Source organism: Rhizobium sp. SG_E_25_P2, assembly GCF_029892285.1.
Classification (GTDB): Bacteria; Pseudomonadota; Alphaproteobacteria; order Rhizobiales; family Rhizobiaceae; genus Rhizobium_E.
In genome coordinates, this window is sequence record NZ_JARXVM010000007.1 from 57,672 (window position 1) to 114,091 (window position 56,420).

Annotated in this window: 57 protein-coding genes (2 of these 57 cut by a window edge); 28 read left to right on the forward strand and 29 right to left on the reverse strand. The window is 61.4% G+C overall.

The window, feature by feature from the left end; all coding sequences use genetic code 11:
* Positions 1-1,854 carry the 3' portion of a carbamoyl-phosphate synthase large subunit gene (gene carB / locus M2360_RS11605; RefSeq protein ID WP_280775294.1) on the forward strand. It extends 1,635 nt beyond the left edge of the window, so only the last 1,854 of its 3,489 coding nucleotides appear in the window; its start codon lies off the left edge, out of view; the stop codon is at positions 1,852-1,854.
* A gap of 79 nt (positions 1,855-1,933) precedes the next feature.
* On the opposite strand, the gene M2360_RS11610 is transcribed toward carB, so the two are convergent.
* The 5 genes from M2360_RS11610 to M2360_RS11630 all read right to left on the reverse strand — a co-directional run bounded on the left by M2360_RS11610 (position 1,934) and on the right by M2360_RS11630 (position 6,799).
* The gene (locus M2360_RS11610) at positions 1,934-3,277 is read right to left on the reverse strand and encodes an ABC transporter permease (protein ID WP_280775295.1); all 1,344 of its coding nucleotides are present in this window, start codon (positions 3,275-3,277) and stop codon (positions 1,934-1,936) included.
* Positions 3,274-3,957, reverse strand: coding sequence for an ATP-binding cassette domain-containing protein (locus M2360_RS11615; protein ID WP_280775296.1), 684 nt, complete (start codon positions 3,955-3,957; stop codon positions 3,274-3,276). The genes M2360_RS11610 and M2360_RS11615 overlap by 4 nt, the downstream gene beginning before the upstream one ends.
* A 2-nt stretch (positions 3,958-3,959) precedes the next feature.
* Positions 3,960-4,430, reverse strand: coding sequence for a hypothetical protein (locus tag M2360_RS11620; protein WP_280775297.1), 471 nt, complete (start codon positions 4,428-4,430; stop codon positions 3,960-3,962).
* Between the two features lie 76 nt (positions 4,431-4,506).
* Positions 4,507-6,255, reverse strand: a complete 1,749-nt coding sequence (locus M2360_RS11625; protein ID WP_280775298.1) for an alkaline phosphatase — start codon at positions 6,253-6,255, stop codon at positions 4,507-4,509.
* 160 nt (positions 6,256-6,415) lie between these two features.
* On the reverse strand, positions 6,416-6,799 hold the full coding sequence (locus M2360_RS11630; protein ID WP_280775299.1) for a hypothetical protein: 384 nt from the start codon (positions 6,797-6,799) through the stop codon (positions 6,416-6,418).
* A 310-nt stretch (positions 6,800-7,109) separates the two neighbouring features.
* On the opposite strand from M2360_RS11630, the gene greA reads away from it, so the two are divergent.
* The 4 genes from greA (at position 7,110) to M2360_RS11650 (ending at position 10,546) form a co-directional block, all read left to right on the forward strand.
* Positions 7,110-7,586 (forward strand): transcription elongation factor GreA, encoded by a 477-nt coding sequence (gene greA, locus M2360_RS11635; RefSeq protein WP_280775300.1) that lies wholly within the window; start codon positions 7,110-7,112, stop codon positions 7,584-7,586.
* Positions 7,587-7,594: 8 nt separating this feature from the next.
* The gene (locus M2360_RS11640; RefSeq protein WP_280775301.1) at positions 7,595-8,644 is read left to right on the forward strand and encodes a glycosyltransferase family 4 protein; all 1,050 of its coding nucleotides are present in this window, start codon (positions 7,595-7,597) and stop codon (positions 8,642-8,644) included.
* 39 nt (positions 8,645-8,683) lie between these two features.
* The gene (locus tag M2360_RS11645) at positions 8,684-9,544 is read left to right on the forward strand and encodes a hypothetical protein (RefSeq protein WP_280775302.1); all 861 of its coding nucleotides are present in this window, start codon (positions 8,684-8,686) and stop codon (positions 9,542-9,544) included.
* Positions 9,545-9,652: 108 nt separating this feature from the next.
* Positions 9,653-10,546 (forward strand): 3-deoxy-manno-octulosonate cytidylyltransferase, encoded by an 894-nt coding sequence (locus M2360_RS11650; RefSeq protein ID WP_280775303.1) that lies wholly within the window; start codon positions 9,653-9,655, stop codon positions 10,544-10,546.
* A 13-nt stretch (positions 10,547-10,559) separates the two neighbouring features.
* Here M2360_RS11650 and M2360_RS11655 read toward each other — a convergent pair whose 3' ends face one another.
* From M2360_RS11655 to M2360_RS11670, 4 genes are all read right to left on the reverse strand, one after another.
* Entirely contained in the window at positions 10,560-11,480 is a 921-nt protein-coding gene (locus tag M2360_RS11655) for a glycosyl transferase (protein ID WP_280775304.1), read from the reverse strand.
* 4 nt (positions 11,481-11,484) lie between these two features.
* Complete coding sequence (locus tag M2360_RS11660; protein ID WP_280775305.1) at positions 11,485-12,444, reverse strand: glycosyltransferase; 960 nt, start codon at positions 12,442-12,444, stop codon at positions 11,485-11,487.
* 190 nt (positions 12,445-12,634) lie between these two features.
* Entirely contained in the window at positions 12,635-14,128 is a 1,494-nt protein-coding gene (locus M2360_RS11665) for a TRAP transporter large permease subunit (RefSeq protein WP_280775306.1), read from the reverse strand.
* A gap of 18 nt (positions 14,129-14,146) precedes the next feature.
* Positions 14,147-14,749: a TRAP transporter small permease subunit gene (locus M2360_RS11670; RefSeq protein ID WP_280775307.1), complete on the reverse strand. Its 603-nt coding sequence runs from the start codon at positions 14,747-14,749 to the stop codon at positions 14,147-14,149.
* A 295-nt stretch (positions 14,750-15,044) separates the two neighbouring features.
* On the opposite strand from M2360_RS11670, the gene trxB reads away from it, so the two are divergent.
* Positions 15,045-16,019 (forward strand): thioredoxin-disulfide reductase, encoded by a 975-nt coding sequence (trxB, locus tag M2360_RS11675; protein ID WP_280775308.1) that lies wholly within the window; start codon positions 15,045-15,047, stop codon positions 16,017-16,019.
* Positions 16,020-16,054: 35 nt separating this feature from the next.
* A complete protein-coding gene (locus tag M2360_RS11680; RefSeq protein WP_280775309.1) occupies positions 16,055-16,951 on the forward strand; it encodes a LysR family transcriptional regulator VtlR in 897 nt (298 codons plus the stop codon).
* 420 nt (positions 16,952-17,371) lie between these two features.
* Here M2360_RS11680 and M2360_RS11685 read toward each other — a convergent pair whose 3' ends face one another.
* Both M2360_RS11685 and M2360_RS11690 read right to left on the reverse strand, forming a co-directional pair.
* Entirely contained in the window at positions 17,372-18,244 is an 873-nt protein-coding gene (locus M2360_RS11685) for an EF-hand domain-containing protein (protein WP_280775310.1), read from the reverse strand.
* Positions 18,245-18,597: 353 nt separating this feature from the next.
* Positions 18,598-19,800 carry a pyridoxal phosphate-dependent aminotransferase gene (locus M2360_RS11690; protein ID WP_280775311.1) on the reverse strand — a complete coding sequence of 401 codons (1,203 nt, stop codon included), beginning with the start codon at positions 19,798-19,800 and terminating at the stop codon, positions 18,598-18,600.
* A 181-nt stretch (positions 19,801-19,981) separates the two neighbouring features.
* Here M2360_RS11690 and M2360_RS11695 point away from each other — a divergent pair, with 181 nt between their 5' ends.
* The 4 genes from M2360_RS11695 (at position 19,982) to M2360_RS11710 (ending at position 23,202) form a co-directional block, all read left to right on the forward strand.
* Positions 19,982-20,926, forward strand: coding sequence for an EAL domain-containing protein (locus M2360_RS11695; RefSeq protein WP_280775312.1), 945 nt, complete (start codon positions 19,982-19,984; stop codon positions 20,924-20,926).
* Between the two features lie 124 nt (positions 20,927-21,050).
* Positions 21,051-21,938 carry a DMT family transporter gene (locus tag M2360_RS11700; RefSeq protein WP_280775313.1) on the forward strand — a complete coding sequence of 296 codons (888 nt, stop codon included), beginning with the start codon at positions 21,051-21,053 and terminating at the stop codon, positions 21,936-21,938.
* Positions 21,939-22,294: 356 nt separating this feature from the next.
* Positions 22,295-22,510 (forward strand): cold-shock protein, encoded by a 216-nt coding sequence (locus tag M2360_RS11705; protein ID WP_137155803.1) that lies wholly within the window; start codon positions 22,295-22,297, stop codon positions 22,508-22,510.
* A gap of 179 nt (positions 22,511-22,689) precedes the next feature.
* Complete coding sequence (locus M2360_RS11710) at positions 22,690-23,202, forward strand: BA14K family protein (RefSeq protein WP_280775314.1); 513 nt, start codon at positions 22,690-22,692, stop codon at positions 23,200-23,202.
* Between the two features lie 63 nt (positions 23,203-23,265).
* Here the strand turns inward: M2360_RS11710 and M2360_RS11715 are convergent, their stop codons facing one another.
* Positions 23,266-23,910: an MBL fold metallo-hydrolase gene (locus tag M2360_RS11715; protein ID WP_280775315.1), complete on the reverse strand. Its 645-nt coding sequence runs from the start codon at positions 23,908-23,910 to the stop codon at positions 23,266-23,268.
* Positions 23,911-24,033: 123 nt separating this feature from the next.
* On the reverse strand, positions 24,034-24,198 hold the full coding sequence (locus M2360_RS11720; RefSeq protein ID WP_280775316.1) for a hypothetical protein: 165 nt from the start codon (positions 24,196-24,198) through the stop codon (positions 24,034-24,036).
* A gap of 339 nt (positions 24,199-24,537) precedes the next feature.
* On the opposite strand from M2360_RS11720, the gene M2360_RS11725 reads away from it, so the two are divergent.
* From M2360_RS11725 to M2360_RS11735, 3 genes are all read left to right on the forward strand, one after another.
* Positions 24,538-25,002, forward strand: coding sequence for a MarR family transcriptional regulator (locus tag M2360_RS11725; RefSeq protein WP_280775466.1), 465 nt, complete (start codon positions 24,538-24,540; stop codon positions 25,000-25,002).
* A gap of 2 nt (positions 25,003-25,004) precedes the next feature.
* Positions 25,005-25,715: a response regulator transcription factor gene (locus M2360_RS11730; protein ID WP_280775317.1), complete on the forward strand. Its 711-nt coding sequence runs from the start codon at positions 25,005-25,007 to the stop codon at positions 25,713-25,715.
* A gap of 65 nt (positions 25,716-25,780) precedes the next feature.
* Positions 25,781-27,091, forward strand: a complete 1,311-nt coding sequence (locus tag M2360_RS11735; protein WP_280775467.1) for an ATP-binding protein — start codon at positions 25,781-25,783, stop codon at positions 27,089-27,091.
* Between the two features lie 3 nt (positions 27,092-27,094).
* On the opposite strand, the gene M2360_RS11740 is transcribed toward M2360_RS11735, so the two are convergent.
* The 5 genes from M2360_RS11740 to M2360_RS11760 all read right to left on the reverse strand — a co-directional run bounded on the left by M2360_RS11740 (position 27,095) and on the right by M2360_RS11760 (position 30,043).
* The gene (locus M2360_RS11740) at positions 27,095-27,667 is read right to left on the reverse strand and encodes a protein tyrosine phosphatase (RefSeq protein ID WP_280775318.1); all 573 of its coding nucleotides are present in this window, start codon (positions 27,665-27,667) and stop codon (positions 27,095-27,097) included.
* 60 nt (positions 27,668-27,727) lie between these two features.
* Entirely contained in the window at positions 27,728-28,069 is a 342-nt protein-coding gene (locus M2360_RS11745; protein ID WP_280775319.1) for a tRNA-binding protein, read from the reverse strand.
* A gap of 4 nt (positions 28,070-28,073) precedes the next feature.
* Positions 28,074-28,889, reverse strand: coding sequence for a pyrroline-5-carboxylate reductase (gene proC / locus M2360_RS11750; RefSeq protein ID WP_280775320.1), 816 nt, complete (start codon positions 28,887-28,889; stop codon positions 28,074-28,076).
* A complete protein-coding gene (locus M2360_RS11755; RefSeq protein ID WP_280775321.1) occupies positions 28,886-29,386 on the reverse strand; it encodes a YbjN domain-containing protein in 501 nt (166 codons plus the stop codon). Before M2360_RS11755 ends, proC begins: the two co-directional genes overlap by 4 nt.
* Before the next feature lie 396 nt (positions 29,387-29,782).
* Positions 29,783-30,043 (reverse strand): accessory factor UbiK family protein, encoded by a 261-nt coding sequence (locus M2360_RS11760; RefSeq protein ID WP_280775322.1) that lies wholly within the window; start codon positions 30,041-30,043, stop codon positions 29,783-29,785.
* 180 nt (positions 30,044-30,223) lie between these two features.
* On the opposite strand from M2360_RS11760, the gene lgt reads away from it, so the two are divergent.
* The 5 genes from lgt (at position 30,224) to M2360_RS11785 (ending at position 35,077) form a co-directional block, all read left to right on the forward strand.
* Complete coding sequence (lgt, locus tag M2360_RS11765) at positions 30,224-31,078, forward strand: prolipoprotein diacylglyceryl transferase (RefSeq protein ID WP_280775323.1); 855 nt, start codon at positions 30,224-30,226, stop codon at positions 31,076-31,078.
* Positions 31,075-32,172: a class I SAM-dependent methyltransferase gene (locus M2360_RS11770; RefSeq protein ID WP_280775324.1), complete on the forward strand. Its 1,098-nt coding sequence runs from the start codon at positions 31,075-31,077 to the stop codon at positions 32,170-32,172. Before lgt ends, M2360_RS11770 begins: the two co-directional genes overlap by 4 nt.
* Before the next feature lie 102 nt (positions 32,173-32,274).
* A complete protein-coding gene (gene pgeF, locus M2360_RS11775; RefSeq protein ID WP_280775325.1) occupies positions 32,275-33,075 on the forward strand; it encodes a peptidoglycan editing factor PgeF in 801 nt (266 codons plus the stop codon).
* 2 nt (positions 33,076-33,077) lie between these two features.
* Complete coding sequence (locus tag M2360_RS11780; RefSeq protein ID WP_280775326.1) at positions 33,078-34,229, forward strand: Xaa-Pro peptidase family protein; 1,152 nt, start codon at positions 33,078-33,080, stop codon at positions 34,227-34,229.
* 71 nt (positions 34,230-34,300) lie between these two features.
* On the forward strand, positions 34,301-35,077 hold the full coding sequence (locus M2360_RS11785) for a hypothetical protein (RefSeq protein ID WP_280775327.1): 777 nt from the start codon (positions 34,301-34,303) through the stop codon (positions 35,075-35,077).
* Here M2360_RS11785 and M2360_RS11790 read toward each other — a convergent pair whose 3' ends face one another.
* Both M2360_RS11790 and M2360_RS11795 read right to left on the reverse strand, forming a co-directional pair.
* Complete coding sequence (locus tag M2360_RS11790; protein ID WP_280775328.1) at positions 35,078-35,965, reverse strand: NAD(P)/FAD-dependent oxidoreductase; 888 nt, start codon at positions 35,963-35,965, stop codon at positions 35,078-35,080.
* Entirely contained in the window at positions 35,952-36,407 is a 456-nt protein-coding gene (locus tag M2360_RS11795) for an Rrf2 family transcriptional regulator (RefSeq protein WP_280775329.1), read from the reverse strand. The genes M2360_RS11790 and M2360_RS11795 overlap by 14 nt, the downstream gene beginning before the upstream one ends.
* Before the next feature lie 143 nt (positions 36,408-36,550).
* Between M2360_RS11795 and M2360_RS11800 the strand changes: the two genes are divergently transcribed.
* From M2360_RS11800 to M2360_RS11810, 3 genes are all read left to right on the forward strand, one after another.
* On the forward strand, positions 36,551-38,287 hold the full coding sequence (locus M2360_RS11800; protein WP_280775330.1) for a DUF4189 domain-containing protein: 1,737 nt from the start codon (positions 36,551-36,553) through the stop codon (positions 38,285-38,287).
* Between the two features lie 165 nt (positions 38,288-38,452).
* Positions 38,453-39,388 (forward strand): ribose-phosphate pyrophosphokinase, encoded by a 936-nt coding sequence (locus M2360_RS11805; protein ID WP_280775331.1) that lies wholly within the window; start codon positions 38,453-38,455, stop codon positions 39,386-39,388.
* Between the two features lie 65 nt (positions 39,389-39,453).
* Complete coding sequence (locus tag M2360_RS11810; RefSeq protein ID WP_280775332.1) at positions 39,454-40,302, forward strand: hypothetical protein; 849 nt, start codon at positions 39,454-39,456, stop codon at positions 40,300-40,302.
* A 199-nt stretch (positions 40,303-40,501) separates the two neighbouring features.
* Here M2360_RS11810 and M2360_RS11815 read toward each other — a convergent pair whose 3' ends face one another.
* From M2360_RS11815 to M2360_RS11825, 3 genes are all read right to left on the reverse strand, one after another.
* Positions 40,502-42,460, reverse strand: a complete 1,959-nt coding sequence (locus M2360_RS11815) for an EAL domain-containing protein (protein ID WP_280775333.1) — start codon at positions 42,458-42,460, stop codon at positions 40,502-40,504.
* A 302-nt stretch (positions 42,461-42,762) separates the two neighbouring features.
* Positions 42,763-43,728, reverse strand: coding sequence for a helix-turn-helix domain-containing protein (locus M2360_RS11820; protein ID WP_280775334.1), 966 nt, complete (start codon positions 43,726-43,728; stop codon positions 42,763-42,765).
* Positions 43,729-43,911: 183 nt separating this feature from the next.
* Positions 43,912-45,372, reverse strand: coding sequence for a hypothetical protein (locus M2360_RS11825; RefSeq protein WP_280775335.1), 1,461 nt, complete (start codon positions 45,370-45,372; stop codon positions 43,912-43,914).
* A 248-nt stretch (positions 45,373-45,620) separates the two neighbouring features.
* Here M2360_RS11825 and M2360_RS11830 point away from each other — a divergent pair, with 248 nt between their 5' ends.
* The 4 genes from M2360_RS11830 to M2360_RS11845 all read left to right on the forward strand — a co-directional run bounded on the left by M2360_RS11830 (position 45,621) and on the right by M2360_RS11845 (position 50,306).
* Positions 45,621-46,214 carry a 50S ribosomal protein L25/general stress protein Ctc gene (locus M2360_RS11830; RefSeq protein ID WP_280775336.1) on the forward strand — a complete coding sequence of 198 codons (594 nt, stop codon included), beginning with the start codon at positions 45,621-45,623 and terminating at the stop codon, positions 46,212-46,214.
* A 158-nt stretch (positions 46,215-46,372) separates the two neighbouring features.
* Positions 46,373-47,071: an aminoacyl-tRNA hydrolase gene (gene pth / locus M2360_RS11835; protein WP_280775337.1), complete on the forward strand. Its 699-nt coding sequence runs from the start codon at positions 46,373-46,375 to the stop codon at positions 47,069-47,071.
* A gap of 360 nt (positions 47,072-47,431) precedes the next feature.
* Positions 47,432-49,765, forward strand: coding sequence for a HAMP domain-containing methyl-accepting chemotaxis protein (locus M2360_RS11840; RefSeq protein WP_280775338.1), 2,334 nt, complete (start codon positions 47,432-47,434; stop codon positions 49,763-49,765).
* Positions 49,766-49,868: 103 nt separating this feature from the next.
* Positions 49,869-50,306, forward strand: a complete 438-nt coding sequence (locus M2360_RS11845; protein ID WP_280775339.1) for a GNAT family N-acetyltransferase — start codon at positions 49,869-49,871, stop codon at positions 50,304-50,306.
* Positions 50,307-50,313: 7 nt separating this feature from the next.
* Here M2360_RS11845 and M2360_RS11850 read toward each other — a convergent pair whose 3' ends face one another.
* Positions 50,314-50,694, reverse strand: a complete 381-nt coding sequence (locus tag M2360_RS11850; RefSeq protein ID WP_280775340.1) for a hypothetical protein — start codon at positions 50,692-50,694, stop codon at positions 50,314-50,316.
* A gap of 159 nt (positions 50,695-50,853) precedes the next feature.
* Here M2360_RS11850 and prmB point away from each other — a divergent pair, with 159 nt between their 5' ends.
* On the forward strand, positions 50,854-51,804 hold the full coding sequence (gene prmB, locus M2360_RS11855) for a 50S ribosomal protein L3 N(5)-glutamine methyltransferase (RefSeq protein WP_280775341.1): 951 nt from the start codon (positions 50,854-50,856) through the stop codon (positions 51,802-51,804).
* Between the two features lie 6 nt (positions 51,805-51,810).
* Here the strand turns inward: prmB and clpS are convergent, their stop codons facing one another.
* From clpS to M2360_RS11870, 3 genes are all read right to left on the reverse strand, one after another.
* Positions 51,811-52,122: an ATP-dependent Clp protease adapter ClpS gene (clpS, locus tag M2360_RS11860; RefSeq protein WP_280775342.1), complete on the reverse strand. Its 312-nt coding sequence runs from the start codon at positions 52,120-52,122 to the stop codon at positions 51,811-51,813.
* Positions 52,123-52,263: 141 nt separating this feature from the next.
* Positions 52,264-53,133, reverse strand: a complete 870-nt coding sequence (locus tag M2360_RS11865; protein ID WP_280775343.1) for a nuclear transport factor 2 family protein — start codon at positions 53,131-53,133, stop codon at positions 52,264-52,266.
* Positions 53,134-53,228: 95 nt separating this feature from the next.
* Positions 53,229-53,645, reverse strand: a complete 417-nt coding sequence (locus M2360_RS11870) for an Rrf2 family transcriptional regulator (RefSeq protein ID WP_280775344.1) — start codon at positions 53,643-53,645, stop codon at positions 53,229-53,231.
* A 140-nt stretch (positions 53,646-53,785) separates the two neighbouring features.
* Here M2360_RS11870 and ychF point away from each other — a divergent pair, with 140 nt between their 5' ends.
* Positions 53,786-54,889: a redox-regulated ATPase YchF gene (gene ychF, locus M2360_RS11875; protein ID WP_280775345.1), complete on the forward strand. Its 1,104-nt coding sequence runs from the start codon at positions 53,786-53,788 to the stop codon at positions 54,887-54,889.
* 55 nt (positions 54,890-54,944) lie between these two features.
* On the opposite strand, the gene M2360_RS11880 is transcribed toward ychF, so the two are convergent.
* Together M2360_RS11880 and M2360_RS11885 are read right to left on the reverse strand one after the other, a co-directional pair.
* Complete coding sequence (locus tag M2360_RS11880; protein ID WP_280775346.1) at positions 54,945-55,844, reverse strand: hypothetical protein; 900 nt, start codon at positions 55,842-55,844, stop codon at positions 54,945-54,947.
* A gap of 14 nt (positions 55,845-55,858) precedes the next feature.
* Positions 55,859-56,420, reverse strand: the 3' end of a protein-coding gene (locus tag M2360_RS11885) for a hypothetical protein (protein ID WP_280775347.1). 599 nt of this gene lie beyond the right edge of the window; only the last 562 of its 1,161 coding nucleotides appear in the window; the start codon falls outside the window, past its right edge; it ends in the stop codon at positions 55,859-55,861.

The window sequence follows — 56,420 nt, forward strand, 5'->3', positions numbered from 1 at the left end:
CTGAAAGCCATGGGCTTCTCAGACGCCCGCCTCGCCACGCTGACCGGCAAGCGCCCTAAGGAAGTCGCGGAAATCCGCAATGCGCTCAACGTGCGTCCGGTCTACAAGCGCATCGACACCTGCGCGGCCGAATTCGCTTCGCCCACCGCCTATATGTATTCGACCTATGAGACGCCGTTTGTCGGCGCCGCCCGTTCGGAAGCCGAGATTTCCGAGCGCAAGAAAGTCGTCATCCTCGGCGGCGGTCCCAACCGCATCGGCCAGGGCATCGAGTTCGACTATTGCTGCTGCCACGCCGCCTTCGCGCTGAAGGATGCGGGCTTTGAAGCCATCATGGTCAACTGCAATCCCGAAACCGTCTCGACCGACTACGACACCTCAGATCGCCTGTATTTCGAGCCTCTGACGGCCGAAGACGTCATCGAGATCCTCAAGATCGAGCAGGAAAAGGGCGAACTCCTCGGCGTGATCGTGCAGTTCGGCGGCCAGACCCCGCTCAAGCTGGCGGACGCGCTGGAGCGCGCCGGCATTCCGATCCTGGGCACCGCGCCCGACATGATCGATCTGGCCGAAGATCGCGACCGGTTCCAGAAGCTGTTGATGAAGCTGGATCTGACCCAGCCGAAGAATGGCATCGCCTATTCGGTCGAACAGTCGCGCCTCGTCGCCACCGAAATCGGCTTCCCGCTGGTCGTGCGCCCCTCCTACGTTCTCGGCGGCCGCGCCATGCAGATCCTGCATTCCGAAAGCCAGCTGCAGACCTATCTTCTCGACACCGTGCCGGAACTCGTGCCTGAAGACATCAAGGCCCGGTATCCCAACGACAAGACGGGCCAGATCAACACGCTGCTCGGCAAGAACCCGCTATTGTTTGACTCCTATCTGTCCAACGCCATCGAAGTGGACGTCGACTGCCTGTCGGATGGCAAAGATGTCTATATCTGCGGCATCATGGAGCATATCGAAGAGGCCGGCATCCATTCGGGCGACTCCGCCTGCTCGCTGCCGCCGCGCACGCTCTCCAAGGAAATCCTCGACGAGCTGGAAGTGCAGACCAAGGCGCTGGCCAAGGCGCTCAATGTCGGCGGCCTGATGAACATCCAGTACGCCATCAAGGATGGCGTGATCTACATCCTCGAAGTCAATCCGCGCGCCTCGCGCACGGTGCCCTTCGTCGCGAAAACCATCGGCGCGCCGATCGCCAAGATCGCCGCCCGCGTCATGGCCGGCGAGACGCTGGACACGGCGTTCTCGGCTTACATGCCGGTCAAGCCGGATCCGCGCAATCTCAAGCACATCGCAGTCAAGGAAGCCGTGTTCCCGTTTGCCCGCTTCCCTGGCGTCGACACGCTGCTGGGTCCGGAAATGCGCTCGACCGGCGAAGTCATCGGCCTCGACATGGATTTCGCGCTGGCTTTCGCCAAGAGCCAGCTTGGCGCCAGTGTCGAACTGCCGCGCTCCGGCACGGTCTTCGTCTCCGTCCGCGACAGCGACAAGGAGCGTGTTCTGCCCGCCATGCGCATCCTCAACGAGATCGGCTTCAAGGTTCTGGCCACCGGCGGCACACGCAGCTTCCTCGCCGAGCATGGCATCGCCTCGATCAAGATCAACAAGGTGCTTGAGGGTCGTCCACATATCGAGGACGCCATCCGCAACCGTCAGGTTCAGCTGGTGATCAACACCACAGACGGCAACAAGGCGATCTCCGACTCCAAGTCGCTTCGCCGCGCCGCCCTGATGCAGAAGGTGCCCTACTACACCACCATGGCCGGCGCGCTCGCCGCAGCCGAAGCCATCCGCGCGCTGAAGGCCGGCAATCTTGAAGTGAAGCCGCTGCAGGCCTATTTCGCCTGATATCGGTCGCGCGCCGAAGCCCGAACGACAAACGGCGCCGGATCTCTCCGGCGCCGTTTCCTTTTGACCATCGTTGTGATCAGCCGCGCAGCGCAGCCGCCGGCGACTGCCGATAGGCGAGCACTGCGGGGATAGCCGCGAGCGCGGCCGACGTCGCCAGCAGAATTGCCGCCAGCCAAAAATCCTCGCGCAGGAACTCAACCGGCATCGCGACTCCGCTTTCGCCTTCCAGCCGCGCAGAAATGGCATGCGCCCCGAGATAACCGAGACCGAAGCCTGCGGCGACGCCGAGCGCGATCAGGCCAAACAGTTCGATCCAGACGATGCCGAACAGCGCGCCGCGCGGGGCGCCGAAAGCCCGCAGCGCGCCGATCTGCCGGCGGCGCTGCGTCACATGCATCAGGGTGACAAGGAGCAGAGCGGCGGCGACCAGCGCCTGCGAACCCGCCGCGACCGCCACCAGCACCGCCTTGGCGTCGCCGAGCGTCGCATAGAGCCGCGTCAGCACTTCGGCAGGAAAGACCGCTTGTGTCGCGCCCTGGCGATAATCCTGCCTGAGCTTATAGGCGTCGGCAATCGTCTTGGGCTTGACCAGCAGCGCCGGCAGACCCGGCGGCTCTTCGCTCCAGCTTTCATCGACGGAAGCATCGGCATGGGCGGCGTGTTCATGATCATCGTCATGATGATCGGCTGCGGCCTCTCCTTCAGCATGAGCAGCCTCTGCATGGCCCGCTTCCTCGGCGGCGTGCTCGTGGCCCGCTTCCTCGGCGGCATGGTCATGAGCCGGCTCTTCTCCGGCGTGTTCATGGTCGTGATCTTCGCCCATGCCGTGAATGTGCCAGACCGCCTGGATCGGCACCAGGATCGCCCGGTCCCAGGCGGTTCCAGTCGGCTTCAGCCGACCCGTGATCGTGTAAGCGAGTTCGGTATGCGTGTGTCCGCCTTCTTCCGCGAGGCCATGCGTCGGCTTGACGGTCGAACCCAGCGGCAGATCGACGGCCGCGCCGACAACGGCGTCGCCCTCATGGACGAAATTTCCGCCTTCAGCGAAGCCGCCCGCGACATTCTCGACCAGCACCCGCGTCGACCCGACGATCGGATAATGCTGATAGCTGTCTCCGAAACCGATGGGCGCAACCCAGGCCACTCGCGGATCCTTTGCGAGTTTTTGCAACACGCCGCCGTCCATCAGCGGCAGGGCTGACGCCTGGAGGAAGACACTGGAGAGAACCAACTGGTTTTCGCTGCCGGCGGCGCCGATCACCAGATCGAACTTGTCGGCGGCGCGCGCGCTGCCAAGCCGGAGCGCGCGCTCCTGCAGCGTCACCGTCACGCCCAGCGCAACGGCCAGCGCCACAATCAGCGCGATGGCGAAAGAGCCTAGCCACAGGCGGCGAAGATCGGCGAAAATGAAGCGGATCATGCCCCGGCCCCCGCGTTGTCGTAAACGATGCGTCCGGCTTCCAGGGAGATACGGCGGTCGAGCCGCTCGGTGAGCCTGGAATCATGCGACACCACGATGAGCGTCGCGCCTTCGTCGCGGGCGATGTCGATCAGCAAGCTTGCCACCTGCGCGCCGGCGTCTGGATCGAGACTGGCCGTCGGTTCGTCCGCGACGAGAATGCCGGGCTTGCGCAAAACAGCGCGAGCAACGGCGACCCGCTGCATTTCCCCGCGCGACATGGTTTCGATTGGCTGATCTGGCCGGCCGAGCCCGACGCGAGCGATCAGATCGCGGGCGCGGACGACGAGAGCGGCGTCAGCGGCGCGGGCGAGCCGCGCGGGCAACAGCACGTTGTCGACAGCCGAAAGGCCGGCAAACAGATGGAAATCCTGCATTACCAGTCCGATACTGGCGCCCCGCCAGCGGTCGCGTCCGCTTTCGGACAGCCGGGCGATATCAACCTCGCCCCAGATGATCCGCCCCTGCGACAGCCGTTCGAGTCCGGTGACGAGATTGACAAGCGTGCTCTTGCCTGAGCCAGACGGGCCGGTAATCGCCACGCGTTCGCCGGGCGCAAGGCGCAATCTCTCGATCGCCAGCACCGGCGCGGCGAGACCGGGATAGGTCATCGCTAAATTCTCTATTGTCAGCGCAAGCATTGTCAGACCGTCCAGTAATTGGCGTCGCGGATGCGCAGACGGCTGAGGAAACCCGTATCCTGGTCAATCCAGGTGCCGACATCCAGCCGGCCGGAGACCATGATCTTGGAGCCGCCCTGCACAAAGGTCTGCTTCTCGGCGAGATAGATGACGACGATATTGTCCGGCCAATCCGAATCCGTCGAGCAGAAGGGGCAGATCGACATGGGGATTTCGGTGAGGACGAAGAACTGCGCCTCCGCCTTCAGCGGTGGAGCCATGAACCCGCCCATCTGCACCTCCTGGCCGGCGAGCGCCAGGACCTTCTTGGAAAATTCGAGCCCGAGCACGCTGATCTTGCCGTAGAGTTCGTCAAACGTCAGTTCGGCGGTCTCGGCTGGCGCGGCGCGCGCAATAGTCAGGGCGGGAAAAAGCGCGAGGCCGCCGATCACGGCGCGGCGGCTGAACGATGGAGACGAACGAACTGGCGTCATGGCGTCCTCCTCAAAATGGATCAATGAATTGGCCCGGGCGACAGGATCGCCCGAGCCTGGATCACGTCAAGCGAAATTACTTGGCTGCGCCGAGAGCGAAAGCGTCAACGAGCACCTTGTAGATGTCGCTTTCTTCCATGTAGCCCTTGAAGCCTTCCGCGCCGGGGCCGGCGGCCTGGAGCACGACATCGTCGACCGCATGGACTGCGGTGTCGTTGTCGCGCGGCAGGTTGCCGATGCGGAGCACCGCGCCGGGAACATCCTTATAGGCGGGGTTGGCGACATATTCCTTCTTTTCGTTCTCGATCGCGGGCTCGAACGGACCATCCATCTTGGGGCGGAAGGTTTCGTAGTAGTCCGGGAAGTTGCTCGAGAAGACGGCGAGACGGCGGCTCACGTCGACCTTGTCCGGGAAGCCGTCGCCATTGTTGTCTTCATAGTTCGGGAAACCGGCGCCGGCATAGACGCCGACCTTTTCGCGCATGTCCGTGCCCGGCTTCTCGTCATCGATCGTGCCGATGATGGAGACGCCATGGGTGTGGTCGCCGGTGACGACGATCAGCGTGTCCGGATGGGTCTTTGCGAATTCGCGGGCGAGACCGACGACATGGTCGAGTTCGATGGTTTCATAAAGCGCACGATCCCAGTCCATCGGATGCGACATCTTGTCGACCGAAGCGCCTTCGACCATCAGGAAGAAGCCCTCAGGATTCTTCGACAGTTTTTCAAGCGCGACCTTGGCCATGTCGACGAGACCCGGCTGGTTCGGGAACTTCTCGACTGTGCCCTTCTTGAGGAATTCGCGGTCGAGCGTCACGTCCATGTTGCCGGTGTGGAACAGGCCGAGCAGTTTGCCGTCCTTGCCGGCGGCGTCGGCGAGCTGGGCCTTGTCGGTGGCCAGCGCGTAGCCGTTAGCCTGGAAGGACTTGATGAGGTCCTTGTCGTCCTTGCGCTTGGAGCCTGGAACATCCTTGGAAAGGAAATAGGCCGAGCCGCCGCCGAGAATGACGTCGGGCTTGGTGGTCTCGAACATGGCGGCGATATCAGCCTTGTCGCCACGCTTGCGGGTATGGGCCACGACGGCGGCCGGGGTGGCGTCTTCGATTTCGGCGGTGGAGACGACGCCGATCGACTTCTTGGTCATGCGGCGGACGGCTTCGGCGATGGTCTCGACCCGCGGGTCGTCCAGCGTGTCGGGCGTGCGGTCGGCATAAACGCCGAGCGCATTGATCGCGGTCTTGTGGCCGGTCATGTAGGCCGACATCGTATTGGCCGAATCGGTGGCGATCGAGTTGGTGGCGGAGGTGCCGACGAACGCCATGTGATCAAGGTCGTCCATGTTCAGGCGGCCGTTCGCCTTACCCTCGGTCATGCCCTTGGACATGATGCGGGCGCCGGTGCGGTGGGCGACCGACAGGCCGTCGCCGAGGATGAAGATGATGTTCTTGGCTTTCGGCGCGGAACCGGTGGCGTAAACGTCCCAGGTGACCGACTTCTTGTCGTTGCCTGCGGTCACTTCGACCGTATAGGCGCCGGCGGCGGCGATCTTGGCGTTGCGCAGGATGAGCGCGGAACCGAGGCTCTTGTCTTCCTTGCCTTTTTCATCGGCGGTGAACTCGGCGTCGGCTCCGAGAGCGGCCTTGTAGTCCTGGCCGTTGATCGTCACTTTGACGTCGTCTGGGTTGACGACGGAGTCGAACTCGACCTTGAAATCGAAAGGCGAATTGACGAGAATCGTGGCGCGGCTGAGCGGATAGATCTCGGCGGCCTGGGCGGCGCCGCCGAGAAATGTCGCGGCTGCAAGCATTGCAATAAGCTTACGCATGGTGTCCCTCTCCTAGAAAGCATTAACGGAAACAGCCTCCCGTTAAAGCCTCCACATGACAGAGACATGACCATACTCGATCTTCGCACAGAACCTGTGTATGGCCGCTTAGTGGCGCGATAATCCATCGCGCCCTAGGGAAATTAGTGACTTCAGTTGATCAACGGCAGACGCGCACGCGCTTGATATAGACATTGCCCCAGGCGTCGGTGCGATAGACCTTCTTCTTGAAGCAGGAAGGCTCAATATAGACAGGACCGCCGATGACCACGCGCGGACCGCCCCAATAATAGCCGGGATAGCCGCCATAGCGCCAGCCGTCATGGTGCCAATGGCGACGTTCGCCACGCCAGCCGTGACGGTCGACATGACGGCGTCCGCCATCGTGAAAACCCGGATCACGTCCACGGTCGCGATGAGCGCCGTGACGCTCTCCATGACGCAGGATTTCTTCATGACCGCGACGGTCGCTGGCCGCGGCCGAACCGGCGACGGACAGGATGGCGATCAGCGCGGCGGATGCGGTGACAATGAACTTTTTCATGGGGCTCTCCAGCAGCCTTGCAAGTCGATGCTCGCTTTTAGCCCGGGAGAATTGAACAAGCTTTGAATGGCTCGTTCATCTCCCAGTCAGAATTCTCTCAGCCCCCGGCGCAAGAGCTCCTGCCGCGCCCCGGACGCCGTGTCACTGGGGTTCCCACCTGCGGCAAAAAATAATTTCCTCGCATTTTCCATGACAGTTCTGCTATAGACAGCTCAGTTGATTTTCTGGACGGTTCTGAAGTTTGCGCTTCCGGGACCGTTTTCTTTTTGTGCCGGGCCTACCGGCGCAGGGTAATGCTGAGGACGATGAGATGGTAGAAAAGGTACCGATGACGCCCCGCGGTTTTGCACAGCTCTCCGAGGAGCTGCGCTGGCGCCAGCAGGAAGAGCGCCCGCGGATCATCGAAGCGATTTCCGAAGCGCGCGCGCATGGCGACCTGTCGGAAAACGCGGAATATCACGCCGCCAAGGAAGCCCAGAGCCACAATGAAGGCCGTGTGGGCGAATTGGAAGACCTGGTCGCCCGCGCCGAGGTGATCGATCTCACCAAGATGAGCGGCACCAAGATCAAGTTCGGCGCCACCGTCAAGCTGATCGACGAGGACACAGAGGAAGAGAAGACCTATCAGATCGTCGGCGACCAGGAAGCCGATGTGAAGTCCGGTCGCATCTCCATCTCCTCCCCGATCGCCCGCGCGCTGATCGGCAAGGAAGTCGGCGACATGATCGAAGTCAACGCGCCAGGCGGCGCCAAGGGCTACGAAATCATCGGCATCGCCTGGGGCTGAGCCCCTTCATGCGCATCCGCGAGATCGAGGTTATCGCGCCGCATTTCAAGCGGCGCCTTTCCGGCGTGACATCGACGGTGGTCCAGCTCGCGCCGCGACAGGTCGAGGCGGGCGTGAAACTCGCCACCCTCGGCCCCGGTCTGCCGGACACGATGCCGCGCATCAGCTTTCTCGATCTTCTCGCCTGCTGGAAACGCCCGATCAGCGGCAAAAAACGCATCTGGCACGCCCGCCGCAACAACGAGATGCTGGCGGGCCTTTTGCTGCGCGATGTGCTGCGCATGCCGATGACGCTGCTGTTCACCTCGGCCGCCCAGCGCCGTCATTCCCGCTACACCAAATGGCTGATCTCGAAGATGGACGCGGTGGTCGCCACCTCGGCGCGCTCCGGCGCCTATCTCGATGTTCCCCACACCGTAATCATGCACGGCGTCGACACTGAATTGTTTCGCCCTGCCCGGGCAGATGACGTCGACCCCGCCCCCGATATCGACGGCGGGCCGATCATCGGCTGCACCGGCCGCGTGCGCGCGCAAAAGGGAACCGATCTCTTCGTCGAGGCGATGATCGCGCTTCTGCCGCACTACCCCGTCTGGACGGCGGTGATTGCGGGCCGCGTGACGGCCGAACATGAAGCCTTCGCCGCCGAACTTCGGGCGAGAATCGAGAAAGCCAATCTCATTGACCGTATCCGCTTCATCGGCGAAGTCGACGACATCAAGCCCTGGTACCGGCGCTTCCAGCTTTTCGTCGCACCTTCGCGCAATGAAGGCTTCGGGCTGACGCCGCTCGAGGCGATGGCTTCCGGCGCGCCTGCCGTCACCTCGGACGCCGGCGCCTATGCGGAGATGATTGTGCCCGGTCGCACCGGCCTCGTTGTCGCCGCCGGCGACGGCGACGCCCTGAAACACGCCATCGAGCCCTATCTCGCCGACCCCGACCGCGCACGCCGCCATGGCGAATACGCCGCTCGGCATGTGCGCGACAATTTCGCCATCGCCAATGAGGTGGACGGGTTGAACCGGGTTTACGCGGAGCTTTTCGCCAAGGGTGGATAATGCCGCCGGCCGCGCTCCAGGCTTTGCAACAAGAAGAGGATGTCCGACATGTTCGGCCAATGGATCAGCGCCTTCAAGAAGAGCCGCCGGCTGGCCACAGCCCGGAAAGACATCATCAGGCGCTTCGACGACGGCGCCTGGCGTTCGGCTCCACGTCATGGATTGCCCGGCCAACTCATCATATCCCTGACCAGCTATCCGCGGCGCTACTCGACGCTGGCTCTGACCCTCAAGGGCGTTCTCGCCCAAAGGCTTCGCCCCGACCGCGTTTTGCTCTGGCTGGACGAGGACGATGTCGCCGCATTGCCGCCGGATGTGCGTCGGCTGGAAGACGCCGGAGTTGAGATATGCACTTGCCCGGACTGGCGCTCCTACAAGAAGATCATTCCCACGCTACTGGCCTATCCCGACGCCTTCATTCTGACGGTGGACGACGATGTATATTATCAAGACGACACGATCGCCGCGCTGACGGCGGGCTATGATCCGGAACATCCGCATATCGCAGCCTTGCGCGCCCACCGGGTAGCCTTGGATCCGTCGGGACGGCCCCTCGCTTACGGCGAATGGCCGAAGAACATCCAGTCGGAGGTCCCCTCTCCGCTCACCTTCCCCACCGGCGCGCTCGGCGTTCTCTATCCGCCCGGCGTTTTTAATCCAGACGTCGTCAACGACGCGCGGTTCATGGCGCTGTCGCCTTCCGCCGACGATGTCTGGCTCTACTGGATGTGGCGCAGAACCGGCCGCCTGGCTCGCCAGGTTGGCGGCAAACGCCGCTTTCTCGATTGGCCCGAAAGCCAGGCGACGAGCCTGCGCGATGAAAATCTCGGGGGCGGCGGCAACGATCGCGCCATCGCCAATCTCATCGAGGCTTACGGATTTCCGCCCGTCGAGGCGTGAAGGGCGTCTTTGAGAACCGAAGATTTTTCAGAACGGGCTGGAACATCCCTATGCGTCGAAGGTTCCTGCAAAAAAAGCAGGCTCACTCGCGCGCAGGACACACGATAAATGCATCTCGTTCACGACGCTTTTCCACCTCCGGCGTTGAACCAAGCCACGACGATGGGCTTGCGCGCAGAGGCCGAATGGCGATCGTTTTTCGCAACCTATGACACAATCGTGCTGATCGCCAACAGCGATGAGCAGCAAGTGCGCGCGATCCTCGCCGATCCCCCGCCAAATCCACTCTACATCTTTTTCAACAAGATCGATCGTGTTCTAGACGCGCCGTTCGCGCATGACTGCATTCTCGTCACCCGGTGCAACACTGCGGGCTCCGAAGTGGTCTATCGCGGCCGGCTGCCGTCCATGCTCCACCTCATGCCTGCGCCCCACTTCAAAGGCGTGGCCAATTTGCGCGCCGCCTCCCGGGAGCGGCTGAACCGTCCGGAAGAGTTTGACGATATCGACGCCGGCTTCATTGACATGGCCGATTTCCTGGAGAGCTTTTATCCATCCGAGCATACCGCGAGCAGCGGCTTCGCCATGGCGGCCTGGATCCTGCATCTTCTGCCGTCGATCAGGATCCGGCTGACAGGCTTTTCAGGCGAACGGGGCATCCAGTGGAAGGTCTTCCACATCCATGACTGGACCTTCGAGCAGACCGCGCTCCGGCTGATGTCCCTCGCCGGCATGGTCGAAAACGACGTGCCCCGCGAAGTCGATCCCTTTCCGGCCTTCCTGCGCCAATTCCCCCAGATCGACGCGACGCAGGCGCAAAGGGAAATGCTGCTCGTGCTTCGGGAGAAGCTCGAGAAAGCCAACAAGCGTATCGACAAGCTGATTTCAGCCACCGCGCCGCTGCGCTTTTTCTATGACGGCTGGCGGGTCATCAAGTGGAAATCGAAGAAGAACCGGGTGCTGGACCGGATCAAGAAAGAGGAGATGCGCCGGCTGCAGTGACCCGTCGCGCGGCTCAACTCACGCGGTCTGTGATCGGCTCATACGCCAGTCCGATCCGCGCCAGCGCCGAGACCGGCGAATGATTGATCAGTCTCTGGCCCCGTTCCTCGGCGATGCGGTTGGCAAGCTCAATATGCGCGAGAATCCGCGTCTCCGCATCGGCCACGCCGGAATAGGCAGTTTCGCCGGGCCGTTCGTAAAAGCGCGGCGCTGCGGCATTGGAAATATCGACGCCGATGAAGCCGATTTCCGGCGCGCCGGTGGACAGGACGAATTGCAGCGCGCTGATTGCCACCGACCCGCCCTGGAAGACGCCCCTGTCTGGATCGAGCGAAAAACCGGCTTCCCTGGCGGCGTTCAGCCGCACGAAAGGCAAATGCGAAAGGGCCTCAGCGGACCGGCGCGGCGCGCCATAAGGTTTGCGGATATCGTCGATGAGGATGACGTTTCGTCCAGTCAGCCAATCCGGATCGATGTCGAAAATCGCTCTGATCACTCCTGGCGAAAACAGACACGGCATATCCCTGCCGATCCGCTCCGCCATCATCGCGAAGTGACGCCAAACGAAACGCTCGTCCTCGATGGCGATCGCAAAGGGATCGGCGATCCCCGCGCCGATCAGGCTGACCGCCCCGTTGAGCAGCAAGGCGGATTGACGCGGAAGCCTCTCGAGCGGCGCCTCGCGCACCGACGGCCCGGAACCGACAATTGTCACTCCACCCTCTGCGCGCCGGCGTAGCATCTCCGTCTTTTGCAAGGCAAGCCGCGCGCCCCCGAAGATCGCCACGCCTGCCGTGACGTCCGTGCGTTCGCGAATTGACAGGCCCGGGAGCCATGAATGGTAGTGCGCGCGCTTGCGCCCGAGCAGGATCTGGCAGGCAAGCTTGACGAGTTTGCGCCGCAGAGGCCTGTCGCCGCCTCCCCCCGCCTTCATCGCGTCATTGCCCCGTGACATTGGCGTAATGGCTGCCGAAAACGCCGCGATAGGCGTCGATGAAGCCGACCATGTCGCCGGCGAGCCGGGACGCCATCAACAGGCTTTCGCCGCCGGTGAAGGGAATGGCGACAAGGGAAGCCAGAATGCGGGGAATTCTCCCCAACGCCTTGGCGAGCAGCATGATCCGCGGCATCGATCCGGTGCGATCGGAATCGGCGAACAGATAGGCGGTGTGTTCGCGGCCGCGCTTGAACTGATAAGAGAGCGTCAGGCGCGACAAGGGCACGGTGTCGTAGACCGGCGCGTCGATCGTCCAGCCAGCTTTGCCGCCCTTGGCCACCAGATCCTTGTACAGGCGACGGTCGCTGCCGCTGCCCTGGCCGATGCCGTCATCGAAGCGCAGACCGGTGCGGCGAAAGAAGTCGAGCCGGCCCAGCCAGTTGGCCGTCGACACATTGATGGAGTTCGGCCCCTTTTTCGCAAAGCGACGCCGGGCCTTTTTCGCGACATGCGCGTTGCGTCGAACCATGCCCCGCCAGAGGATCGCCGCCAGTCCGCATGCGCCCGCCGGCATGTCGCGGATCAGCACGGGCGCGCCGACGAGATCATAGTCGCCCTCGCGGGCCATGCGGAGCAGGTTGACAAGCCAGTCGGCATCCACCTGTTCGTCGTCGTCAACGAAAGTCAAATAATCTGCGCCTTCCGCGAGCGCCATGTCGAGCACGTGATTGCGCGCGAAAGGAATGCCGCGCCGCGGCTCCGCCTCGACCAGCAGCCGATGTCCGCCAAGCGCCGGCCGCATCTCCTCGACCACGGCGTGGATGGTCACTTCCGGATTGTTTTCGGCGATCGCATAGATGATCTCGACGCCATCGGGCATCCGCATCCGGCCATAGGACGCCAAAAGCGCCCTGAGCATATCAGGACGATTGCGCGTGATGGTTCCGATGCAGATCTTCATATCGCGTTCCTTGCGCCCGGAGGAAAAACAATGGACCGGGCCGTCTCATGCGCGCCGATTGTGGTGATTGTCCGGCGCAGCCACGGCCCCTAGCACAAGGCGAACGACCGGGAAATCCCCTGTCGCGCGTCTCGGCCATGCAAAAACCCCGCTCCTTGCCAGAGCGGGGTCGAAGAACGCGTTCAATGCCTCAATTCACCTTCGGCGGGCCATCCAGCGGCGACAATCCGCCCGGCAATCCAGGCAAACCGCCCGGCGCCGGCAAGCCCGGCAGACCGCCGGGGCCTGTGTTGGGATCGCCGCCGAGCGTGGGCAGGTCGATCTTGATTTCCACCTTGGAGGCATCGATCTTCGGGCCGTCATCCAGCCAATAGGTCACCGAAGTCGGCCAGAAGATCACCACCAGCACGAGGATCAACTGCATGCCCACCCAGGGCAGCGCGCCGATATAGATGTCGGATGTCTTCACCGACGGCGGCGCGATGCCGCGCAGATAGAACAGCGCGAAGCCGAAGGGCGGATGCATGAAGCTCGTCTGCATGTTGACGCAGAGCAGCACCCCGAACCAGATGAGATCGATGCCGAGCGCGGCGGCGACCGGCGCCAGCATCGGCACGATGATGAAGGCGATCTCGAAGAAATCGAGGAAGAAGGCCAGGATGAACACGAAGATATTGACGAAGATCAGGAATCCGAGCGCCCCGCCCGGCAGGCCCGACAGCATATGTTCGATCCAGCGCGATCCGTCCATGCCCTGGAAGACCAGACTGAAGACAGTGGAGCCGATGAGGATGAACACCACCATCGAGGTGATGCGCATCGTGGTCGACATGCCCTGCCGGATCAAGGGCCATGTGAGACGCCGGTTGATCGCGGCCAGCACGACGGCGCCGACCACGCCGAGAGCGCCGGCTTCCGTGGGCGTCGCAAGCCCCATGAAGATAGTGCCGAGCACTAGGAAGATCAGCACGATCGACGGGATCATGCCGAGCAGGATCGTGGCGATCAGCTTGCCGTCCAGCGGGCCGCGCGCTTCCTTGGGGATGGGCGGCATCATCTTCGGGCGGAAGATGGCGATCAGCGCGATGTAGAGAATGAAGATGCCGACCTGCAGCATCGAGGGGCCGATCGCGCCCTTGTACATGTCGCCCACCGAGCGGCCGAGCTGGTCGGCCAGCACCACGAGCACCAAGGACGGCGGAATGAGCTGGGTGATGGTGCCTGAGGCGGCGATGACGCCGGTCGCCAGCTTCATATTGTAGCCATAGCGCTGCATGATCGGCAGCGAGATCATGCCCATGGTGATGACGGAGGCCGCCACCGTGCCGGTGATGGCGCCGAGGATGGCGCCGACGATGATGACCGCGAAGGCCAGCCCGCCCGGCACGCCGCCGAACAGTTTGCCGGTGCCTTCAAGCAGATCCTCCGCCAGCCCGCATCGTTCGAGGATGGCGCCCATGAAGGTGAAGAACGGAATGGCGAGCAGCAATTCGTTGCTGATAATGCCATAGAAGCGGAAGGGCAGGCTTTCCATGAAAACCGGCTCGAAATGGCCGGTCAGGATTCCGATGGCGCCGAAGAACAGACCGACCGCCGCCAGAGAAAAGGCCACCGGAAAGCCATAGAGCATGAACAAGATCATGCCGAGGAACATGGCGGGCGGGATAATGCCGAAATCAAACATTGCTTTTGCTCTTCCCGTTCACTGCAGCGGCTTTTCATAGGAGGTGTCGACCTCCATGGCGCCCTTAAGCGCCGCGATACGCTTGATCAGTTCCGACACGCCCTGCAGCGCGAGAAGCAGGAAGCCGAGCACCAGCATCAGCTTGACAGGCCAGCGGATCAGCCCCCCGGCATTGCTCGATTGCTCACAGGCCGAGGACCACAAGGCTGCCAGAGTGTCATAGGCGCCGGATCCAGTCCGTTCGGTGAAACAACTCGTGATGGAAGAGAAGAAGAACGGCCAGCACAGCACCGAAAAGAGAATGGAGACCGGCAGCAGGAACAGCGTAATGCCGATGATATCGATCCACAGCCGGGTTTTGGCCGCCACCGCTCCATAGATGAGATCGACGCGCACATGCTCGTTCATCTTCAGCGTATAGGATGCGCCGAGCAGCACCATCGCGCCAAACATGTACCACTGGATTTCCAGCCAGCCGTTGGAACTCATCGAGAAGAGATAACGGACGATGGCGTTGCCGGCGCAGATCAGGCTGCAGATAAGCACGAGATAGTCGGCGACCTGTCCGAATTTTTTGGAAACGGCGTCGATGCCGTTGCTCAAGGCGAGCAGAGCTTGCATGCGTCCTCCCGATTTTTCAACGCGTTCGATCTTTACGTCGAACGTTGTTTTCCCCGAGAACTTGCATATCGGATGCGGCCGCGACTGGAAAGACGGAAGGTTTAAGACGAAAGGCTAATGCAACAAATCTTGCACATTTTCCCCAAGCCTCGCCGCACTGCCGCGCTCCAGCGCCTACGCCCTTAGGGCAAATCGGTGGAAATCGCGGCGCGCACTTGAATATCCATGCGTTCCATTCATAGATAAGCGCAAAAGACCGCTTAGGCGGTTCGTCTCTCTTCAAGGAATTGTTGGAATGTCCGCTCGCCACACCAAGGTCTTGATCATCGGCTCTGGACCGGCCGGTTACACCGCCGCCATTTATGCAGCCCGCGCAATGCTCGAGCCGGTCTTGATCGCCGGCATGGAACAGGGCGGCCAGCTGATGATCACCACCGACGTCGAAAATTATCCTGGTTATGCCGATCCGATCCAGGGTCCCTGGCTGATGGAGCAGATGCTGGGTCAGGCCAAACATGTCGGCGCCGAAATCATCAACGATCTCGTCACTTCGGTCGATCTCTCCAACCGTCCCTTCCATGTGACCACCGATTCCGGCCAGGCCTGGATCGCCGACACCATCGTCATCGCCACCGGCGCCAAGGCCAAATGGCTCGGCATCGACTCCGAGAAGAAATATCAGGGCTTCGGCGTCTCCGCCTGCGCCACCTGCGACGGCTTCTTCTACCGCAACAAGGATGTGATCGTGGTCGGCGGCGGCAATTCCGCCGTCGAAGAAGCGCTCTATCTGTCCAATATCGCCAAATCGGTAACGGTCGTTCACCGCCGCGACAGCTTCCGCTCGGAAAAGATCCTGCAGGAACGGCTGTTCCAGCGCGAAAATGTCTCGGTGATGTGGAACAGCGAAATCGCCGAAATCACCGGCGAGCAGCTGCATCCGCCGATGCCGGCCTCGGTCACCGGCGTCAAGATCAGAAACGCCAAGACGGGTGAGATCGATGAGCGGCCGATCGACGGCCTGTTCGTCGCCATCGGCCACGCGCCGGCCACCGAACTGTTCACCGGCCAGCTGCGGATGAAACCGAACGGCTATCTGTGGACGGCTCCGGATTCGACCGCGACGAATGTCGAAGGCGTGTTTGCCGCTGGCGACGTGACCGACGACACGTTCCGCCAGGCGATCACCGCCGCCGGCATGGGCTGCATGGCGGCGCTCGAGGCCGAGCGCTACCTGGCCGGCCATCTGCATGTGGCGCAGGCGGCCGAATAACGATACGGCCGCATCAGGCCGACTTGGGGGAATGAATGTCGCTCGACTGGGACAAGCTGAGAATTTTTCACGCGGCTGCGGAAGCCGGGTCGTTTACCCATGCCGCCGACAAGCTGCATTTGTCCCAGTCCGCGATCAGCCGCCAGGTCAGCGCGCTGGAGGCGGAGGTCAACACCAAGCTCTTCCATCGTCACGCCCGCGGCCTGATCCTCACCGAACAGGGCGAATTGCTCTACCGGACCGCCCATGACGTGCTGATGAAGCTTGAAATGGTCAAGGTGCAGTTGACCGAGACCACCGAAAAGCCCACCGGCCGGCTGCGCATCACCACCACAGTGGGTCTCGGCCAGGGCTGGCTGACCGACAAGGTGCAGGAATTCCTGAGCCTCTATCCCGACATGCAGGTGCAACTCCTCCTCGACAACGAGGAGCTGGATGTCAACATGCGCCATGCCGACTGCGCCATCCGCCTGCGCGAACCGCAGCAATCGGATCTCATCCAGCGCAAGCTGTTCACCGTCCATATGCATGTCTATGCCGCGCCGTCCTATATCAGCCGCTACGGCCAGCCGCAGTCCATCGAAGAACTCGACCATCACCGCATCATCACCTTCGGCGAACCCGCGCCCAATTATCTGCTCGACGTCAATTGGCTGGAAATCGCCGGACGCCCGGAAGGCAGCCCGCGCTCGCCGGTGTTGCAGATCAACAGCCTGACCTCGATCAAGCGCGCGGCGCTGCTCGGCATCGGCATCGCCATGCTGCCGGACTACATCGTCGGTCGCGACCCCGGCCTCGTGCAGTTGGTGACCGACGCCGACATCCCCTCCTTCGACACCTATTTCTGCTATCCCAGCGAAATGAAAAACGCCGCCAAGCTCAAGGTTTTCCGCGACTTCATCGTCGCCAAGGCGCGCAACTGGAATTTCTGATTCTTCCTGATGCGGTCGAAAATGGCGCCGTCAGACTGAAAAGACGGCGCCAAAACAAAATAATCAGCATGAATAGGTTTACCGTCGCGGTGGCGCGCTTTTGTGCCAACGCTTAAAAAACACGTTGTTTCAAGCAATTAGAAACGGATCACTAACCATCATGCAACTTTTGCATGGCTGTCATGCGCGTCGGGTCCTTGCGCAATGCACAATAAAACATCATATCGCACACAGCTGATGCACATGGCGGTTTTCCTCCCAGTGCCGCCGTATCAGCTGTTCCCCTCTGGAGGTTTAAATTACCTTCACAACTATAAAGGGCCCGAGATTTCTCGTGGCCCTCTTTTTTTGCCTATTGTTCAGCCAAACAAAAAACGGCCCCCGAATGGGAGCCGTTGATGACGTCGCGCTTGGATCCTATCAGACGCCCGTGCTGTCCGTTTCGGTCGTGGCTGTGCTGAGCGTGTCGAGAATGGACTGAACGTCCGAAACAGCTGAAGAGGTGGAAGACGACGCATCGTCGTCCTCGTCGTCGTCGCCGCCGATCGAGATGCGTGTGTTGGCGATGAAGCTCTGCCGCGCGCTTTCGAACTCATCCAGCGATACGCCGCCGCTCGAATCCTCGTCCAGCGAATCGAACAGCGAGGCGGAATCCTCCGCGCTGACGTCGTCAGGCTTGGCGGCGGCAAGCTCTTCGGCGCTGACCACGCCATCCTGGTCAGTGTCGAGTGAGTCGAAGACGGTGGAGGCGTCATCTTCCGAAGTCGCGCCGCCAGATGGCGGTGGGCCCATCGGCGCAGAACTTTCCATGCTTGAGCTGAACTGTTCTTCCGTGATCGAACCGGTCCCTTCCGTGTCGATCGACTGATAGAGCGCCAGGGCGTCCTCCTCACTCACGTCCTCGGGACGGGCCGAGACGAATTCGGCTTGCGTCACGCTGCCATCGGAATCTGCATCCATCTCGGCATAGGCGTCGGAGGCGGAGAAGCCGAAGGATGAGCCGGACTGCATCTGCATCATCACCGCGACCGCGTCACCCGACATCTGGGCGAAGGGATCCGACGACGACATGCTGCTCGACATCTCGGTTTCGGAAACGGAGCCGTCGCCATCTGCATCGAGCGACGAAAACAACTGGCTCGACTGTTTGGCGGTGACATCCGACGGCTTGGCCGCCGTAAACTCGTTGGAAGACACTTTGCCGTCGCCATCGGAGTCGAGTTTGCTGAGATTCGACTTCATCGAGGTTTGGTAATAGCTGGAACCGCTGGTCGCGGATGAAACACTGGTCATGAAAACCCTCCTATGGGTCGCCCGTTGCGTCTGAGGCGTCGACGGTCGCGGCGCGGCAATGCAAAGGAGAGGAACATGGTCGACGGTTGAAGCCGGCCCGTCCCACGCCTGTCGCTGGCGCTGCGCGTCACTCGCGCTCGTGATCGATGTTCCGGAACTGACTACAAGGAACCATTCTGGGCTAACGCGATTTGCGGAATATCGTCAAAGCCCTGGAAAATGGAGACTTTCGGTAAAGCGGGGCCGGCGGCCAAAATCGACATTCACACCCGCCACACGCAATGCGCGGGTTTTCAAATGGCATGAAAAAAGGCGCGCCGAGATCGACGCGCCCTTTGCTATGGCTGTAACGGTCAGCGGCAGGCGGCGCAGAAGCGCTGGATGCGGCGGCAGGCTTCTTCGAGCTGGGTTTCCGACGTCGCATAGGAAATGCGGAAATTCGGACCGAGGCCAAAGGCCGACCCATGAACCACCGCGACACCTTCGGCTTCCAGCAGTTCGGTGACGAAATCCTCGTCGGTGGCGATCACCTTGCCGGAGGGCGACGTCTTGCCGATCAGGCCGGCGCAGGACGGGTAGACATAAAACGCCCCTTCCGGTGACGGGCAAGAAAGCCCCGGCGCCTGGTTGAGCATGGAGACGACGAGGTCGCGGCGGCCCTGGAACACCTTCTTGTTCTTCTCGATGAAATCCTGCGGGCCGTTCAGCGCCTCAAGCGCCGCCCATTGGGCGATCGAATTGGTGCCCGAGGTCTGCTGGCCCTGGATCATGTCCATCGCCTTGATGAGTTGGATCGGGCCGGCCGCATAGCCGATGCGCCATCCGGTCATGGCATAGGCCTTCGAAACGCCATTCATGGTCAGCGTGCGGTCATAGAGACCGGGCTCGACTTCGGCCGGCGTGGCGAATTTGAAATCGTCGAAAGTCAGGTGCTCATACATGTCGTCGGTCAGCACCCAGACATGCGGATGGCGCATCAGCACATCGGTCAGCGCCTTGAGTTCATCATGGGTATAGGCCGCGCCCGACGGGTTGGAGGGCGAGTTGAAGATGAACCACTTGGTCTTCGGCGTGATCGCCTTTTCGAGATCCTCAGGCTGAAGCTTGAACTTGGCTTCGATCGTGGTGTTGACGAACACCGGCGTGCCGCCGCACAGCGCCACCATTTCCGGATAGGACACCCAGTAAGGCGCAGGGATCACGACTTCGTCGCCCGGGTTCAGCGTCGCCATCAGCGCGTTGAACAGGATCTGCTTGCCGCCGGTGCCGACGATCACCTGGGCTGCGGTGTAATCGAGATTGTTCTCGCGCTTGTACTTCTTGGCGATGGCTTCGCGCAGTTCGACGATGCCGGCCACGGCGGTGTACTTCGTTTCACCGCGATTGATGGCGTCGATGGCGGCCTGTTTGATGTTGTCGGGTGTGTCGAAATCCGGCTCGCCGGCGCCGAGACTGATGACATCGCGTCCCTTCGCCTTCAGCTCGCGCGCTTTCTGCGCGACGGCGATGGTTGCGGAGGGCTTAACGCGGGACAGGGCGTCGGCGAGGAAGGCCATTTCTGAATTCCTTGTCTGAGGGCAATAAAAGGCAGCGACTTATAGGCCCGGCTCCGATTGGGATCAAGCCAAGCCATGGCGCCGAAATCCGGTTATTCTGGCAGCCTGCGCTCCACTTAAGGCTAAAGTAACGCTCGTCTGCTACATCTGCGGGGAATGTCATCAACTCTGCCGGGACCCCATGACAGCAAGCAGCATATTCTCCAAACTCAGCCGCCAGGGCGATGGGTCGTGGACTGCCGCTTACGGCGCCTTCGTGCTGCAATCGGCCCTACAGCCGATCTTCAGCCAGGACGCGGAAGGCCATGTCGAAGTCGAAGCGTTTGAGGGCCTGATCCGCCCCAACAGGGCCGGCGACCCCGTACGCCCGGCGGAATTCTTCCCGGCTGTGGCGCGCGAAGACAAGGTGATGATCGACAGTCTTTGCCGCACGCTGCATATTTTCAACACCGGCGCCCTGGGCCGCAAACGCGCCAAACTGTTCGTCAACTTCCATCCCGGCCTGTTCGTGACCGCCGCCGACATCCGGCGCGAAGTGGAACTGATGCGGCTGGCCGCCAATGAATCCGGCATGACCCCTGCCCGCATCGTCTGCGAAATCACCCAGAAGGAAAACGACAGCGCCGACATGCTGGCGCATTTCGTCGATGAATTGCGGGCGCGCGGCTTTCAGATCGCCATTGATGAATATGGCGCCGATGAGCGCGATGCGGCCCGAATGAAGCTGCTCAAGCCCGATTTCGTCAAATTCGAAGCGTCCTGGGTCAAGGAATTCCTGGAAAACTCCGCCGGCTATGCGCTTCTGGGCGTGATGGTGCGCCAGATCAAGGAACAGGGAGCCGTACCGATCTTCGAAGGCTTGGAAGACCTCCGCCAGGCCGATCTCTGCCAGAATCTCGAAGTTCCCCTTCTGCAGGGTTACGCCTTCGCCCGACCCGAAATCGCGCCGACCAGCTTCAACGAGGAATTTCCCGAATCCACGGACGGTCCCGGCTTCGATACCCGACCTTCCCACGAACTTGAGCGTTACAATCCCGATTTGCATATGCCGAAATCGATCTATTCGGCGTCGCCGCAGTTGGGCGGGCTACGCCGCGCCGCGACATTCGGCAAACGCACCCGCTGACGAGACCTGACGGCGTCCCATCACCGGAACTGATGGTTCCGGCCCTGAAATTGCACAAATGTAAAATTGCCCTCGGCCGCCCGACCGCGTATCAGCGGAGACCCGTCGTCCCTCCGAGAGCGCCATGTCCCGTCTGCACGCCAATTTGATCCTCGTTCTGACTGCCGCCATTTGGGGCGCAGGTTTCGTCGCGCAGGACAGCGCCATGGCCCATCTCGGGGCGCTGTGGTTCGTCGGGCTGCGCTTCCTGCTCGCCTTCTTCGTCGCGTTGCCGCTGGCGATGCGCGAACATCAGCGGGTCGCCGCCCCGTTATCCGGACGGGAACTCGGCATTTTCGCCCTGATCGGCCTGGCCCTGTTCGGCGGCGCCAGCACCCAGCAACTGGGGCTTTTGACGACATCGGTGACCAATTCAAGTTTCCTCACCGGGCTCTATGTCATCATCGTGCCGGTGCTGAGCGTAATCGTGCTGCGCAAGCTGCCGCATTGGATCGTCTGGCCCGCAGCGCTGCTCGCCACCACCGGCATCTACTATCTCAGCGGCGGCGATCTGGCCCAACTGACCATCGGCGATCTCCTGACAATCCTTTGCGCCCTGTTCTGGGCCGGGCAGGTGCTGCTGGTCGGAATGTTCGCGCCAGGCAGCGACCGTCCGATGGCGCTGTCCGCCGTGCAGTTCCTCGTCTGCGCCCTTGGCGGCTTGACGCTCGCGCTCTTTCTCGAGCCGATCGCTGCCGGCGATATCGTCGACGCGCTGCCCGAACTTCTCTATGCCGGGCTGTTTTCCTCCGGCATCGCCTTCATCTTGCAGGTGATCGGCCAGCGCTGGACCAGCGCGCCGCAAGCGGCGATCTTCCTGTCGAGCGAATCCCTGTTCGGAGCTTTGTTCGGGGCCCTGCTGCTCGGCGAACGCATGGGATGGATCGGCTATATCGGCTGCGCCCTCATTTTTATCGCCATGTTGCTGGTCGAACTCGTACCGGAAATTTCAAAAAAACGACGTGCGCAGTAACCCTCTGAAATAAACTTTAGAGTTTTGCTTGGCTGGAGAGCATGGTGTTTCTTTACCAGACCCCGCACATCACGTTTCGTGCCAATTTTGCATTAAACGTGAAAGTTTTGCTTGCCAAAATCGGGGATTGCCCCCAATCTCAGCGCGTTCGGGCAATTTACGAACAATGGGAAAACCTTGAGAATAGCGCGCCGGAGGTGCAATAAGCTCCGGGTGTATGGGAGACGGGTCGCCGATGCCCATTCACGATAGTAGGACCTTTCCTCTAGTCGAAATATGCCTGCCAGCCCTCACGGGTTTCATGACATGCTGTCCGAACGCGCAAATAAGGACAGAGAGGAAAAGGGAACTGCTCCATGGCCGAAACTGGCACCGTTAAATTCTTCAACACAGACAAGGGTTTTGGGTTCATCAAGCCGGACAAGGGCGGATCGGACATTTTCGTTCATATTACAGCGGTCCAGGCGTCAGGCCTCACCGGCCTGACTGAGAACCAGAAAGTCTCCTTCGACACTGAGCCGGATCGTCGCGGCAAAGGCCCGAAGGCCGTCAATCTTCAAGTCACCGGCTAATCGCCGGACAGACATTGTCTTCGCGCGTCAGCGTCGCTGCCGGATTGCTGGCGGGCGGCGCTTTTTTTTGGACTTTCGATCGCCACTTTTTCTCCGCAATTCGTTCAGCCGCGGTTCATGGATCCGATCCTAGGGTCGAGACATTGAATTTCGACCATTGCCCAAGAGGGAAAATGACGATGAATCGTGTTGTCAAATCCGCCATCCTCGGCGCCGCAGCCTTCGCTGCGACCGTGGGTTCCTTCCAATACGCCTCCGCAGGCAACCGCGATTATTACTGGCGGCACGCGCCGCGCCACCATCATCATGGCGACGCCATCGCAGCTGGCGTCATCGGCCTCGCCGCCGGCGCGATCATCGGCGGCGCGCTCGCCTCCGATCCAGAGCCGGAGGTCATCTATCGTCCGCGCCGCGTGTATGTCGAGCCGGAACCTGTCTATGTCGAACCCGCGCCGCGCCGCGTCTATGTCGAACCTGACATGGCGGATGAAGACTATGCCGCCCCGGGGCAGGATGACGACTATTACCCTGCCCGGCCCGCGCGGCGCCAGATCAACGCCTCGACCGGCGCGCTTGAACCTTGGACGGCGCGCTGGCGCGCCTATTGCGCCGATCGCTACCAGTCCTTCAACGCCCGCACCGGCACCTATAAGGGTTATGACGGACAGGACCATTTCTGCACCGGCGCCTGAGCCGTTGCATCGCAAGCCAAAGGCCCCGATCCGGGGCCTTTACTGCATCCGCTCCCGGCTGTCTCACAGCCCTTTCAGGAACGGATTGCTGCGGCGTTCGTCGCCGATCCGGCTGCCCGGACCATGACCGCAGATGAAGCCGACATCGTCGCCGAGCGGGAAGACCTTGTCGCGAATGGAATCCAGCAATTGCTGGTGATTGCCGCCGGGCAGATCGGTGCGACCGACCGAGCCGTTGAACAGCACGTCGCCGAGATGCGCGAAATTCTGGGCTCGGTTGAAGAAAATCACATGGCCGGGCGAATGGCCAGGCGCGTGATAGACCTCGAACTCATGCTCGCCGAACGACAGTGTGTCGCCATCGTCGAGATAGCGGTCGGGCGTGCAATTGCGCATGCCGCTCGCGCCGAATGCGCTCATCCGCGCCTCGATCTGATCCATGATCGGCTGGTCGGCCTTATGCGGGCCGATGATGTCGACGCCAAGCGCCTCCTTGAGCTCCATCGCGCCGCCAGCATGGTCGAGATGGCCATGGGTGATCCAGATCGCCTCGAGCTGAATGCCGTTTTCCCGAATGGTCTGCAAGATGATGTCGACATCGCCGCCGGGATCGACGATCACGCCTTTCATCGTTTCCTCGTCGAACAGCACCGTGCAGTTCTGCTCGAAGGGGGTGACGGGAATGATCCCCGCTTGCAGCTTGGCCATGCGCCTACTCCTGAATCATACTTTATTGGGGCGATGATAAAGCATGCCGGCGGATATTTGTCGCCGGTCGAGCGACATAATCCCGAGGATCAGGCCACAAAACCTGTCAAAGCGCGATCCGCATCAGAAGTCGGCAACCGCGATCTCCATGGAATCGATCGGCGATGCGCCGAGACTGGCCGTGGTGATCAGAAGTGCAAACACACTCATGCTGAACGCGGCGACGATGGCGACAAGGGGGCGAAGCTGACGGGCGACGGAAGCGTCCGGATTGGCATGGCGATTCATGGCGTTAGATCCCTATCTTTGCATTTGCCGCAACGCGCGGCGACAAATTTGGCTCCCCGACATTCGCAAAAAACATTGCTGCGCACCGTCACCGGGGGAACAGGCAGTCACGCATCGGGTCCATCGCTGGTCATGACGGGGACCATGATGTAACCTTCGGACAAAAGACGGAGTTGGGGCGCATTCTATTCAGCCACTGCTCCAGAGCGGCGATGTGCGGGCAACTGTCGATTTCGGACGATGGGGGCTGGAAATTGCGTCAGCGATACTGACATAACAACCCAACGCCCTGGATGCGAAAAGTCGGAAGCGCGGTAGAGAAGAATGAAGACAGACAGCATGGACGCAGCGGCTAACCTCGTGACCGATCGCATGGAAGGCGGCAGCGACATTGACTTCGAAATCATCGAACTGTTGTTTTTCGCCTATCGCGACTTCATCTCCGATCCCGACGCGATCCTCGAAAAGAGCGGATTCGGTCGCGCCCATCACCGGGTCGTCCACTTCGTCAATCGCCGTCCCGGCATGACAGTGGCGGACCTGTTGGACACGCTGAACATCACCAAGCAGTCGCTGGCGCGCGTGCTGAAACAATTGATCGATTCAGGGTATATCGCCCAGCGCGAAGGGCCTGACGATCGTCGGCAACGACGGCTTTATCCCACCCGGGCAGGCCGCGAACTCGCGCTAGCCCTCGCCCGGCCACAGTCGCGGCGCATCGCCAGCGCTCTAGGCGGCGCCGACGATGAGGCACGCGGCGCCGTTCTCGCCTTTCTCAAGGGCATGTGCGACAAGGAGGACTAGCCATGACCGAGATGCGAACGCCCGAAGACGACGCGCCCCATCTGCTGATCGTCGATGACGACCGGCGCATCCGCGAATTGCTGCAGAAATTTCTGACCGGCAAGGGGTTCCGGGTCACCGTGGCTGCGGATTCCGCCGAAGCCAGACGCAAGCTCGAAGGTCTCGATTTCGATCTGATGGTTGTGGATGTGATGATGCCGGGCGAAAACGGCATCGCACTCACCGGCGCGCTGCGCGACATCCGCAATATTCCCGTGATCCTGCTCACTGCCCGCTCCGAGGCAGACTGGCGCATCGCGGGGCTTGAGGCGGGCGCGGACGACTATCTCGCCAAACCGTTCGAGCCGCGCGAACTGGTGCTGCGCATCAACAATATCCTCAAGCGCTCCACCAACCCGACCAAACCCAAGATCGACCAGCTGATTTTCGGCCCGTTCAATTTCAATCTGGTCAAGAAGGAGTTGCGGCGCGGGGCGGCGATGATCGGGCTCACCGGGCGCGAGCAGGAGATCATGATGATCTTCGCGTCCAATGCCGGCCAGACCATTCCCCGGCATGAACTGTCCGGCGGCGGCGGCGATGTCGGCGAGCGTACCATCGACGTCCAGATCAACCGCCTGAGACGCAAGATCGAGGACGACCCCGCCAATCCGGTCTGGCTTCAGACTGTGCGCGGCATCGGCTATAAATTGTCGCTGGATCAGAACGGATGAGCGCGCCCGACGCCGCCGACGACGCGTTGCGGCCGGTCTACCGCGAAGGGGCCTTCAGCCGCTTCATGCGCAGAAACTTGCCGCGCGGCCTGTTCGCGCGCTCGCTGCTCATCGTCATCATTCCGATGGTGCTGCTGCAAGGCGTCGTCGCCGCCGTGTTCATGGAGCGGCACTGGCAGATGGTGACAGAGCGGCTGTCCGCCGCGGTGACTCGCGACATCGCCGCAATCATCGATGTGATGGAGACCCTTCCCGCGCCGGAAATCGAAAACGACGTTATCCGCATCGCCGGCCGTCGCCTTGGCCTTCAGGTGCGCATCCTCGCTGACGACGAGCTTCCGGCGCCGACCTCCGCCTCGACCTTTTTCCTGCTTGACCAAATTTTGTCTGAGCAGATCAGCGACCAGATCCGTCGTCCGTTCTGGCTCAACACCAGCAATGACGAGCGCACGGTGGAAGTGCGCATCAAGCTGGGGCCGAAGCGCATCCTGAGCGTGATTACCCGCCGCGATCGCGCCTATGCCTCCAACACGCATATTTTCATCATCTGGATGGTCGGCGCATCGCTGGTGCTGATCATCATTTCGATGCTGTTCCTGCGCGGCCAGATCCGCCCGATCGTGGCCTTGACGCGCGCCGCCGAGAGCTTCGGCAAAGGCCAGAAGCCGACTGAACCCTTCATTCCCCGAGGAGCCGACGAAGTGCGCCGCGCCGGCTACGCCTTCCTGCAGATGCGCGAGCGCATCGAGCGACAGATCGACCAGCGCACCGCCATGCTGAGCGGCGTCAGCCATGACCTGCGCACCATCCTCACCCGCTTCAGGCTGGAGCTGGCGGTGGCGGAAACGCCTGACGATCTCGACAACCTCAACCGCGACATCGACGACATGGACAGCATGCTCGAAGGCTATCTCGCTTTCGCGCGCGGCCAGATCGAAGAGGCGCATGGCGAACTCGACCTCAACAAGGTGTTCTCGCAGCTCGAAGAGAACGCCCTGCTGCACGGCAAGGACCTGACTTACTCGATCTCAGGTTCGACTGTCGTCCATGTCAGGCCGATGGCTTTTACGCGGCTCGTCACCAATCTCGCCGCCAATGCCTGGCGTCACGCCCAGACGGTCAGGATCGAGGCGCGCAACACCGACCGTTTCCTGACCGTGACGGTGGACGACGATGGACCGGGCATTCCCGAAGCCATGCGCGAAGAAGTGTTCAAGCCGTTCTTCCGGCTCGACGAGGCGCGCAATCTCGACGCCTCCGGCACTGGCCTGGGCCTGGCCATCGCCCGCGACATCGCCCGCGGCCATGGCGGCAACGTCACGCTCGCCGACAGTCCGCTGGGCGGCCTGAGAGCGACGATCCGAATTCCGGTGTGATCATCAGCGATTGTAGATTTCGCAAGGCACCAGGTCGAAAAAGCCGCGACGGATATTGTGGCGGTGCAGCGCGTCGATCCGGCGGGGATACTTCTCCCGAAGCGCATCCAACGGCGCGAGCATAGCGCCATCGCGGCCGAAATGCCGGTCGAGGATCTCGACGATGCGGCGATTGGGCCAGGGCTTGTGGACGATCGACATGAATGCCGCGAAAGCCTCCGCCTCCCGGCCCGGTCCGGCGCGGTGGGCGATCAGCGAATAGGCAAACGCGGTCGAACGCGAAATACCAGCATGGCAGTGAACGAGAATGCGGGCGTCGGCGCGCTCGGCCGCCGGCCGAACCGTTTCGAACAGGCTGACGACCAGATCCGGAAAATGCCCTGTCTCCAGCATGTTTTCCTGGTCGCGCAGTCGCGCCACCACATGTTCCGCGCCGGCGATCTTCGGGACATGTTCATCAGCGATGCCGGGATCCAGCAGCGAAATCACATGGGTCGCGCGCCATTCCTTCGCGACATCCCGGGCCCTCGGCAGGCAGGACACTTTGAACTTCTCGTGAATGGCGCTGAGCGGCATGGCATGGCTCCGATCGATTCATCGCAACGCGATGTAGCGCAGGAATTGGAAGGAATTACGTCAGATCAGTTTTTGACCGTTCGGGACGGCGGTGTCGGGACGCGCCAGCACAATGGCGTCCTCCGCATCGGCAAAGCCCAGCGTCAGGCATTCCGACATGAAAGGGCCAATCTGGCGCGGCGGGAAATTGACGACGCCCAGCACCTGACGTCCGACGAGCGTATCCGGAGTATAATGCACGGTGATCTGCGCGGAGGATTTCTTGAGGCCAATCTCCGGCCCAAAATCGATGACCAGTTTGATGGCGGGCTTGCGCGCTTCCGGAAAGGGCTGCGCCTCCACAACCGTGCCGACGCGAATGTCAACGCGCTCGAAATCAGCGTAAGAAATCTGATCTGCCATAGTGTCAGCCCGCCAGTTCTTCGGCGCGGTCGCGCGCGGCCTTGATGGCGGCGTCGAACAGCGGTTGCATGCCGTCTTCCGCCATCAGCACGGCAAGAGCCGCAGCTGTGGTGCCGCCCGGTGATGTGACGTTCTTGCGCAATTCAGCAGCTTCGCCGGGCGACTGGTGAAGCAATTCACCAGCGCCCGACACTGTAGCTCGCGCGAGACGCATGGAGAGGTCCGCCGGCAGACCGAGTTTACGACCTGCCTCCGCCATGCACTCGACGAGATGAAAAACATAGGCCGGACCGGAGCCGGAAACGGCGGTCACAGCGTCGATCAGCGCTTCCGTCTCGACCCATTCGACCGGGCCGGACACTTTAAGCAACGTATCCACCATAGCGCGCTGCTCGGGCGTGACATGTTCGTTGGCGAACGCGCCGGTGACGCCGCGACCGATCATCGCCGGCGTATTCGGCATGGCGCGCACCATCGCCGCCTCGCCGAGATTGGCTTCGATGAAACCCAGCGTCTTGCCGGCCGCGACCGACACGATGATCGTGTCCGGGCCGACCAGCGTGCGGTATGCAGGCAAAACCTCGCCCATCACCTGCGGCTTGACCGCGATGAACAGCACCCCGGCCTTTACACCCTTCGGCGGCTCGGACACAAAGCCGATGCCGGCGTCGGAAAGCCGCGTCTTCATGGGTCCCTGCGGATTGGGATCGGCGGCGACGATCGTTTGCGGCGAAATCCCGCTACGAACCCAACCCAGCGCCATAGCGCCGCCCATATTGCCGGCTCCAATCAGGATGATGGGACCCTTGATCACGCTCATGCTTCGCCGACCGTTTCGAACCTGACAGCATCAATCGCAGCCTGCGCGCCCATGCCGGACCAGACCACGAACTGGAAGGCCTGGAAATAGGCCTCGCAGGTGTCGATCGACGACGCCAGCATCGCCTCAACCTGGCGGCCGGTGGGCTCAAGCCCGCCGGACAGCAGCAACGACTGCCGGAAGATCACCGATTCAGCCTTGTTCCAGACATCGAAATGGCCGAGCAGCATATCGCCATTGATGATGGCCACGAGCTTATTGACCTCGGAAAGCCGCGTTTCGGGAATGCGCAGATCGAAGGCGCAAGAGAAATGCAGCGCCTCGAATTGCTCCATCCAGGAAAAGGACACGTAGTAATCGCTCCAGCGGCCCGCGACGGTCATGGCGATCTCATCGTCTGCGGAACGCTCAAAGGACCAGTCATTGGTGTCGGCGACGAATTCGATCATGTCCACCGGATGGGACTGTCGCTCGACCTTGATATCAAAAAGGCTCATGCTGCACCTGAAGAGTGACAATTCTCGACCCTCCGCGAAAGCGGCAATGCCGTCGCGGGGGCAAATGTTTAAATTCTAGGAATGATCCGCGAAGCGACGAGCTGACTATGGGCTTACTACCCTGCCCGGAACTTGCGTCTTTCGCTTCGAATCATCTTGTAAAATCAGTCTATAGCGCCGGATTCGCGTTTCCAGCCCCGCATCATCGAATTTGGGCCAAGCCGGGTTAGAAAAGAATGATATTCAGATTCAAGAGCCAAACTTAACTGACTCACGGAAAAGGATTTTTCGCCCCTTTCCACAGGCTCTAAAAAAACTGCGTAAAACAAAAATGGCGGGCTGTGGAAAAGTCAAGCCCGCCAATTAACCGGTCATAAACCGTATAAGCGCATGGATTTATTCGCCGGCCGCGCCCAGCTTGGCTTCGAGCGCCGCGATGCGGGCGGCGAGCGCGTCATTCTCCTCGCGCGCCTTGACCGCCATCTCGCGCACCGCCTCGAATTCCTCGCGCTTGACGAGGTCCATGCTGTTCAGCCAGCGCTCGGCCTGCGCCTTGAACGCGGTTTCGACTTCCTTGCCGACGCCCTGGACCGCGCCGGCCGCGTCGGTCATCAGCTTGGCGAAATCGTCGAGAATGCGGTTGGGTCCCGTGGTCATATAAGCCTCCGAAAACGGAATGAATGCATAGACCGGAGGTAGGCAATGCCCCCTTGCGATGCAAGGAATTTCGGGTCGCGCGGCAAAAAATCCCGCCTTGGGCGCGCCGCCTCTGTCCTATCGGAGCATCCATGCTATAAGCCGGCCATCCCGAGAACAAGACTTGCATGGAGCGAGCCATTGACCGAGGCGCTGTACAATCTCGCCATCCTGCCCTTCCCCGACATCGATCCCGTCGCCCTGTCGCTAGGGCCGATCTCCGTCAAATGGTACGGAATATCCTATGTCGTCGGTATCCTGCTCGGCTGGGCCTATGCGCGCAAGATTGTCTCCACCCCGCGCCTTTGGCGCAATGACAAACCGGCCATGACACTGGCCGACATCGATGATTTCGTGTTCTGGGCGGCAATCGGCATCGTTGTCGGCGGCAGGCTGGGTTATGTTCTGTTCTACGATTTCAATTCGGTGCTGGCCGAACCGCTGCGGGCGATCCAGATCTGGAATGGCGGCATGTCCTTCCATGGCGGCATCACCGGCACAACCATTGCCATGATCCTCTTCGCATGGCGGCGCGGCATCCGCGTCTGGTCGCTGTTTGACGTGGTGGCCGCCGTCTGCGTGACAGGCCTGTTCATGGGCCGCATCGCCAATTTCATCAATGGCGAATTGTGGGGCAAGATTTCCAGCCTGCCCTGGGCGGTGGTCTTTCCAGGACAGGAGCCTTTCGCGCGCCACCCAAGCCAGCTCTATGAAGCGGGCCTCGAGGGCATTGTCACCGGCCTGATCCTCGCCGCGCTCGTCTTCCTGCGCGGCAGCTTGAAGACACCGGGCTTCACCGCCGGCGCGTTTGTCTGCCTGTACGCCCTGTCGCGCATCTCTGTCGAGTTCGTCCGCGAGCCGGACGCGCAGCTCGGCTATCTCGCTGGCGGCTGGCTGACCATGGGCATGCTGCTGTCTTTGCCGATGCTTCTTCTCGGCCTCTGGGCGATGGCGCGCGCCAAGAGCGCCGCCAAGCGGGAGTTCGCCGACGCATGACGACGCCGCTCCGGGAGAAGATCCGCGCGATCATTCGCGCCAACGGCCCCATTTCCATCACCGACTATTTCGCATTGTGCCTCGCCGATCCCGAATACGGCTATTACAAGACCCGAGACCCTTTCGGACGCAGCGGCGATTTCGTGACTGCGCCGGAGATCAGCCAGTTGTTCGGCGAGATGATCGGCGTCTTCTTCGTCGAGGCCTGGCGTCGGCATCTGAAACCGCTTGCCGGATTGCGCATCGCCGAAATCGGACCGGGACGCGGCACGATGATGGCGGATATCCTGCGCACCGTGCGGCGGCTCGAGCCGGAGTTGTACCACGCGGCGACAGTGCATATGATCGAAACCAGCCCGACGCTGCGCGATATCCAGGCCGAGACGCTCGCCGAGCATGCCGGCAAGACAGAATGGAGCGAAACTTTCGACGCGATTCCCGGCGGCTTCCTGCTGCTGGTCGCCAATGAATTTTTCGACGCCGTGCCGATCCGCCAATTCGTCAAGACGCCGAACGGGTTTCGGGAACGACTGATCGGGCTTGACGCCGATGACCAATTGACCTTCGCCATCGGCGTGGCGGGCGTCGATCCGATCCTCCTGCCTCCCGATCACCGCGAAGCGCCGATAGGCGTCGTCGCCGAACTGGCTCCGGCGCGCGCCGCCATCATGCAGGCCATCTCGGAACGGCTGTTCCAGACCGGCGGCGTCGGCCTGATCATCGATTATGGCCATGTCCAACAGGGTTTCGGCGATACGCTGCAGGCAATCTATCGCCATGAATATGATCCACCGCTGGCCCATCCGGGCGAAGCGGACCTGACAAGCCATGTCGATTTTTCCGCTCTCGCCGATGTGGCGCGGCATTGCGCCGTTCATGTCGCGGGGCTGGTGAGCCAGGGTGATTTCCTGCTTGGGCTGGGGCTCGCCGACCGCGCTGGCGCGCTCGGCGCAGGCAAGAATGCGAGCCGGCAGGAAGAGATCGTGGCGGCGGTGCGGCGTCTTGCGGGCGATGGCGAAGGCGACATGGGCGACTTGTTCAAAGCGCTGGCAGTGACCAGCCCGGCGGTGGATCTTCCGCCGTTCAAGAGTTGACTTGGCTCCCGCGAGGCTGCAAACATCCGCCAGCCTCATGGTGACTGCGCCGCGTTACGCCGCCCATCCGATCGACAGAGTTTGACAAGGCTGCCCTTCCCGATGACCCACCCAGACATGCAAGGCGTCGAGCCCATCCGCAGCGCGCTCCTGTCAGCAGCCGCAACAAGCGGGATCGAACACGGCTTCTTCACCCGCAAGGGCGGCGTCTCCGAAGGTCTTTACGCCAGCCTCAATGTCGGCTTGGGCTCGAAGGATGCGCCTGCAGCAATCCAAGAAAATCGCGCCCGGGTGGCCGGCTGGTTCGGCCGTTCCGTAGATGATCTCGCCACGCTCTTCCAGATCCATTCCGCCGACGTCGTGACCGTAGACGCGTCAAATAAAGGCGAGCGCCCGCAGGCCGACGGCCAGGTCACGGCGACGCCGGGGATCGTGCTGGGCGTGCTCACCGCCGATTGCGGTCCCGTTCTCTTCGTCGATCCCCTCGCCCGCGTCATCGGCGCGGCGCATGCCGGCTGGAAAGGCGCGCTGGGCGGCGTACTTGAAGCCACGATCGAGGCGATGATCAAGTTGGGGGCCCAGCGTGAGCGGATCCTCGCCAGTCTCGGCCCGTCGATCTCGCAGGCCAGCTATGAGGTCGGCCCGGAATTCGTCGCCCGCTTCGTCGATTTGAATCCCGCGTGGTCGCGCTTTTTCATTCCGTCCGAAAAACCCGATCACAGCATGTTCGACCTGCCTGCCCTGACCGTCGAGCGATTGAGGGCGGCAGGCGTGGAAGCCGAAAATATCGACCGTTGCACCTATGTCGATGAGGAGCACTTCTTCTCCTATCGCCGCACGACGCATCGCAGGCAAGACGATTACGGCCGGCAGATCTCGGCCATCATGATCACGGAGAACTAGTCATGGCGCTGCATTTCTCACGCGACGAATTCGCCGCGCGTCTCGAACTCCTGAAGGCGCGCATGAAGGAGGAGCGGCTGGACGCCATGCTGCTCTTCGCACAGGAAAGCATGTATTGGCTGACCGGCTACGACACATTCGGCTACTGTTTTTTCCAGACGCTGGTGGTGAAGGCCGACGGCCAGATGGTGCTGATGACGCGTTCGGCCGATCTGCGCCAGGCCAAGCTCACCTCGACCATCGAGGATATCCGCATCTGGATCGACCGCGCCAATGCCGATCCGGCTGCGGATCTCAAGAATCTGCTGATGGAGCTCGACCTGCTCGGAGCCCGCATCGGGGTGGAATACGACACGCATGGCCTGACGGGCAAGAACGCCCGGCTGCTCGATAACCAGCTCACCTCTTTCGGCACGATCGCCGACGCCTCCTATATCGTCAGCCGCCTGAGATTGGTGAAGTCGCAGGCCGAGATCAGTTATGCAACCCGCGCCGCCGCGCTCGCCGACGACGCGCTCGAAGCCGCGCTGCCGCTGATCAAGCCTGGCGCGAATGAAGGCGACATTCTCGCCGCCATGCAGGGCGCAATCTTCGCCGGAGGCGGCGATTACCCCGCCAACGAATTCATCATCGGCTCAGGACCGGACGCGCTGCTCTGCCGCTACAAGGCCGGTCGGCGCATTCTCGATCCGGTCGACCAGCTGACGCTCGAATGGGCCGGCGCCTATGCCCATTATCACGCCGCCATGATGCGCACGATCGTGATCGGCAAGCCCACCGACCGGCAGAAGGAACTCTACGCCGCCGCCCGCGACACGATCGAGGCGATCGAACAGGTTCTCGCGCCCGGCTCCACCTTCGGCGACGTTTTCGACACCCATGCCCGGATCATGGACGAGCGCGGTCTCGCCCGTCACAGGCTCAACGCCTGCGGCTATTCGCTGGGCGCGCGCTTCTCGCCCTCCTGGATGGAGCATCAGATGTTCCATATCGGCAATCCCGAACCGATCCTGCCGGGCATGACGCTGTTTGTGCATATGATCATCATGGATTCGGAAACTGGCGTCGCCATGACGCTGGGTCAGACCTATCTCACCACGTCCGGACCGGCCAAGTGCCTGAGCCGGCTCAGCCTCGACATGCTGTCCGTGTGAAGATTGCGGAATTGACAGAGTGCCGCGCTCGCCGTCATAAACTTGCAACAGGTGGCGAGCGGGAGACGGCAATGCGGCGATATGGATGTCTGGCGATCCTCGGCTCGGCGCTGCTTGCGGTCTCAAGCTGCAATTCGACCGATGCGCTGACGCCCAAGGCCGATATACCCAACGCGCCGGCCGCAAGCGAACAGTCGGTTCCCGTCGATCCCGCTTCCGACGCTCCAGCCACGCGTCAGACGGCCGCCCAACCGCAACCGGGCCTGCCGCCCATCGATGGCGGCGATGATCCTATGCCGCCGCAAAACACGCTCGAAGCTCAGGCGCAAGCGCTGCAGGCCGGCCAGGCCGCTCCCGCCGCGACCGAGCCCGCCGCCACGCCGCCCGTCGCGCCTCGCGCCAACAATGGCAGCCTGGGCGCCAATCTCTACCGCACCGACGGCGCAGCGCCCGCCACGCCAAGCATCTATTCCAACCAGCCGGTCAAAGGCGCGATCCGCTTCATGCCGATCATCGGCGCGCCGATCGCCGCGGTGACGCCGCTGTCGCGCGAGCTCGGGACATCGGCGCGCGGCAACGGATTGACGATCAAAGGATCGAACGACCAAAGCGCCGAACATGTGCTCAAGGGCTATCTTTCCGCCTTCGCCGATGGTCAGAAAGTCACGGTCATCTATGTCTGGGACGTGCTCGACAATGCCGGCGCGCGCCTGCACCGCATCCAGGGACAGGAAGTCGTGCCCGCCAAGGGCAATGACGCCTGGAGTTCGGTGCCGCCTGAGGTGATGCAGTCGATCGGCTCGGCCACCATCGCTTCCTATATGAAATGGCGCGAAAGCCAGGGCTGATCACTCGAACATCAGGGACCGATGCGTCGACACGCCCGCCATGGCGCCGTCGCCCACCGCGATCGACACGGATCCCGCCATGCGGGCGAGATCTCCGCAGGCAAACACGCCGTTGACGCTGCTTTCCATCATGGGTGACACATCGACATAGCGACCGAGAGGCCCGTCCTTGAAGGCGCAGCCGAGTTGTTCGGCGAGAGGTGAGGATGGGACGGTGGTGGGCGCGGTGAAGACGCCGGCGAAAGCCAGGCGCCGCCCGTCGGCCAGCACGATCTCCGCCTCGCCTTCCAGCGCCGAAATCGACGTGCTTTCCACATGGGTTCCCCGCGCCGCCAAAGCTTCGGTCTGCTGTCGGTCGGGCGTGAAACGTCCATTGGTGAACAGCGTGGTGTCGCCCCAATCCGGCAGCATCAGTGCGTGATGCATAGACACCTCGCCAACGGCGATCACCGCGATTCTGCCGCCATTGAGCTCATAGCCATGGCAATAAGGGCAGTGAAACACATGCCGCCCCCATCGCTCGGCAAGGCCGGGGATCTCGGGCAGGATGTCGCTCACACCGGTGGCGAGCACCAGTCGGCGCGCCTGAACAGCGGTCCCATCATCGAGCCATATCGAAAAATCATTCTTTTCGCCGCGCGCGCTCTCCGCCCGGCCATGGTGGATGGTCACGGTCGGATAGGCGAGCACCTGCGCCCGCGCCTGCTCGACGATTTCACCCGGCGATCGACCGTCCTGACCGAGAAAGCCATGCGACGTCGCGGCGAAACGGTTGCGCCGCAGACCGGCGTCGATGATCAGCACCTTGCGACGGGCGCGGGCGAGTTGCAGGCTGGCCGCCAGGCCGGCGTAACTGCCGCCGATCACGGCGACGTCATAATGAGACATGAGACAATTCCTCCTTGCGCGCCTGAAAGCGGCGATGAAAGTCCTCGAACAACTGAGCCAATGTGACGGCGCCGAGCCGCTGGATCAAAATGACCTCCGCCTCGCGGAAGGCGCTGTCCAGCGCGCTATTAACCGCCTGTTCGACGAGACAGCCCGGGCTGTCGTTGCGGTTGCCGAGCGCGAATGGCGCCGGCGCCCCGATGGCCCCATAAACATCCAGCAGACTGATATCCGCCAGTGGACGGGCCAGAACCCAGCCGCCGCCATGGCCCTTGGACGAGGTCACGAAGCCTGCCTCACGCAGACCCGCCATGATGCGCCTGATCACCACAGGATTGGCCTCCATGTGGGCGGCAAGCTGTTCGGACGTCAGCGGCGCTGCAGCTTCGGCCATGTGCAGGATGGCGTGCAACACGCCGGACAAACGGGAATTTCTTTTCATGTAACTTTATATGTTTCATGAATTTCGAATTTCAAGTTTCCCGGAAAAAAATCGGCGGTTTGCGTTTCGGTCCAAATCTTGCCCATCTGCCGCCCTAGTCAGGGTGAGACAGGGCCCTTTTGCACCCCAGGAGTTGACCGACAGTGGCGGAGATCGACATCAAACAGGACGCCGACACCGGCGTTGCGACCATCACCATCAAGGATCCGCCGGATGGCGAAACCCGTTTCCGGCTGCGCGACGTCGCATCGGGAAAATATCTGGCCAAACGCGGCTGGAGCAAAACCGCCAACTTTCTGCCAGGCGACGCCGAGATCATCGACGGCCAGGCGATTTTGACGTTGGAGCCCGATCTCGCCCGCAAGATCCCCGCTTTCGCTGCGCTCGAAATCGAAGCGCCCGCAGCGGCTTTTGTACAGCCGATCATTTGGACCGGCGGCAAGGACGCGCCGCCGGCCGTGACGGATGCGGGCGACGACGAGGACGACGCCAGAGACGACGGCCTCGCTGCGATCGGGCTGGTCCCTCTGGCCCCATCGGCCGAAAGCAAGCCAGACGCGGAGCCTGACAAAGGCGACAGCGGCGAAGTCGCATCCGCCGCGACAACCCCGGATGTCGCCCCCGTGTCGTCCACCGATGCACTCATACCCGGCAGGGACGAAACGGCCTCAGCAAAACCGGACACTATCGAGGCGGAGGAGCCGGCGACCGGAGATGTCGACACCACAGTCGAAAACCACCGCGCGAGCGAGGGGCGTCCGCGACTTGCGGGCGACCGGCCGGACGACCATCAACCCTCGCTCTGGCGGCCCACAGCGATCGCCGCTTCAATCTTCCTTTTGCTCGGCACAGGCCTCGGCTACGCTCTCTTCGCGGGCAATGGCGGGGCGGAAGCCAGCAATGCGGGGGCCAACAGCGCCGTGATTGCCCAGGGCAAGATTGACGAAGCCCAGAGCCGCGCCGACCAAGCGGTCAAGGAGCGCGATACAGCGCGCGAGGAACTGGCGGCGGCGCAGAAGGCGTTGGACGCGGCGAAAGCCGAGCAGGCCTCGGCGGCAGGCAGTGACGCTCCCATACAGGACGAAGACATCGAGAAGGCGAACGCAGCCCTTCTGGAACGCAGCAACCAGCTGCGCGACGCCCAGGCGAAGATCTCCGTGCTGACCGTGCAACTCGAGGCGCTGCAGAAGGTCGCCGCCGACGGCGCGTCCGCCAAGCTGGAGCGGCAACAACTCGCCGACAAGGTGACGCAACTGACTGCGGACCTCAATGCCGCCCGAAACGCAGCACCGGCCGAGGACGACGCAAGCCTTGCCCCGTCGGCCTCCCCTTCGGCGCGAGAAAAACAGCTCGAAACGGAGCTTGCCGAGCTTCGCGAGGAACGCGACCTGTTCCAGACCCAGCTCAACACGCTCAACGACAGCATGACGACGCTGAAGGCTGACAAGAACAAGCTCGAAAACCAGATTGCCTCGCTTAGGGCTCCCCAGGCGAGCGAAGGCGTCGCTGAAACTCAGGAAACACCGGTTCCGGCCGCGACCGGCATTTGGGGCGCGGCCTCGATCGATCAGGCGGGGGTGATCTATTCCGTGCAGAACCAGCAAGGCGAGCGCCAGGCCAGACAAGCGGCAGCGAGCCGATGCTCCAGCCAGTCGCGCTTTCGCTGCGAGCCGCTCCTGACCTTCTCCAACGCCTGTTTCAGCGTGGCGCGGTTCCAGGGCGAAGCGCCCGCCGGCGACAACTTCGCCTATTTCGTGCACGAAAACAAACGTACGGCGATCCGCACCGCGCTCAAACATTGCCGCGGTCTCGGCGCGCTGTGCGATACACGCTTCACCGCCTGCTCGCCGGACGCCTCCTCGCAGGCCTCCGCCGACTGATCACATCGGAGTGGAACACCGCAAGCCCGTGCGGCGATCATGGCCAAACCACAAGCGGCAATTTACCGCGTTGCAAAACAGCGGGGGGATTCGGCGGAATCCCCTTGCATTCATGGCAAAGCCGGTTATTAAGCCGGCATCCGGCATGAAAACAGGCGGCAGGTCATGAAGGTTTTTTCGGGCAATTCCAACCGGCAACTGGCCGAGTCGATCTGTTCCTATCTGAAGGTTCCACTCGGCAAGGCAAGTGTCCGGAGATTTGCCGACCAGGAAATTTTTGTCGAGATTCAGGAGAATGTGCGCGGCGAAGATATCTTCGTCGTCCAGTCCACCTCCTATCCCGTCAATGACAATCTGATGGAACTGCTGATCATGATCGACGCTTTCCGTCGATCCTCAGCCCGGCGCATCACCGCTGTGCTGCCCTATTTCGGCTATGCCCGCCAGGATCGCAAATCCGGTCCGCGCACGCCCATCTCGGCCAAGCTTGTCGCCAACCTGATCACCGAAGCCGGCGCGGATCGCGTTCTGACGCTTGACCTGCATGCCGGCCAGATACAGGGCTTTTTCGATATTCCCACCGACAATCTCTTCGCAGTGCCGGTTCTCGCCCGCGACGTGAAGTCAAACTACGATCTCGACAACGTCGTCGTGGTGTCGCCTGACGTCGGCGGCGTGGTCCGCGCCCGCTCGCTTGCCAAGCGCCTGTCCGATCGCAATCTCGCCATCGTCGACAAGCGCCGCGAACGCGCCGGCGAATCCGAAGTGATGAATGTGGTCGGCGACGTGACCGGCAAGGACTGTCTTCTGATCGACGACATCGTCGATTCCGGCGGCACGCTGTGCAACGCCGCCGAGGCGCTCCTGAACCATGGCGCGACCAGCGTCACCGCTTACATCACTCACGGCGTTCTCTCGGGGGGCGCGGTCAATCGCGTGGTGGCGTCCAAGCTCAAGGAACTGGTGATCACCGATTCCATCCAGCCGACCACTGCGGTGCTGCAAGCCGCCAATATTCGTGTTCTCTCGACGGCGACCCTGATGGGGGAAGCGATCAATCGCACGGCGCTAGAGGAGTCGGTGTCGAGCTTGTTTGACTGAGAAACAGGGGCGACGTTTTTATCGCGTAGCCGTCGCCAGGGCTGCCGCGGGGAGCGGGAGATCAAGTGGCGCTCACTCATGAGTTCATGCGCGGCCATTCGGGCTTCGCGGATCTGATCAAAATCCAGTCTCGACGTCTGATCGAGGCATCGGACGCGGAGGCGCGCCTGTCGAGCGCCTTCACCAACCAGCAGCGCTGGCTGATGAGCCATATGGGCTTAGCTCTCTATTTCGAGCAGATGCGGGATCCGTCTGCCCCCGGCCTCAACATCACCACCTTCACGGAAACCATGGCGGAGCTTGGCATCGCCAGCCGCAATACGGCCGACGCCTTCTGCAAGGAACTGATCAATTACGGCTATCTCGTTACCGCCGCCAACAATCAGGACCGACGGCGCAAACCGTTGCTGCCCATGCCCGCAGTTTTGCAGATCTACCAATTCTGGCTGACGGTGCATCTCGACACGCTCGACCAGATTTCTCCGAACGGCCGCGTGCAGCGCTTCATGGCCGACCCGACCGCGCTGTCGCGCATTCAGCCGTCGCTTGCGCGTGGGCTCGCTCAACGGCGGGGCTTTCACGCAATCGGTCGCGAATTTTCGCTGCTGAACTGGCTTGACGCCGGCGCGCATCTCATGGACATCCTGGCTCAGCAATGGGGTCCAGATCCCGGTCAGCCGGAACGTATGGTATGCGTCTTTATCCCTACGTCCGAACTCGCCGCTCACTTGGCCATTTCCCGGCCGCATCTTTCGAGAAAGCTTCGCGAAGCGGAAGAGAACGGCGCAATGGGATGGACCGCCCAACCGGGGAAATCACCGCTTTGGGTCGGACGTAAGTTCCTGGACGACTATCTCCTGGGGCAATCGGTGAAACTTGCGGTGATTGACGAAGCCTGCGAAGCCGGGCTCTGACATCCGTTGGCGTCCGATCGTAAATACACCCAAAAATGATAACAGCCCAATTCTTGACCGTTGCAACCGACGCGTTTAGGACTCCGAAGTTAAGGCCGCCGAGAGTTCCACTTGCCCGGAAACGAGATCACCCCATCTCCGAAATCTCCGGCGGCCTCTCCTTCTGTTGGCCTTTCCCGTTGATTTTGCAGTCCACTCCTCAAGCCGCGTGGGATTCTGCGCTTTCTGATTGAAGACGGTCCGCTGCGGCCGCCTCACTCATCGGGCGCCCGAAGTAATAGCCCTGGAACAGGTTCAGGCCGAGCGCCTTCAGAGCCAAGGCCTGCTCTTGCGTCTCCACGCCTTCGATGACACAGGCGCAATCCAGGTTGCGGGCGAGATCGTTGAGCGTGCGGATGATGTTCTGGCTGACTTGGCTCTCGCTGATATCGGCAATGAAGCTGCGGTCGATCTTCAACGCGCTCACTGGCAGACGATGGATCTGGCCGAGATTGGATTGCCCGACGCCGAAATCATCAAGCGCCACGCCGATGCCGAGATCCCGAATACGACGCAGATTGCCGGTGGCGATTTGCAATTTCTGCATGACGGCCGTTTCCGTCAACTCGAATACGAGACGATGCGGATCAAAGCCGCTACGATCCAAAATATCGAGTAGGCCTTCCAGCACCTGGGGAGCCTCGATATCCTTTATCGACAGATTGAACGACAAGAGCACGTCATCGGGCCATGCTGTGGCGGCTTTCAACGCGCGTGTAAAAATCGACAGCGTGAGCGCGCCGATCACGCCGCAGCGCTCAGCCACGGGAATGAAAACGTCGGGTCGGACAGGACCCAACACCGGGGAATCCCAACGCGCGAGAACCTCAAAGCCATAGGTCTTGTTGCTGCTTTCGCTCCAGAGCGGCTGGAATGCAAGCTGGAACTCAATATCCAGATTGGCGCGTTTGATCTCCTGCTCCACCAGGCTGCGATAGGCAATTTCCGTGGCGAGCGCCTGGGTGAACAGAATTACCGCCCCACGCCGCGTCTGCTTGGCGTGATAGAGCGCATAGTCGGCGTGTTCGAACGCCTCTTCAGCGGAATGGCAGTGGTCTGGAAAAATGGTTACGCCGCTCGAGCCACCGACGCGCACGGAAACTTCTGGCAGGTCGAGCGGCTGCTTCACATCCTCGATCAGACGCGCCGCAGCCTGGACCGCCGCATCATCGGAGACTGGATTTTTCAGGATGAAACCGAATTCATCGCCGCCCAACCGAGCGACTTCCAAACCCTCTCGCTTTGCCGCCAGAGACAGCCGGCGGGCGACCTCGATCAGCACTTTGTCGCCGACGCCATGCCCATAGGCATCATTGACGGGCTTGAACCCGTCGAGATCGATCATGCCAATCACGAGACGTTCTGACGCCGCCCCTGCCGCCGCGAGCCGTTTTTCAAGCGCGGTGACGAACCAGCGACGATTATACAACCCGGTCAGACTGTCGAGATTGGCGAGACGCAGGTTTTCCTCGGAAAGCCTCTGCGCTTCCTGTTGCTGCGCCTGGATTTCCTTGCGCGACGCGATCAGATTGGCGAAGTCGGTGTAATAAATCTGCAGGATGAACAATAGCGCAGCCGAAACCAGCAACACATTGATCGCGATCATTTGAAAGACAGCCACCCCGGTCGAGGCAAAGAACAGGACAAAGGGGACAAGCACGATAAACACCAGCAACACCGCAGACGCGCGCAGATGCATAAGGCAGAAAATACAGCCAATAATGGTGATGGCCATATAGAAAGCGACATGCCCTTTCTCGAGATCGCCGCCATAACCATAAAGGGAGAATGCCCAGGCCGTGAAGCCGACGCCAAGAACGACCGTGAATCGCAAGGTTCCGCGCAAACGGTCGATCGCCGCCTCCGCCGTAATGGTCTGCTTGCGTCTTGCAACCCAACCGGCGAGCCGGTACCCGCACAAGAGATAGAGGACGCTCGGGGCGCAAAGCGTCAATTGCCATGGCGCAAGCGCCGCATGAGTGAGGGAGAGAGCGACCGTATTGGCCACCAGCATCAGATACATCAGCGGAACTTGCCGCTGGAAGGCGGAAAACTGGGCGAGCGCGAGTTCAGGCTTATCCGCTGGGATGAAGAAAAATTGGCTTATGGTCCGCAACATCGGCTCCCCCACTCGTCCACAGCATCTACCACGAGTGGTTTAATGTTGACTTAATCGAGCCAAACCATCCGCCGGCAGACCCCATCCGTAGCTGCTGGAAGCACTGGAAAGCAAGCACCCTTCCGTGATTTTGACAAACATCCATAAAATTACAGGTAGAATAAGAGGACACTTTCATATCCGGCCACAAGTGGCAAACGCCCTCCCCCAAACGAGACGCCGACAGAGAGCAAGCGTGTCGCCGCGCGATCAGGCTCCGGCAATCATATCCGGGCCTCTGAAGCGACACGCCGCAACGAACATCATTCGCTATGCAAATTCAGCTTGTTGATCTTTCTGTGCAGGGTCGCTCGGCTGATCCCAAGCATCTGCGCCGTCAGCGATACATTGCCGTTGTTGCGCGCAAGCGCGCGCCGAAGGGCCGCACGTTCGGCCTCCAGCAGATCCGCGCCTCTGTCCTCGGGGGACTCGCTGAGGATGTCCGAGGCCGGAATGCCGCTCAGGATCATCGCGTCGTCGATCTTGAGCGCCAGACGGGCGGCGCGCGTTGCGCCCAGCACCATGTCGTCGCGATCAACCGCCAGCAAGGCCGAGCCTGAATGCGATTGATTGTCGAGCAATACGATGCGGGCGCGGCTATAGGCGCGCCGAAAGAGATTGACCTCGATGCGACAGGCCGCATCCCTCGCCGCCTGCGCCAGCACCGGCATGATCATCTCCGAAGCGTCGCGCCTGGCGGTGGAAATATCGATCGCAGCGACGATGCGCCCGACATGATCGCGCACCGGGGCCGAGGCGCAGGACAGGCCGATATTGGAGGAGAGAAAGTGCTGGTCGCGAAACACAGTCACCATGCGCCCATCGGCAAGCGCGGTGCCGATACCATTGGTGCCGACGCTCGCTTCGCTCCACAGCGCTCCTGTCCACAGGCCGAGATCGCGGAATTCCTTATCCTCACCCGAGACGCCACGCCTGTCGAGCACGACGCCGCTGCTGTCGGTGATAACGATGCAGCAGCCGGCGCGGCCAACCATGCCGAACAGCCAGTCGAGTTCACTCGACGCCTCCTCGACCACATGGCCAGATTGCCCCAGAACCTCCTGAAACTCGACGTCCGTCAGGCGCAGAGGTTCGCGTTTTTCCTCCGGCGTCAGACCGTAGCGGGTCATGCATCGGCGCCATGACGCGGCGATCGGCGAACTTGCGCCAGCCGATTTCTCCTGCGTCAACTGGTAGACTTTATCAGCGTGTTGGTTCGATCCAAGCATGAGCTCCTCCCAAAGCGTCTGCCCGTGTCTAATCCCGGCGCTTGTCGCGCTTTATTCACTCTCCCGGCATTTCCGCCTTAGCCGTATCATGAAAAGGCCGGCATACATAAGGAAAATATAACGCATTCTCCCCAGCCTAGCCGGCCTGTCGCAGATCTGCGACGCTTGACGTGTTTCGCCGTCTTACATTTTCATCGGTTGGCCATTGATGATGACTTGCCCATCGGCGCCCATCTTGACGTTCCAGAGAATGGATCCGTCTGGCTGTTCCCGCCCAAAACCTTTCATCATCAGCGCCATGAAAGCAGCCTGGCCGAAATCCGGCACGGTGGCGGCATTGTCCTGCAGGAACTTGACGGTCTTGTCGAAATCGCGCGCGATGATGTCGACATTTACATTCGGTTTGTCGCTCTGGGCCTGGTCGACCTGCATCGATCCCGTGAGCGCAATATCATAGACATCGGACTTGGCCGCGACATTGGTGAACTCGAAATTCATCTTGCCGCTGGGCAGCACGATCTTGCCGAGTTCTTCAGATTGTTGCGGGGTAAGCGCCGCATCCTTGGTGAAATCGGCGTTGTCGGCGAGATAGGTCATCACGCCCTCCAGATTCAGGTCGCGCATCGCCATGCCGAAGCTCAGCGATTTCGGCATAGCGGCTTCCGTGCCCGGAGGCAGGAGACCGGCGGGCGCGGAGGGATCCGTCGCGCTCACCTCGAATTCGAAGCGGCTGTCGGGCTTTATTCCATTGAAAGCGATCTTGTAGCCAATATCGGCGGCGGAAAAGGTCATGTTGGAGGCATTGACCTTGACGTCGCGGATATGAATGTCTTCGACAAGATTGTCGACCAACGGCACATTGGCTCGGATCAGCCCCTTGAGTTTGGCGCTCTGCTCCGCCGTGAGATTCTTCTGCCCGGACTTCACAAGGTCGAGCACGAAGACGACGAGATCGCGCATCGGCGCAAGGCCCGCCTTGTCCATCTGCACGCGACCATCCATCGAAGCGGCGTCGATACGGACCTGACCGGCCTGTCCAGGACTGTTGATCGTTTCACTCAGGCCGCTCAGGCTGAAATTGCTGACGAGATCGCCGCGGCCGCCAACCACATTTTCCAGGCGCATGTCCTGCGCGGCCTTGGCGACCGCGATATCCATCATTTCCGGCCCGGTCTGGCTGGTGATGGCGATATTCTCATAAGCAGCCGTGCTGCTGCGGAAAAACGATACGGCCGGATCAAACAGCGCCTCGCCGCTCATTTTGTCGATCTTGTACACGAAGGTCGAGGTCTTGCCTTCGGCGACGAAGCTGCCGGACACATCGAGCCGATCATTGAGTTCGGCCTTCCACAAGCCGTCTTCCTGCGGCGTCAGATAGTAGGACATCGGCTTGAGCCCTTCGATCACGAAGATCTTGGGGTCGACATCCTTAAGCAGGGCGGCGAAATCCATCCGCAGTTCATAGCGCTGCGCCCCTGGCGTCACGGTCAGAAATCCGCTGTCGTTGACGCTCTTGGGCAGGTAATAGGTCAGGCTGTCGAGAAGTGTCCGCGCCCCGGATTCGTTGATCTCGGCGGCGCGCGGAGCGACGGGAGAAATGGCGATGGCGATAGCCGTCGCGGCGAATAGCGCTTTGCGCGTCATGGCAGGCTCCGTATGAAGTCGGATTCGACAATGCCGGGAGATTGCCCCGGCGTTCCCGGCGGGTCAATCGCGCGGCGCTGATCTTTCCGATACTGTGTCCGACTTGCATTCCACGAGGCGTTGCGTTATAGGCCCGCATCCGCCGGGACACCCTTGGAGGCACGGCGGAGGCGTATCCATAAAGATATGTCGTTTTGGGCCGGCGTCCGCGCCGCCCGGGACACTCCGCAAACTTGAAAGGAATAGCCATGAGCCACGCAACTTACGAGCTCAAGGCCGAGCTGCGCGAACGGGTTGGTAAGGGGTCCTCCCGCGAACTTCGCCGCAACGGCCGCATCCCTGCCGTCATCTATGGCGACAAGCAGGCCCCCCTGTCGATTTCCCTCCCCGTGAAGGAAGTGACGCTGAAGATTCACGCCGGCGGTTTCATGACCACCGTCGCCACCATCGACGTCGACGGCCAGAAGATCTCGGTCCTGCCGAAGGACTATCAGCTTGATCCGGTCCGCGACTTCACCATGCATGTCGACTTCCTTCGCGTGTCTGGCAACACCCAGGTCACCGTCGAAATCCCGGTTCACTTCATCAATGAAGAAAAGTCCCCGGGCATCAAGGTCGGCGGCGTGCTGAACGTGGTTCGTCACGAAGTCGAATTCCATTGCCCGGCCGACGCCATTCCGGAATTCATCACCGCCGACCTCGAAGGCATGAAGATCGGCGATGGCGTTCACATCTCGAACATCAAGCTGCCGGCTGGCGTGACCCCCGTGATCACCGACCGCGACTTCACCATCGCCACGATCGCCGCTCCGGCTGGCGGCACGACCGGCGAACAGGAATAACAACAAGACCATTGCCGCCCGGCGTAAGCTGCGGCGGCGACTTTGAGCCCCGCCGGCGTCAGCCGCGCGGGGTTTTTCATGTCGCAGGCCCGTGAATGGTTGACATTCATGGCCGGTTGCGGCTTGGAAAACAAAACGGCAAGCCAAGGCATCCACTCATGAAGATCTTCGCAGGACTGGGCAATCCGGGACCGAAATACCAGGGTAACCGGCACAATATCGGCTTCATGGCCATCGACGCCATCCACCGCAAGCTGCCCTTCGGCCCCTGGTCGAAGAAGTTCAAGGCGGAGATCGCCGAAGGCGAGATCGACGGCGAGAAGATTCTTCTCATGAAGCCGCAGACCTTCATGAATCTCTCTGGCGACAGCGTCGGCGAAGCCATGCGCTTCTTCAAGCTGACGCCGGCCGACATCACCGTGTTCCATGACGAACTCGATCTTCCGGCTGCCAAGGTTCGCGTGAAGACAGGCGGCGGTCATGGCGGCCATAACGGATTGAAATCCCTGGACGCCCATTGCGGTCGGGACTATCGCCGCGTCCGCCTCGGCATTGGCCATCCAGGGGACAAGGAGTTGGTGCACAATCATGTGCTCGGGGATTTCGCCAAGGTCGACCAGACCTGGCTGGATCCACTGCTCGACGACATCGCCCTCAATGCCGGCCTGCTGCTCGTGGGCGACGGCAGCCAGTTCATGAACAAGCTCGCGCGCGGCGAGCCCAAAGAGCCGGCTCCAAAACCTAAGCCGTCAGGCCAGTCGCATATCCGTCAAGCCCGGCCGCACGGACAGAAACCGCCGGTCACGGGACCGATGGCCGACATGTTAAAAAAACTGCTCGGCGATAAATCGGATTGAGCCAAGTGATGAAGGCAAGTGAAAACAAATATGCAAAGAGTTTTCATTCGCATTACACCCCTTCTAAAATAATATATTTCTTATATATAGCCTCTCTAATTACAGCTCAATAATTGCGAAAAATAACAACACCACAATCGAGAATTGCCCGCAAGAAAAGTAGCGCTTGAACAGCACTCACTTTTATTAAATCTCACTGTTTTCATTAATACAGCGGAAACCTCCAGAAGCGAGTTTGCTCAAAAGTAGCATTCTTGCGTTTCAGCGATGCAGACCGGGGGTTCCGCAAGGCCAACCGGCTGGATCAGGCGACGTGGAATTTTGAGTTAATCTGCCGCCGTCCGCGGCAAGGGGGGTATAATGTCCATTTCAATTCGAAGCATCCTGGTAGGGACTTTTGTCCTGACCGGGCTCATCGCCAGCGGGCTGATGGGAAAATCCACGCTGACAGCCTATTCCGACTATGTCACGCAGTCTCATGTCAATGAGTTGGCGACGCTCGACGCAGAACTGTTTGGCGCCCTTCTCAACTTCCGCAACGAGCGCGGCGACAGCGTCGCCTCCCTGAAGCTGGATATCAGCGAAAGCTCTGCGACCATCGCCTCCCTCGCCAAAAACCGCGCGGCGGTCGATAAAGCAATGTCCGCTGTCAAGGCGGCCTCGCAAAGCCTGGATGACGCCGACCTCGGCGGCTCCTTGAGGGAACTGTTCTCGATCTTCGATCGTTTTCTCAGTATCCGCGCTGATGTCGACGCCATGCTGACAAAGCAACTCGCCGATCGCGACCCTGCCCTGCAGCAGTCCATCATGGATGTCGGCCAACAGTTTCTCAGCGCGCTTGAAGCGACTTCGAATGTGACCGAGGCGGATATCCGCGCCCATGACCCCAACCAGACGCCTCTTGTCCAGATCCGCGCTTTGGCCTGGTCGAGCCGCGCCATTGGTGGAGCCGCATTCCTGACCGTCAACACCGCGCTGGCTGGCGAAGGAAAACTGACCCCGGACGAGAGCCGTCAGATCGACGCCGACATCGCCACCATGACCTTCGCCTGGAAAACCACCGAGACCCTGGTGAATCATGACGCCACGCCTGACGCAATCAGGGCCGCAGCCACCGAGGCGAACATCGGCTATTTCGGACCGGAATTCGGAGCCGTGCGCGATCAGACGATCAAAGCGCTGAAAGATGGGACTCCGGCGCCGCTGTCGCTTGACGACTGGCGTCCATTGGTGACGGCCAAGCTGAAGCTGATCGCCAATGTCGCCTCGGAAGCCGTGTCCTCGCTGACGGAAACCTCGCGTGAGCGCCGATCTGCGGCACAGATGACGATGATCCTGTGCGCGCTCGCCTTCATCGTGATCGTCGCCATCTGCGCGGTCACCATCTCGATCATCCTGTTCCGCGTCACCGGCCCTATCGCCGCCTTGACCCGCTGCATGACGGCGCTCGCCAATGGCGACAAGTCGATCACCGTGCCGGGCGTTCGCCGCAGCGACGAAGTGGGCGAAATGGCCCGCGCCGTGGAAGTGTTCCGCGAAGCCGCCATCCACAATGACGATCTCGAACGTCAGGCCGAAGAAAACCGCAAGCGTTCGGAACAGGAGCGGGAAGAGCTTCAGCGCCGCGCCGAACAGGAAGCCGATGAGCGTCTGAACCAGGCGACCGGCGCTCTGGCTTCGGGTCTGCGCAGCCTGGCGGCCGGCGACCTGCTCTGCCAGATCGACCAGCCATTCGCCGCCCAGTTCGAGCCGCTTCGCCGCGATTTCAACGCCTCGGTCCAGCAACTCCGCGACGCGCTGGTCGGCGTTGGCCAGGCGGCCCGCATGGTGCGCGACGGCAGCTCGGAAATCTCGCAAGCGTCGGACAATCTCTCCAAGCGCACCGAACAGCAGGCCGCTTCGCTTGAGGAAACCGCCGCCGCGCTTGAGGAAGTCACCGCCAATGTGCAGTCGACCTCCAAGCGCGCCTCTGAAGCCCGCGACCTCGTGCGCGGCGCCCGTAACCGCGCCGAAACATCGAGCACGGTCGTGTCCAACGCTGTCACCGCCATGGGCAAGATCGAACATTCCTCCAAGCAGATCAGCCAGATCATCGGCGTGATCGACGAGATCGCCTTCCAGACCAACCTCTTGGCGCTGAACGCCGGTGTGGAAGCAGCGCGCGCCGGCGACGCCGGCAAGGGATTTGCGGTTGTTGCCCAGGAAGTGCGCGAACTCGCCCAGCGTTCGGCCAACGCCGCCAAAGAAATCAAGGCGTTGATCGGCAATTCCGAAACCGCCGTCGCTGAAGGCGTGCGCCTGGTCAGCGACACCGGCGAAGGCCTCTCGGCCATCGCCGAGGTCGTGCAGGCGATCAACGCCCATATGGACGCCATCGCGGTCGCCGCGCAGGAACAGGCCTCCGGCCTTGGCGAAATCAACACCGCCGTCAACCACATGGACCAGGCCACGCAGCAAAACGCCGCCATGGTTGAGGAAATGAACGCCGCCGGCGCGGGTCTCGCCCAGGAAAGCGCCCGTCTGGGCGACTTGATGGCCACGTTCAAGATCGGCGCAACAGGGGGCCAGGCTCAGGCTCAGCCTCGCCCGCGCGCTGTCACCGCGTCCACCCCGCGCACTGCCTCCGGTGGAGCCCCCGCCTCGCGCGGTAACGCCGCGCTCAACATGCTCAAGCAGACCTGGTCGGAATTCTGATCCTGGTTTTCAACGCCAACACAGCCCGTCCGGGAGCCATCCCGGGCGGGCTTCTTCATTCCGTCATCGACCTGTGGCAGGAGGAGGCAAAAAGGAGTTCGGCATGGCTTTCATCACTCGCAGCGCAACAATCGAAGACCTCGACGGCCTTCTGGCGCTCTATCGTGATCTCAACCCGAGCGATCCCCAGCTTTCGCCTGATATCGCCCAAGCGCGGCTGACGGCGTTGCTCGCCATGCCCGGCAATGTGTTTGTCGGCGATCTCGACGGCCTGCTCGTGTCGACGGCGACGCTGTTCATCCTGCCCAACATGACGCGCGGCGGCCGTCCCTACGGATTGATCGAGAATGTCGTCAGCCTTTCAACCTATCGCGGCCAGGGTTTTGGCAAGGCTGTCGTGACAGCCGCAATCAAAGTGGGACAGCAGGCGGATTGCTACAAGGTGATGCTGATGACCGGCAGGCCCGATCCCGCCGTCTACGCCTTTTATCAGGCCTGCGGCATGACCGCGTCCAAGCAGGGGTTCCAGATCCGCTTTTAGGCGCGTCTCACCAGAGCGTCAGCGTGTCCAGCCGGTGCAGAAACAGATCCCAGAGCCAGGCTTCCGCCCATTCTATGCCCTCCGCCACTGAGGACGACAGACCTGGCGTGAGCAGCATTGCCGCCCAGCCGCCGATCAGCGTCGCAATCACCGAATTCTTGAGATTGCGCAGGCTGTCGAGCCGGTAATAGCCGGCGTCGTCATATTCCGTACCGAAGATCTTGTCGCCAAGCGAATAGCCGTCGCTCAGGAGCATATCCAGGCGCTCATTGTCGCTCAGACGGTCGGGGAGAACATTGAAGATCGCGCGCGCGGCATGGGCTGCGGCGCCAATCAGGCAGAAGCCAAGCCCCGCAATGGCAAAGTGATAGACGCCGGCTTGCAACATTTCTCCTCCGTGATCGTCCTCCAAGAATAACCGCCATGCTTCAACCGTCTGCTAAGGGAGAACGTTAATGATCGATTTCGAGGCAAACCGATGGCATTTGATGTGGCGGAGACGCATACGAGCGTGTATCCCGAAGCAAAGCAGCGCATGGAGGGCGGAATGACGGTGAATGTGGATCTCGACAAGCTTGCAGGCGAACTGACGACGGTGCGCGACTACTGGCGCTACGCCATCAGCCGTTTCCGCGCCGAAAACCTGACCTTCGGCCATGGCACCTCGACCGCCGTAGACGACGCCGCCTTCCTCGTGCTTGACAGCCTCGACCTGCCGATCGATGCGCTCGATCCCTTTCTCGACGCCCGGCTGACCGCAGCCGAGCGGCGGCTGCTCGCCGAACGCATCGAGACCCGCGTGTCCACCCGCAAACCGTCGGCCTATCTCACCGGCCGCTCCTATATTCAAGGCATCCGCTTCCTGGTTGACGAGCGGGTGATCGTGCCGCGTTCCTTCATCGGGGAAATCCTGTTCACCGAATATTCGGGTGACGAAGATTCGCTCTATCTGCCCGACCCTTATGGCGTCGAAAGCGTGGTCGACATCTGCACCGGCTCGGGATGCCTGGCGATCCTCGCAGGCAAGCTGTTCCCGAATGCCCAGATCGACGCCGTCGACCTCTCCGGGGATGCGCTTGATGTCGCCAAGCTCAATGTCGCCGAGCACGAACTCGGGAGCCGGCTGACGTTGCATCAGGGCGATCTCTTCGCGCCGCTCAAGAACCGGCGCTTCGACCTGATCATCACCAACCCGCCCTATGTCGATCACGAGGAAATGGCGGTGCTGCCGGAGGAATATCGCACCGAGCCGTCCATGGCGCTCGACGGCGGCCCCGACGGGCTCGATCTCGTCCGCCGCATTCTCACCGATGCGCCAAAACACCTCAATCCCGGCGGCGGCATGATCTGCGAAATCGGCACCGGCCGCGAGCTCCTGGAAGAGGAATTCCCGGATCTCGACTTCTTCTGGCTCGACACGGCCGAATCCGAAGGCGAGGTCTTCTGGATCACCGCCGAGGCGCTGGGCGTGGAAAACCCGAAGAAGAAAAAGAAGTAAGGCGGTTCACTCTTCCGGCTCTGCCGTGAACATCAGCGGAAAACCGGCCTGCTTGCACCAGTCCATCGCTTCCTTGACTTTGGTTTCGGCGACGTCGCGGGTATAGACCGCGACTACGGACTTTCCGAGCTTATGGGCGGTCATCATAATGCGGTAGCCGGCGCTTTCGCCGGTCTTGAACACGGCTTTGAGCACCGCGATCACGAATTCGCGCGGCGTATAATCGTCGTTAAACAGCATCACCTTGTAGAGCCTCGGCTTCTCCAGCTTCGGCTTGACGACTGTTTTGGTCGTGATGATCGTGTTGTTGTCGCTCACCGGCGGCCTCCGATGACTGATGTTCCGGCTCTCTTCGAAAATCCTGTCCGCTTGGACGGAAGTTCCGGTCCCAAATGCGGCAGCGCTTGGGAGTATGGGGCTCCCAAGCGCGTTTTTCAAGGCGTAAAGCTCTGATCGGGTTTAGAATTTGCCGTTTGCGTTCTTCCACTCGGCCTTTGGCGGGATCGGCGCCACCACATCCCAGTGCTCGGCAACCTTGCCCGCTTCGACGCGGAACATGTCATAGAAGGCGATTGGCTTGCCGCTGATCGAGCCCTCGCTCATCACCAGCACGAAATCGCCCTTGCCGAGCACCTTGCGGATCGCGTCATAGCGGATCACGACGCCGGCCGCCGCCGCGCCCTTGAAGCCCGCCACCACAGCCTTCACGCCATCGCCGAACATCGGATTGTGCTGGGTGTATTTCTCGCCATCGACATAGGTGGCGAAGGCGTCGAGCTTGCCGCCGACCAGAACGTCACTGACGAAAGCCTTGACCAGCGCCTTGTTGGTCTCGGTCTTGTCGAGATCGCGAGCCTCGGTCGGCCCATCGATCATGGTGTGGCCGCTGGGATTGGGCGCGGCCATTGGCTGCAGATTGTCCCAATGCTCGACAATCTTGCCGCCTTCGAAGCGGAAAACATCGAACACGGCGAGTTTGGCGCCGCCCATCTCCGCCACGCCATGGCTGAAGACAAAGTCGCCATCCTCAAACACACGGACGGTCTCGCCCTTGACCGCGCCCTTGGGCATGGCGGCGATGAAGGCCTTAAGGCCCGCCAGGCCATCGGTCGCGTCGAGATTGTGCTGAATATATTTGTCGGGATTGATCACGTTCAGCCGGCTCAGATCCCCCGTCTCGAACACTTTGAGAAGATCGACGACCGCCTGTTCATGAGCGGTGCGGACCGGTTCGCTAGCGAAAGACGGCGCGGGGATGAGGCCGGCGATGCCGGCGGCAAGACCGAGGAAAGCGCCGAGCGCAGCGCGACGGGTGGCGAATAGGGACATGGTCACTCCTTCTGTAATGTCTTATTGTTACTATTACGGTTACATATATCTGTAAATGACAGGCCGCGCCGAGCACGTTCACGATGTCGTTATCGTCAGGAGATCGCGAGAATTTCGCCAGCGAGGGCGGCGATGGTCTTTTGGGAAAGCTGGGTGCGCAGCGCATTGACGGCTGCACTGATTTCCACGCGCAGCGTTTGCTGAATGTTGCGACCGACAGGGCAATTGGGATTGGGGCCTGGATGAATGCCGAGCAGATCGCCATCCTCGTCCACCGCATCATAGACATCGCGAAGCGTAATAGATGGACTGGGCCGCGCCAACAGTGCGCCGCCGCCCGCGCCGAGCTGGGATTCGGTCAACCCTGCCCGCGCCAACTGCGTAAGGATGCGCCGGATCAGCGCAGGATGGGTATTGACGCTTTGGGCGATGACATCGGAGGACACAGGCTTGCCGTCCTGCCCATGCAGCACGACGAGGATATGGGTTGCGACTGCAAAACGTGTGTTCATCACCGGCCTCTCGCGCGAAGATGTAGTCCTCCCCAGGCGCTTTGGCAATAAAGTGAGCGTGAAAGTCCTGATCATCTTGACCTTGCCCTCCCCTTTCCGCATAGGCAGGGGCAACAGAGATCACCAGACGGACGAGTTTCATGGGCTTCAAATGCGGAATTGTCGGACTGCCGAATGTCGGCAAGTCCACCCTCTTCAACGCGCTGACCAGGACGGCGGCGGCGCAGGCCGCCAATTACCCGTTCTGCACCATCGAGCCCAACACCGGCGAAGTGGCGGTTCCCGATCCGCGCATGCAAAAGCTGGCCTCGATCGCCGGCTCCAAGGAAATCATCCCGACCCGCATCTCCTTCGTCGATATCGCCGGCCTGGTGCGCGGCGCCTCGAAGGGGGAAGGCCTCGGCAACAAATTCCTCGCCAATATCCGCGAAGTCGACGCAGTCGTGCATGTGCTGCGCTGCTTTGAAGACGACGACATCACCCATGTCGAAGGCCGCATCAATCCGGTCGGCGACGCCGAGACCATCGAAACCGAGCTGATGCTCGCCGATCTCGAAAGCCTCGAGCGCCGCGTCGACCAGACCCGCAAGCGCGCCGCCAGCAAGGACAAGGAGTCCGTCGCCCAGCTTCCGATCATGGAAGCCGTGGTGGCGCTGCTCAACGAAGGCAAGCCGGCCCGCCTGCTTCTCAAGAAGCTCGCGCCCGATGAAATCGAGATCCTCAAGGGGCTCAACCTGCTGACCTCGCATCCCGTGCTCTATGTCTGCAATGTCGCGGAAAGCGATGCGGTGGATGGCAATGAGCACACCAAGGCCGTGGCGAAAATGGCCACCGAGCAGGGCGCGGAATGCGTAATCATCTCTGCTGCGATCGAATCAGAAGTCGCACAGCTTCCCGACGAAGAATCCAAGGAATTCCTCGCAGCCCTCGGGCTTGAGGAAGCCGGCCTCGACCGGTTGATCCGCGCAGGCTACCATCTGCTCGACCTGATCACCTATTTCACCGTCGGCCCCAAGGAAACCCGCGCCTGGACCATCAAGCGCGGCACCAAGGCCCCCCAGGCCGCCGGCGTCATCCACACCGATTTCGAACGCGGCTTCATCCGCGCCTTCACCATCGCCTTCGACGACTTCGTGACGCTGGGCGGCGAAGTGCCCGCCAAGGAAGCTGGCAAGGCGCGCGACGAAGGCAAGGAATATGTGGTCGCCGACGGCGACGTGATCCATTTCCGCTTCAACACCTGAGACAGCGTGACAACAGACAACCGGAAACGGCTCCGCCTGGCGCGGGGCCGTTTTTTTATTGCTTGATGACTTCAGGCATTTGCATGCGCCGCGGCCAAAACGCTTCCGTCACCAGCAGCCAAAGAGCCGCGAGGGGCCAAATGAGATAATAGTCGTAATGCCTCCACGGTATCAGAAACAGATGGAGGAATGCGACACCGCCAGCCTGCGCTATCGCGCGCCTCGGCAACATCCATGACGCAAAAATGCAGCTGACGAGATAGAGGGCGAAGACAATCCATTGATCTTCGTTGAACAGGCCCCCGTTTGCGAATTGAAACTGAGCTGACGGAAGATCCAAGAGGCCGATCCCCGCCAGAGGGATTGCGATCCAGTATAGGCAGGTCGCTGTCTGGTCGGCGCCTCCCGACTTTTGGTCCCTCCATCCTGCGACGGCAATGCAAATCGCGGACATGAAAAACAGAGGACCGCTGATGTAGGCAACTTTCTCGTGCAGCGACGAGTCTGCGAACGCAACGCCATTGAGGGCATGCGCCAGGAACGCGGCGCCGGCATAAACAACCACCGCCGAGGCCGAAAAGACTGCGACGGCGAGTTGAGCGGGGGACCGGAGCGCGAAACCCACGACGGCCATAAGAGCGGCGGCCAGAATTCCGGAAACGAGATCAACGCGAACCTCGACGCCATGCTTGGAAAGATAGAACAAAATGTGGGAGACCGCAGCAAAGGTAGCGCACGCTGCAAACAAAGTGACGCACAATTCCAGCGCCAAATGCCCCTTGAAACGGCGTGTGACCACGATCACTAGGACCGATGCCAAAAGCGCGGCCTCCGCTCCCATGGCAACGCCCAGGAGCAAGAGTCCCCAAAGAACGCCAACGGTCAAGCTGAGCCAGACGGCGTCATGTATGAGCGACCGGATCTGACCGGACGACGTTTTTTCCACATCAACCACCTTGAATGCCTATGCTAGCTCAGCGGCAGCCGGTCCCGCACCGCAATTGGCAGGATCGCCAGCAGGCGCTTCCGCAACGCCTTCCAGCCGATGCCCAGGCTCAGCACCACCGCGCCGACCGCCGAGAGGATGACGAAGAGCAGCGTGTCCGACGAGGTGAACAGGCCGCTGACGCCGCCTTCATCGAGAAGGATCTTGAAGGCGTAGCCGAAGGACAGAAGCCCCGAGGTCACGAAGGCGCGGCGGTCGAGCAGGATGCCGGTCAGCATCAGCGCCGCCACTGCCGCCACGATCGCCGTCGCCTGGCCAAGCGTCGTGCCGTCGGCGAACCAGGACGCCTCGGGATCGCGTAGGTAAACGAGGCTGATCACCGTATAGAGCAGCGCCGGCGCGGCGGCGAGATGCAGCCAGAAGGCCACGTCCGAGCGGCGGGTGACGCGGGCGCGGTCCGAAAGATCGAAATGCAGTGCTGTGGCGAAGGAGGCGAGCGCGAACAGGCCGATCAGCGCCGAGATCAGCCATGGCTGGTTGACGAACAGCAGATCATTGCCCGTCCAGTGCATGAGGAGTGCGCCA

Coding starts and splice junctions, on each gene's coding strand:
- M2360_RS11865 (WP_280775343.1), bottom strand. CDS start 53,133: ATGTCCCTATTCGCCACCCGTCGCGCTGCGCTCGGCGCTTTCCTCGGT.
- M2360_RS11620 (WP_280775297.1), bottom strand. CDS start 4,430: ATGACGCCAGTTCGTTCGTCTCCATCGTTCAGCCGCCGCGCCGTGATC.
- M2360_RS11780 (WP_280775326.1), top strand. CDS start 33,078: ATGGCGCTGCATTTCTCACGCGACGAATTCGCCGCGCGTCTCGAACTC.
- prmB (WP_280775341.1), top strand. CDS start 50,854: ATGACGGTGAATGTGGATCTCGACAAGCTTGCAGGCGAACTGACGACG.
- M2360_RS11700 (WP_280775313.1), top strand. CDS start 21,051: ATGTCCCGTCTGCACGCCAATTTGATCCTCGTTCTGACTGCCGCCATT.
- M2360_RS11840 (WP_280775338.1), top strand. CDS start 47,432: ATGTCCATTTCAATTCGAAGCATCCTGGTAGGGACTTTTGTCCTGACC.
- M2360_RS11685 (WP_280775310.1), bottom strand. CDS start 18,244: ATGACCAGTGTTTCATCCGCGACCAGCGGTTCCAGCTATTACCAAACC.
- M2360_RS11625 (WP_280775298.1), bottom strand. CDS start 6,255: ATGCGTAAGCTTATTGCAATGCTTGCAGCCGCGACATTTCTCGGCGGC.
- M2360_RS11670 (WP_280775307.1), bottom strand. CDS start 14,749: ATGCAAGCTCTGCTCGCCTTGAGCAACGGCATCGACGCCGTTTCCAAA.
- M2360_RS11655 (WP_280775304.1), bottom strand. CDS start 11,480: ATGAAGGCGGGGGGAGGCGGCGACAGGCCTCTGCGGCGCAAACTCGTC.
- ychF (WP_280775345.1), top strand. CDS start 53,786: ATGGGCTTCAAATGCGGAATTGTCGGACTGCCGAATGTCGGCAAGTCC.
- M2360_RS11735 (WP_280775467.1), top strand. CDS start 25,781: ATGCGCAGAAACTTGCCGCGCGGCCTGTTCGCGCGCTCGCTGCTCATC.
- M2360_RS11665 (WP_280775306.1), bottom strand. CDS start 14,128: ATGTTTGATTTCGGCATTATCCCGCCCGCCATGTTCCTCGGCATGATC.
- M2360_RS11650 (WP_280775303.1), top strand. CDS start 9,653: ATGCATCTCGTTCACGACGCTTTTCCACCTCCGGCGTTGAACCAAGCC.
- M2360_RS11630 (WP_280775299.1), bottom strand. CDS start 6,799: ATGAAAAAGTTCATTGTCACCGCATCCGCCGCGCTGATCGCCATCCTG.
- M2360_RS11815 (WP_280775333.1), bottom strand. CDS start 42,460: ATGTTGCGGACCATAAGCCAATTTTTCTTCATCCCAGCGGATAAGCCT.
- M2360_RS11640 (WP_280775301.1), top strand. CDS start 7,595: ATGCGCATCCGCGAGATCGAGGTTATCGCGCCGCATTTCAAGCGGCGC.
- M2360_RS11805 (WP_280775331.1), top strand. CDS start 38,453: ATGAAGGTTTTTTCGGGCAATTCCAACCGGCAACTGGCCGAGTCGATC.
- trxB (WP_280775308.1), top strand. CDS start 15,045: ATGTCCGCTCGCCACACCAAGGTCTTGATCATCGGCTCTGGACCGGCC.
- M2360_RS11790 (WP_280775328.1), bottom strand. CDS start 35,965: ATGTCTCATTATGACGTCGCCGTGATCGGCGGCAGTTACGCCGGCCTG.
- M2360_RS11795 (WP_280775329.1), bottom strand. CDS start 36,407: ATGAAAAGAAATTCCCGTTTGTCCGGCGTGTTGCACGCCATCCTGCAC.
- M2360_RS11845 (WP_280775339.1), top strand. CDS start 49,869: ATGGCTTTCATCACTCGCAGCGCAACAATCGAAGACCTCGACGGCCTT.
- M2360_RS11870 (WP_280775344.1), bottom strand. CDS start 53,645: ATGAACACACGTTTTGCAGTCGCAACCCATATCCTCGTCGTGCTGCAT.
- M2360_RS11725 (WP_280775466.1), top strand. CDS start 24,538: ATGGACGCAGCGGCTAACCTCGTGACCGATCGCATGGAAGGCGGCAGC.
- M2360_RS11690 (WP_280775311.1), bottom strand. CDS start 19,800: ATGGCCTTCCTCGCCGACGCCCTGTCCCGCGTTAAGCCCTCCGCAACC.
- M2360_RS11745 (WP_280775319.1), bottom strand. CDS start 28,069: ATGGCAGATCAGATTTCTTACGCTGATTTCGAGCGCGTTGACATTCGC.
- M2360_RS11760 (WP_280775322.1), bottom strand. CDS start 30,043: ATGACCACGGGACCCAACCGCATTCTCGACGATTTCGCCAAGCTGATG.
- M2360_RS11785 (WP_280775327.1), top strand. CDS start 34,301: ATGCGGCGATATGGATGTCTGGCGATCCTCGGCTCGGCGCTGCTTGCG.
- M2360_RS11820 (WP_280775334.1), bottom strand. CDS start 43,728: ATGCTTGGATCGAACCAACACGCTGATAAAGTCTACCAGTTGACGCAG.
- M2360_RS11770 (WP_280775324.1), top strand. CDS start 31,075: ATGACGACGCCGCTCCGGGAGAAGATCCGCGCGATCATTCGCGCCAAC.
- M2360_RS11680 (WP_280775309.1), top strand. CDS start 16,055: ATGTCGCTCGACTGGGACAAGCTGAGAATTTTTCACGCGGCTGCGGAA.
- pgeF (WP_280775325.1), top strand. CDS start 32,275: ATGACCCACCCAGACATGCAAGGCGTCGAGCCCATCCGCAGCGCGCTC.
- M2360_RS11645 (WP_280775302.1), top strand. CDS start 8,684: ATGTCCGACATGTTCGGCCAATGGATCAGCGCCTTCAAGAAGAGCCGC.
- M2360_RS11825 (WP_280775335.1), bottom strand. CDS start 45,372: ATGACGCGCAAAGCGCTATTCGCCGCGACGGCTATCGCCATCGCCATT.
- M2360_RS11730 (WP_280775317.1), top strand. CDS start 25,005: ATGACCGAGATGCGAACGCCCGAAGACGACGCGCCCCATCTGCTGATC.
- M2360_RS11740 (WP_280775318.1), bottom strand. CDS start 27,667: ATGCCGCTCAGCGCCATTCACGAGAAGTTCAAAGTGTCCTGCCTGCCG.
- proC (WP_280775320.1), bottom strand. CDS start 28,889: ATGAGCGTGATCAAGGGTCCCATCATCCTGATTGGAGCCGGCAATATG.
- M2360_RS11720 (WP_280775316.1), bottom strand. CDS start 24,198: ATGAATCGCCATGCCAATCCGGACGCTTCCGTCGCCCGTCAGCTTCGC.
- greA (WP_280775300.1), top strand. CDS start 7,110: ATGGTAGAAAAGGTACCGATGACGCCCCGCGGTTTTGCACAGCTCTCC.
- M2360_RS11850 (WP_280775340.1), bottom strand. CDS start 50,694: ATGTTGCAAGCCGGCGTCTATCACTTTGCCATTGCGGGGCTTGGCTTC.
- M2360_RS11830 (WP_280775336.1), top strand. CDS start 45,621: ATGAGCCACGCAACTTACGAGCTCAAGGCCGAGCTGCGCGAACGGGTT.
- M2360_RS11660 (WP_280775305.1), bottom strand. CDS start 12,444: ATGAAGATCTGCATCGGAACCATCACGCGCAATCGTCCTGATATGCTC.
- M2360_RS11705 (WP_137155803.1), top strand. CDS start 22,295: ATGGCCGAAACTGGCACCGTTAAATTCTTCAACACAGACAAGGGTTTT.
- M2360_RS11715 (WP_280775315.1), bottom strand. CDS start 23,910: ATGGCCAAGCTGCAAGCGGGGATCATTCCCGTCACCCCCTTCGAGCAG.
- M2360_RS11610 (WP_280775295.1), bottom strand. CDS start 3,277: ATGATCCGCTTCATTTTCGCCGATCTTCGCCGCCTGTGGCTAGGCTCT.
- M2360_RS11710 (WP_280775314.1), top strand. CDS start 22,690: ATGAATCGTGTTGTCAAATCCGCCATCCTCGGCGCCGCAGCCTTCGCT.
- M2360_RS11695 (WP_280775312.1), top strand. CDS start 19,982: ATGACAGCAAGCAGCATATTCTCCAAACTCAGCCGCCAGGGCGATGGG.
- M2360_RS11755 (WP_280775321.1), bottom strand. CDS start 29,386: ATGAGCCTTTTTGATATCAAGGTCGAGCGACAGTCCCATCCGGTGGAC.
- M2360_RS11615 (WP_280775296.1), bottom strand. CDS start 3,957: ATGCTTGCGCTGACAATAGAGAATTTAGCGATGACCTATCCCGGTCTC.
- pth (WP_280775337.1), top strand. CDS start 46,373: ATGAAGATCTTCGCAGGACTGGGCAATCCGGGACCGAAATACCAGGGT.